Source organism: Herbiconiux sp. (assembly GCF_023264895.1).
Classification (GTDB): domain Bacteria; phylum Actinomycetota; class Actinomycetes; order Actinomycetales; family Microbacteriaceae; genus Herbiconiux.
Genome location: NZ_JAHFUY010000038.1, coordinates 1 through 41,631 on the forward strand (window position 1 = coordinate 1; position 41,631 = coordinate 41,631).

A 41,631-nucleotide genomic window follows, 5' to 3' on the forward strand; every position below is an offset into this window, starting at 1 on the left:
TCCCGCTAGCCTGACGGCATGGCCGCGGTGTCCGACAAACCCATTCTCGAGTTCGAGCACATCGACGAGTGGGAGCGGTACCTCGAGGGTTCGCCGAGCCCTATCGGTGTGCGCCTCAGGGTGCGCAAACTCACCTCCACCAAGCCGGGAATCCTCGTCGCCGACGCCCTCCAGGTCGCGCTGTGCTTCGGCTGGATCGACGGCCAGCGCAACGGTCTCGACGACGACTACTTCCTGCAGGCGTACAGCCCGCGCCGTGCCCGAAGCACGTGGTCGCAGGTCAACCGAGACTACGTCGAGGCTCTTATCGCGCAGGGCAGAATGCGTCCCGCCGGCCAGGCGGAGATCGACCGCGCGAAGGCCGACGGTCGCTGGGATGCCGCGTACCGCCAGAAGGACCACCCGGTTCCGGATGACCTGCGCACCGCCCTCGACGCGAACCCCGCGGCTTCCGCCATGTTCGAGAAGCTGAGCTCGCAGAACCGGTTCGCGATCCTCTTCCGCATCGGCAACGTCAAACGCGCGGAGACCCGGGAGCGAAAGATCGCCGGGTACGTGGACGACCTAGCGAACGGCGTCACGATATACCCGCAAAAAGAACGCTAGGAAGCTGAACCCCGGCCTGGGGTGACCCGTTGAGGGGCGACTCCTAGTGGGGCGCGAAGTAGGGTACCGAGCCGCCCTACCGTGAATCACATGGTTCTCAGATCAACCCTCGCCGTCACCGCGCTCGGGCTCGGCCTCGCTCTCGCCCTCGCGGTTCCCGCCCAGGCCGCGCCGCAGTCGTGGACCGCTCCCGTCACTGTCAGTACCACTGCTGACGCGGAGAGCCCGCGAGTCGTGACGGCCCCCGACGGCAGCATCACCTCGGTATGGGTCGAGACCGGTGCAGGTGTCTCCACGATCGTGGGTGCCACATCAGTCGACGACGGCGCGACCTGGTCGACTCCGCAGGCGATCTCGAACTCGAGCATCAACGTCCGTCTTCCCGAACTCGCCATCGACAGCCTCGGCGTGCGCACCGTCGTGTGGGTCGACCAATGGGGCGGAAGTACGGTTATCGAAGCCTCGAGTTCGGCCGACGGGCTCTCCTGGAGCGCGGGCTTCGTGCTCTCGGGCCTAGTGGGTAACGCGACGGCGCCGCGGCTCTCCATCGACTCGAACGACGTGCGGTACGTGGTGTGGCAGGCTCTTCCCAACGCGCACACAGAAGTGCGGGCAGTGTCGTCGACAGACGGCTTTACGTGGAACAGCGAAGCCAGAGTCTCTGATCCACTAACCGACTCCACGGCTCCGGACGTGGGCGTGCTGCCGAACGGTAATGTCATCGCAATCTGGGCGGCCGGCACCGTCGTACAGTCGTCGAGCTCGAGCGACCTCGGCGTGACCTGGGGACCGATCGCCGACCTCACGTCCCTCGGACTCCCTGTCGGACAGCCTCACCTGGCCACCAGCGCGGCAGGGCTCGTCGCCGCCATCTGGTACTACACAGACTCCGCTGGCGATCAGATCGCCCAGACCGCGACCTCCATCGATGGACAGACTTGGACGGGCGCCCTCGACATTTCCGCGCCCGGCGGATCCGCCGAACTCTTCGACATCGCCTTCGCGCCGGATGGCACGCTCCACGCGATCTGGGATCGTTACGACTCCAGCGGCAACTCGATTGTGCAGGCAGTGCACTCGACCGACGGTGGAGCCACCTGGAGTGTGCCGCTCGACCTGAGCGCAGCGGGCGAGAATGGCATCGACGCCCGGCTCGTCATTGACTCCACGTCCGCTGTGACAGCGGCATGGACTCAGGATGACCTCACGACCTTTCCCATCATCCAGTACACGACCTCGACGGATGGAGGCTCGACCTTCACGCTTGCCTCGGCTCTCTCGGTAGGCGGTCAAGGCGCCGCTACACCGTGGCTTGCTCTGAGCGCGTCGGATGTGGTGACTGCAGTGTGGACGATGTTCGACGGCACCAACGCGTTTGTACAGTCAGCACACGGTGTGGGCAGTGCGGCCGCGGCGGCAGCCGCATCAGCGCCTTCGCTCGCCGCCACTGGCTCCCCGCGTTACGGCACGGAGCTTGCGATCCTCGGCGCTGCACTCATTAGCGCAGGAGTGATTGCGTTCATGCTGCGACCTCGCGAACGAGGAGCGCATCGGGCCTGACAGGGCTTCAGCAATTTTTCAGGATTTTCCGTTGGCACTCTCGGGTCTCGATTGCTAATATTTGGGTACATGAGTCACACCGACTCAAGTTTCGCAAGAGCCACTCCCGCGAGTGGCGAGACGTGAAGGAGTGAAACCCAATGGCTGTACTTTTCGACCCATTCCGTGAGCTGGACCGCGTCGCAGCGAATCTGCTCGACTCGCGCCAGGGTCCGCGATTCATGCCGATCGATCTCTACCGCGACGGCGACCACTACGTGCTGAACGCCGATCTTCCCGGCATCGACCCGGGCAGCGTCGACATCGACGTGGACGGCCAGCTGCTCACCATCCGTGCCGAGCGCACCGCCTCCAGCCAAGAGGGCGTGAAGTGGCTCGGCCGCGAGAGGCCGAGCGGATCGTTCCTGCGCCAGTTCAACCTCGGTGACGGCATCGCCACCGACCAGATCAGCGCCAACTACGACAACGGCGTGCTGAGCGTGGTGATCCCGATGAGCGAGAAGGCCAAGCCGCGCAAGGTCGCGATCACCAGCACCGAGTCGCACGCGGCGGTCACCGCGTAGCCTGCGAACGACGAAGGGCCGAGACATCCGTCTCGGCCCTTCGTGTTGTTGGTACTAGGCGAGTCGCGCCGCGAGAGCCTTGTCGAGGGTGTCGAGGAACTCCTCGGTGGTCTCCCACTTCTGGTCCGGGCCGACGAGGGCCGCGAGGTCCTTGGTCATGTGGCCGGCCTCGACGGACTTGATGACGACATCCTCGAGGGTGTCGGCGAACGTCGCCAGCTCGGGGTTGTTGTCGAGCTTGGCGCGGTGCGCGAGGCCGCGGGTCCACGCGTAGATCGAGGCGATCGGGTTCGTGGAGGTGGGCTTGCCCTGCTGGTGCATGCGGTAGTGGCGCGTGACCGTGCCGTGCGCGGCCTCGGCCTCGACGACCGAGCCGTCCGGGACGGAGAGCACCGAGGTCATGAGACCGAGCGAGCCGAAGCCCTGCGCCACGGTGTCGGACTGCACGTCGCCGTCGTAGTTCTTGCAGGCCCAGACGTAGCCGCCCTCCCACTTCATGGCCGAGGCGACCATGTCGTCGATGAGGCGGTGCTCGTAGGTGAGGCCGGCCGCGTCGAACTGCTCCTTGAACTCGGTCTCGAAGATCTCCTGGAAGATGTCCTTGAACCGGCCGTCGTAGGCCTTCAGGATCGTGTTCTTCGTCGAGAGGTAGACGGGGTAGTTGCGCGTGAGGCCGTAGTTGAGCGAGGCGCGGGCGAAGTCGCGGATCGACGCGTCCTGGTTGTACTGCACCTGGGCGATGCCGTCGTCGGGAGCGTCGTAGACCTCGAACTTCATCGGCTCGGAGCCGTCTTCGGGGGTGAACTCGACCGTGAGCTTGCCCTTGCCCTTGAACACGAAGTCGGTGGCGCGGTACTGGTCGCCGAAGGCGTGACGGCCGATGATGATCGGCTTGTTCCAGCCGGGCACGAGGCGCGGGATGTTCGAGATGATGATCGGCTCGCGGAAGATCACGCCGCCGAGGATGTTGCGAATGGTGCCGTTCGGCGACTTCCACATCTTCTTCAGGCCGAACTCCTCCACCCGGGCCTCGTCGGGCGTGATGGTGGCGCACTTGACGCCCACACCGTGCTTCTGGATGGCGTGAGCCGCGTCGATCGTGACCTGGTCGTCGGTCTGGTCGCGGTACTCGATGCCGAGGTCGTAGTACTCGAGGTTCACGTCGAGGTACGGGTGGATCAGCGTGTCTTTGATGGCCTGCCAGATGATGCGAGTCATCTCGTCGCCGTCGAGTTCGACGACCGTGCCTTCAACCTTGATCTTCTGCAATTCAGCTCCTTGACAGCTGTTCGAAAGTGGGCCGCCAGCCAGTTTACCTTGTCCTCCAGATATCTCGACATCGAGATATCTTGGCGCGGCCGGAGGGCAGCCGATACCCTGTCAGCATGAGCGAACTGAGGCTGGAAGAACTCGCGGCATCGAACATCGTCGCGGCGAACACCCTCACGCTGAAGCCCGGCCAGGAGCAGTACGTGGCCCCCGTGTCGCACTCCATCGCCGAGGCCTACGTGAACCCCAACACGGCGTGGCCCCGCGTGGTGATCGAAGACGACGAGGTCGTCGGGTTCATCATGGGCAACTTCGATCCGGATGCGACGGAGGACGTGTTCCGCGGCTGCATCTGGCGCATCAACGTGGCCGCGAGCGCCCAGGGCCGCGGCGTCGGCCGCTTCGCCGTGCTCGCGCTGGCCGACGAGGCGCGCTCGCGCGGCTTCGAGCGCATCACGGTGATGTTCGAGCCCGGTGAGGACGGACCGGCCGCCTTCTTCGAGCGGATCGGCTTCGAGACCATCGGCGAGACGCCCTACGGCGAGACCATCGCCGCACTCACCCTGTGAGCCCTGACGGCACCGCCTCCCGGGCGTGAGCTTCGTCGACGACGTGCTCGAGGTGGTCGACTCGATCCCCCCGGGCCAGGTGCTCAGCTACGGCGACGTCGCCGCCCTGCTCGGCAGCCGCGGCGCGCGAGCCGTCGGGGGCATCATGCGCTCCTACGGCCACGCCCATCCGTGGTGGCGGGTCGTTCGCGCCGGCGGCCTGCCTCCCATCGGCCACGAGGCATCCGCCCGACCGTACTACGAGAGCGAGGGGACACCGCTCCGGGCGATCTCGCGGGAACCGGGTTATGCCGTCGACTACGCTGTAGCACGGTGGCGGCCGTCGCATCCGGCCGCTCTGCACGAGAGGACCGACCACAGCAGATGACCAAGCGCGCACTCCTCGCCGGGATCACGGCGGCAGGCCTCCTGGCCGCGCTCTCCGGCTGCTCCCTCGCGAGCGCCATCACCCCTCCGGTCGAATCGCAGCTCTACCCGACCATCGCCGACGCCCGTGGGGCCGACGCCACCATCGAGATCCCCTCCTGGGTGCCGGACGACGCGGTGGGCATCCGCATCAAGGAGAACGCCGAGACCGGCGCCGCCATCATGCAGTTCGGCGACCCGGCGCCCGAGGCAATCGGCACGGCGTGCGACGCCTCGATCGCCGGCAACACGGCGCCGCTCGACGACACGTGGTGGCCGCAGGCCCTGCCGCCGCCCGAGGAGATCACCTGCCAGGACGGCTGGCACATCGCCTTCCTCTACGGCTCGCAGTTCTTCGCCTGGACGCCCTGACCCACCTGACCGGCCAGCGGCTCGTCGCCGGCAACTACACCAGCGACTCCCGCCACGACGCGTGCAGCTGGGCGAAGCGCCCGGTGCCCGCGATCAGGTCGTCGGGCGTGCCGTCCTCCACGATGCGTCCGTGCTCCATCACGAGCACCCGGTCGGCGATCGACACGGTCGAGAGCCGGTGCGCGATGATCACGGCGGTGCGGTCGGCGAGGAGGGTCTGCAGCGCCTCCTGCACGAGCCGTTCGCTCGGGATGTCGAGCGAGGCGGTCGCCTCGTCGAGGATGAGCACCGCGGGGTCGGCGAGGAAGGCCCGCGCGAACGAGATCAGCTGCCGCTGGCCGGCCGACACCCGCCCGCCGCGCTTGTTCACGTCGGTCTCGTAGCCGTTCGGGAGCCCACGGATGAACTCGTCGGCGCCGACGGCCTTCGCCGCCTCGACGATCTCGTCCCTCGAGGCCTCCGGGCGGCCGATCGCGATGTTGTCGGCCACCGTGCCGGAGAAGAGGTAGGCCTCCTGGGTCACCATCACGATCGCGCGCCGCAGGTCTTTCGGGTGGAGCTCCCGGAGGTCGATGCCGTCGAGGGTGATGCGCCCGGCCGTGGGGTCGTAGAACCGGGAGATGAGCTTCGCGAGGGTCGACTTGCCCGCTCCCGTGGAGCCCACGAGCGCGATCGTCTGACCCGCGGGGATGTCGAGGTCGAACTCCGGCAGGATCGGGCGGCCCGCCACGTAGCCGAACGCCACGGCCTCGAACTCCACGGCGCCCTTCGAGGTCCAGAGATCGACCGGATGCTCCGGGTCGGGCACGCTCGGGCGCTCCTCGAGCACTCCGGAGATCTTCTCCAGCGCGGCCGTGGCGCTCTGGTAGCTGTTGTAGAACATCGCCATGTCCTCCATCGGATCGAAGAACCGGCGCGTGTAGAGCACCGCGGCCAGCAGCACGCCGATCTCCATGCCGCCGTCGATCACCCGGAAGCCGCCCGCCAGCAGCACCACGGCCACCGCCACGTTGCCGATGAGCACGAGGCCGGGGTCGTAGATCCCGAAGAGCCGGATGACCTTGGCATTGGCCTCCCGGTTGTCCTCGACGAGGCCGGCGAACTCCGCCGCGTCGGCCTTCTGGGTGCGGAACGCCTTCACGGCGCGGATGCCCGTCATGGTCTCGACGAAGCGCACGATCAGCCGGGCCGACGCCACGCGCGTGCGCCGGAACATCCGCTGCGACCGCACCTGGAACCAGCGGGTGAGGATGGCGAGCGGCACGAGGGCGACGAGCAGGATGAAGCCCGACTCCACATCGAGCAGGAAGAGCGCGACGGCCGTGAGCACCATGTAGAGCACGCCCTGCACGAGCTGGTTGATGCCCGAGTCGAGCAGTTCGCTGATGGCGTCGAGGTCGCTCGTCTGCCGCGAGATGATGCGGCCGGAGGTGTAGCTCTCGTGGAACTCCAGGCTCAGCCGCTGGGTGTGCAGGAACACCCGCCGGCGCAGGTCGAACAGGATGGCTTGGCTGATCTGCGCCGAGAGCACGGTGAACCAGGCGATGAGCCCGGCGCCGAGGACGCCGGCGAGCAGGTAGGCGAGGCCGGCGAGGCCCACGGGCATCCAGTCGTTCGCCAGCAGGGCGGGCAGCCCCGAGTCGATGCCGTAGGCGATGATCGAGGGGCCGGCGACCTGCGAGACCGTGCTGATGACCACGACCACGATGCTGAGGGCGAGGCGCGCCCGCAGCGGGTGCACGAGCGAGCCGAGCAGGCGCAGCGAGCGACGGCGGATCTGCCGGCTCTCGTCGCGCGAGAAGTCGTCGCGCTCCTCGCCCGCGACACCAGAGACGGTGGAGTCGCTCATCGGGACACCTCCTCGGTGGTGGGGACCTCCGGGCTGTCGAAGCTCGAGATCACGAAGCGGTAGTGCGCACTCGTGGCGAGCAGCTCGGAGTGGGTGCCGACCGCGGAGATGCGGCCGTTCTCCAGCAGCGCCACCCGGTCGGCTAGCGCCACGGTCGAGGGCCGGTGCGCCACGATGAGCGCCGTGGTGGTGGCGAGCACGCGACGGAGGGCTGCCTCCACGAGAGCCTCGGTGTCGACGTCGAGGGCCGACAGCGGGTCGTCGAGCACGAGGATCTCGGGCCGAGCCGCGATCGCCCGCGCCAGCGCGAGCCGCTGCCGCTGGCCTCCGGAGAGGCTGAGCCCCTCCTCCCCCACTTTCGTGTCGAGCCCCGCAGGCAGGTCGTCGACGAACGATGCCTGGGCGATGTCGAGCGCCTCGCGGAGCTCCTCCTCCGTGGCATCCGGCCGGCCGAGCAGCACGTTCTCGCGCACGGTGCGGCTGAACAGCGTCGCCTCCTCGAAGGCCATGGCGATGCGGGAGCGCAGGTCGTCGAGCGCGAGGTCGCGCACGTCGACGCCATCGACCCTCACCGCACCTCCCGTGACGTCGTAGAGGCGGGTGGTGAGCGCCGTGAGCGTGGACTTGCCGGATCCGGTGAGCCCCACGAGCGCCATGGTCTCCCCGGGCCGCACGGTGAGCGAGACGCCGTCGACGAGGTCGGGGAACGACGCGGGCGCATCCTGGTAGCGGAAGTGCACGTCGTCGAACACGAGCTCACCGCGGCCGCGGGCAGCCTCGGCCGGCTTCTCCGGATCGACGATCGTGTTCTCGGAGTCCATCACCTCGAAGAAGCGCAGCGTGGCGGTCTTCGCGTCGAGGGTCATGGCCAGGAAGTAGCCGAGCGACCAGATCGGGAACAGCAGCACGGTGCCGGTGGCGAAGAACGCCACGAGCTCGCCCACCGACGACTGCCCGGTGGAGGCGAGCCAGACGCCCACCACGAGGCACACGCCGAAGGCGAGATCCGGGATCAGCGTGAGGTAGAGCCAGATGCCCGCGATCGCCTTGGCCTTCTCGATCTCGGTGCCGCGGAGCTCTTCGGCCTGCGACTCGAATCGCTTGAGGGCGTAGCGACCGCGACCGAAGGCCTTGAGCACGCGGATGCCGTGGACCGACTCCTCCACGCTCGTGGCGAGGTCGCCGGTCTGGTCCTGGCTCCGCCGCGCGACGTCGGAGTACTTGCGCTCGAAGCTGAAGCTGTAGAGGATGACGGGCACCGCCGCCGCCACGAAGATGAGCCCGAGCACCCAGTTGAGCGCGATCAGGATGACGGCGCCGCCGACGATGGTGAGGACGTTCACGACGAGCAGCACGAGGCCGAACGAGAGCCAGCGGCGGATGAGGTTGAGGTCGCTCACGGCGCGCGAGAGCAGCTGGCCGCTCGGCCAGCGGTCATGGAAGGCCACCGGCAGGTTCTGCAGCCGACGGTAGAGGCTGTTGCGCAGGCGCGCCTCGACGTGGGTGCCGGGGGTCAGCACCAGGGCCCGGCGGGCGCCGATCAGCACGGCCTCGAGCACGCCGAGGGCGAGCACGATGCCCGCGGCCACCCAGAGCTGCCCGGCGTCGCCGTCGGCGAGCGGGCCGTCGACCATGAACTGCAGCACCTGCGGGATGGCGAGGGCCACCGCGCTCGCGACCAGGGAGACCACCATCGCGGCGTAGATGCGGGGCAGGGCCTCGCGCACGTAGGGTCGCAGGCGCGACAGCACGGCGACCGTTCCCACGGCCGACTGGGGGTTCGTGGGCTCTGGCATGGTCCGTTTCCTCGTAAGCAGCCTTACAGAATACGTTCCGGGCACCTCACCCGCAAGCGCGGGTCAGCGGATGCGCACGGAGAGGCAGGTCACGCAGCCCTCGAGCTTCTCGAACTCCGAGATGTCGACCGAGATCACCCGGTAGCCGAGCCCCTCGATCAGCCGGGCGGATTCGGGCGCGGACGAGGCGATGAGCACGGTGTCGTCGGCGAGGATGACCACGTGGGCACCGCTGGGTTCGGGCACCTCGAGGAAGCGGTCGTAGACGAACGGGTCGTCGACGAGGGGGCGGTAGCCGATGACGGTGCCGTCCGGCAGCGCGGTGACCGTGCTCTTCAGGTGCAGGGCCTTCGTGACGGGCACAGCCACCACCGAGTAGCCGCGCGGTGCGAGGATCTTGCGGAGCTGACGGATGCCGTCCGAGTTCGTGCGCCCGCCGCGCCCCACGAAGATGGTCGAGCCGATCTTCAGCACGTCGCCGCCGTCGAGGGTGCCGGGCCGCTCGATCCGCAGCACCTCGAGGCCGAGGGCCGTGAGGCTCTCCTCCACGCCGTCGATCTCGTCCAGCCGCTCGTCGGCGCCCGGGCTCGTGAGCACGGCGAGGGCACCGAACATCACCACGGCGTCCTCCACGAACACCGAATCGGGCAGGTCGTCGGCCGGCGCCACCTCCACCGGGTCCCAGCCTGCGCCCGTCAGCGCGGCCACGTAGGCCTCCCACTGCCGCTCGGCGAGGTCGACGTCGACGGTCTCGCGCTCGATGTGCGTCACGAGGCCGTCCTGCAGGCTCTTCGCGGGGCGGCGCACGAGCACGTACTTCTTGCGCAGCACCTCCTCCTGCTCGCTGATGCCCACGCGCGCGTGGATCCGGGGAGCGATGGCCACCGAGGCCACGACCGCCCCGAGCACGAAGATCAGGTTGTTGCCCACGAGCGTGCCGGCGAGCGGCGCGAGCAGGTCGGCGAAGGCGACGCCGGCGGCGAGCGCCGACAGACCGGTGCCGATGAGGGCGGCGAGGGCTCCGGAGACGACACCGGCGATGGCCGAGGTGTACCAGTGCCGGAAGGCGCCGACCAGCCCGAAGACCGCCGTGAACAGGAACAGCACGAGCGTCGAGTTCAGGAAGTACTCGGTGTAGACCGCGAAGACCTGCGGGTTCTGCGCGTTCGCGACGAAGTACGCCAGATCAGCCGCCACGAGGGCCACCAGGGCCACCACGAGGGCCGCGACGATCGAGGCGATGACCGAACGGAGCCGGAAGGAAGACATGGTCACGACCTTAAGCGAACGTTGCTGTGCGGGATCTCGGATCGGAGCGGGTTCAGTGGAAGAAGTGCCGCTCGCCCGTGAAGTACATGGTGACGCCCGCCTTCTCGGCGGCCTCGACGACCTCGGCGTCGCGCACCGAGCCACCCGGCTGCACGACCGCCTTGACGCCCGCGGCCAGGAGCACCTCGAGGCCGTCGGCGAAGGGGAAGAAGGCGTCGGAGGCGGCCACGGAACCCGCGGCGCGGTCGCCCGCGCGGCTCACGGCGAGCTGGCACGAGTCCACCCTGTTCACCTGCCCCATTCCCACACCCACGGATGCGCCGCGCGAGGCGAGCAGGATGGCGTTCGACTTCACCGAGCGGCAGGCCTTCCAGGCGAACTCGAGGTCGTCGAGCGTGGCCTCGTCGGCCGCGGGGCCGGCGGCGAGCGTCCAGGTGGAGCGGTCGAGCCCCTCGAAGCCGTCGGGGGTCTGGGCGAGGAAGCCGCCGCTCAGCTGACGGAGCTCCACCGCCTCGCGGCCGAAGCCCTCCGGCAGCGTGAGCAGCCGCAGGTTCTTCTTGGTGCTCAGCACCTCGAAGGCGTCGGCGTCGAAGGCGGGGGCCACGAGCACCTCCGTGAAGACGTCCTTGACCGATTCGGCCATGGCGAGGGTGACCGGGCGGTTGGCCGCTATCACGCCGCCGAAGGCCGAGACGGGGTCGCACGCGTGCGCCTTGGCGTGCGCGTCGGCGATCCCGTCGGGCGCGGTGGCCGCGCCCACCGCGATGCCGCAGGGGTTGGCGTGCTTGATGATGGCCACGGCGGGCTCGGCGAAGTCGAAGGCGGCGCGCACGGCGGCATCGGCGTCGACGTAGTTGTTGTACGACATCTCCTTGCCGTGCAGCTGCACGGCCTGGGCGATGCCGTGACCCTCGGGGAGCGAGTAGAGGGCTGCCTGCTGGTGCGAGTTCTCGCCGTAGCGGAGAGTGGCGGTGCGGGTGGCCGAGACGGCGAGCTCGGCCGGGAACTGCGCGTCGGCGGCCGCATCCGGGGTCTCGGTCTCGGTCTGGGTCTCGGTCTGCGTCTCGGTCTGGGCGTGGCTCTGGCTCTCGCCGAGCTGCTCGGCGAACCAGGCGGCCACGGCGGTGTCATACGAGGCGGTGTGCGCGAAGGCCTGGGCTGCGAGCTCACGGCGGAGCCCGAGCGACGTGCCCCCGGCGGCGATCGCCTCGGTGACGGCCGAGTAGCGCTCGGGCGAGACCACGATGGCCACGTTGGCGAAGTTCTTGGCCGAGGCGCGCACGAGGGCGGGGCCTCCGATGTCGATCTGCTCGATCACCGTGTCGGGTGCGGCGCCCGAGGCGACGGTGTCGCGGAACGGGTAGAGGTTGACCACCACGAGGTCGAAGGCCCGGATGCCGAGCTCCTCGAGCTGGTGCCTGTGCGACTCGAGCCGGAGGTCGGCGAGGATGCCGGCGTGCACTCCCGGGTGCAGGGTCTTCACGCGGCCGTCGAGCGACTCGGGGAAGCCCGTGACGCTCGAGACCTCGGTGACGGCCACGCCGGCGTCGGCGATGGCCTTCGCGGTCGATCCGGTGGAGACGATCTCGACCCCGGCGGCGGCTAGCGCCTGCACGAGCTCCACGAGCCCGGTCTTGTCGCTGACCGAGATGAGCGCCCGCGTGGCGGGGACGACGTCGCGGTGGGTGTAGAGGCTCGGGTCGTGCTGGGGGCCACTCATCGTGCTGCTGTCTCCTTGAGATCGACTAGTCCTTCGGCGATGTCGCGCACGGCCTGCACCAGCAGCTCGCGCTCCACCACCTTGATGCGCTCGTGCAGCTCGTGCTCGGTGTCGCCCGGCAGGACGGCGATCTCGCGCTGGACGATGACGGGCCCGGTGTCGACGCCCTCGTCGATCACGTGCACGGTGACCCCCGTCGTCCTGGCGCCCGCGGCCAGGGCGTCGCGCACGGCGTGCGCGCCCGGGAAGGCGGGGAGGAGGGCGGGGTGGGTGTTGATGATGCGGGGAGCCAGGGCCGACACGACGGCCGGCGGCAGGATGCGCATGAAGCCCGCGCAGACCACGAGATCGGGCGACCAGCGATCGATCTGGGCGAGCAGCTCGTCTCCCCAGGCGGCCCGGCTCTCGAAGGCGGTGGGCACCACGGTGAAGCTCGGGATCTGGAACTCCTCGGCGTGGGCGAGGCCGTCGGCCTCCGTGTCCGACCCCACGGCGATGACGCGCGCGGGGTAGCCGGGATCGCTCGAGGCTTCGAGGAGCGCCCGGAGGTTGGAGCCTCCCCCGGAGATCAGCACGAGGAGCGAGAGCACCGTCACAGTGTATCGGCCGCGGCACTCCGGCTCGCGTCGGTCCGGCGCACGGCTCCGGTGGCGAAGCCCAGCAGCATCGCCACGGTGAACTCGCCGAAGGCGCAGAGCAGCACCCACCCGGCATCGGGCCCCACGTCGGCGAGGCGCCCGGGCCCGGCCGCCCCCTGGGAGGCCAGGGCGAGGAGGGTGAGGATGCCCGCTCCGACCGCTCCTGCGAGCCCGGCGGTGGCGAGGGTGCGCCAGAGGGCCCCCGGCCGCCCCTGCACTCGCTGCGTGAGCGCCGGTCGCAGCACGGCGGCGGCGATGAAGCCCGCGGCCACCGGGACGAGCAGCCCCACGAAGCCGAGCGCCGGGGTGCCCTCGGGCAGGGCGCCGAGCACGGGGAGCGCGGGAACGAGGCCGAGCTGGGTGCCGAGCGGCGAGACCGCCGAGCCCGTGCCGAGGGCGAACCCTGGGCCCACGAACCAGCTCGCGGTCCACACGATGAGGTTCGGCAGCAGCGCGAGCTGTGCCAGGGTGAGGCTCACTCCGCCGAGCACGCCGGCCTGCAGCCCTTCGTAGAGGGCGACGATGGGCGAGAAGTTCGTCACGAGGATGAGGGCCATGGCGAGGGCGGAGAAGCCCACGACCGCAGCGGCGGCGATCGTGCCGGCTCGGAGGGCCAGCCCCAGCAGGCCGCGATCCCGCTCGTCGACGCGCTTCACCGCCGCGCTCCCGCGCATCCGGAGCGCCGAAGCCGGACCGAATTCGAAGGAGGGGGTGCGCCGGGGGTTCGTGGCGTAGCCCACGACGAGCCCGAGGGCGTAGACGAGTGCGGGCAGCAGAGCGGCCTGCGTCAGCGAGGGTGCGGCGCCCACCGCGGTGGAGCCGAGGCCGACGAGCAGGCCGAGGCCGGCGAAGGCGAGCACGCCCGCCGCGCCGCCGGTGACGGGATAGGCGGTGGCGCCCAGCCGGCGTCCCGAGCGCACGCCGAGCAGCACGGTCACGAGCGCGAGGCCGAGCGGCGCGATGCCCACCGTGAACGGCACCTCGGCACCCGCCACGCCGAGCTGCAGGGCGAGCGCCGGATCGATCGCGAGCGCGAGGTCGACGCCGTTGCCGAGCAGCCAGAGGTCGCCGGAGGCACGCCAGAAGTCGAGCCAGTCGACCGCGAGTTCGAACTGGATCGCCCAGAGCAGAGTGAGCGGGATGAGCGGGATGCCGACGCCGATCGCGACGACGATGAGGGCGTCGAGCGCGGAGAGCAGGGCGGTGACTGGGCGATTCATGCGTGGCGAGCCTACCTCCCGAGCCGCGGCATCCCGGCGCGGCACGCGCCCCGTGCGGGGAGTGCCCTGCGCAGACGTCTGCGGAGGGCCTTCGTCAGTGCAGGATGACCTTGAGCATGATGACGGCGAGACCCACGAGGCCCGTGGCCAGCCCTCCGGCGATGCTCGCGTACCAGCGGGCACCGCGCTCGGCGAAGGCGAGGGTGCCGAGACCGGCGAGCAGCAGCACGCTCACGAGCAGCGCGAGCTGGTAGGCGAGGCGCTCGGGCAGCACGCCGCTCGCTCCGAGGGTGAGCACGAGGATCGGCAGGATGGCCGAGACGGGCAGGCCGGCCGCGTGGCGCACGGCGCGGGCCAGGGCTTCGCCCACCGGGATCTCGACGCCGTTGCGGCGGCCGTGCGTGGCGACGGTCGCGGCGAAGACGTGCGCGATCCAGAACACGAAGACCGTGACCGAAACCGAGGTGATCATGTCGAAGTCGGTGTCGCCGTCCTCGATCAGCACGATCAGGGCGCTGACGATGATGGTGCCGTAGATCGACTCCGGCGTCACGAACTCGTGCCGCAGCCGCCGCCACAGCCCCACCGAGGCCGCCGCCTCATTCACCTTCGTCACCCCACGATTCTGTCAGACCACGCCACCCTCGACGGCGAACGGCCCGCCCTCGGTGGAGGACGGGCCGTTCATCTGTGACGTGCGACCTACAGCGCCGCGTAGACCTCACGCAGCAGCGCAGCGGTCTCGCTCGGCGTCTTGCCGACCTTCACGCCCGCGGCCTCGAGGGCCTCTTTCTTGGCCTGGGCGGTGCCGGCCGAGCCGGAGACGATGGCGCCCGCGTGGCCCATGGTCTTGCCCTCGGGGGCGGTGAACCCGGCCACGTAGCCCACCACGGGCTTCGTGACGTTGGCCTTGATGAAGTCGGCGGCACGCTCCTCGGCGTCGCCACCGATCTCACCGATCATCACGATCGCCTTGGTCTCGGGGTCGGCTTCGAACGCGGCGAGCGCGTCGATGTGGGTGGTGCCGATGATCGGGTCGCCGCCGATGCCGATGGCGGTCGAGAAGCCGAGGTCACGCAGCTCGTACATCATCTGGTAGGTCAGGGTGCCCGACTTCGACACGAGGCCGATCGGTCCCTTGCCGGTGATGTTCGCGGGGGTGATGCCCACGAGCGCCTCACCGGGGGTGATGATGCCGGGGCAGTTCGGCCCGATGATGCGGGTCTTGTTGCCCTTCGCCTTGGCGTAGGCCCAGGCCTCGGCCGAGTCCTGCACCGGGATGCCCTCGGTGATGACCACGAGCAGCGGGATCTCGGAGTCGATCGCCTCGACGATCGCGTCCTTCGAGAACGCCGGCGGCACGAATGCGATCGACACATCGGCGCCGGTGGCCTCGATGGCCTCCTTCACCGTGCCGAACACGGGCAGCTCGACGGCGTTGCCGTCCTTGTCGGTGTGGCTCACGGTGGTGCCGGCCTTGCGGGCGTTGACGCCGCCCACGACCTGCGTGCCGGCCTTCAGCATGAGGGCGGTGTGCTTGGTGCCCTCACCGCCGGTGATGCCCTGCACGATGACCTTGGAGTCCTTGTTCAGAAAAATCGACATGTCTCTCGTCCTCTACTTACTTCGCAGCGTGGGCGAGCTCGGCGGCCTTGTCGGCGCCGTCGTCCATCGTCAGGGCCAGGGTCACGAGCGGGTGCGCGGCCTTCTCGAGGATGGCGCGGCCCTCCTCGACCTTGTTGCCGTCGAGTCGCACCACGAGGGGCTTGGTGGCGGTGTCGCCGAGCACCTCGAGGGCGCCGACGATGCCGTTCGCCACGGCGTCGCAGGCAGTGATGCCGCCGAAGACGTTGACGAACACTCTATTGACCTGCGGGTCGCCGAGGATGATGTCGAGACCGTTGGCCATGACCTGTGCGGAGGCTCCGCCGCCGATGTCGAGGAAGTTGGCGGGCTTGACCACGCCGTGCTTCTCGCCCGCGTAGGAGACGACGTCGAGCGTCGACATCACGAGCCCCGCGCCGTTGCCGATCACGCCGACCTCGCCGTCGAGCTTGACGTAGTTGAGGTCGTTCTCCTTGGCCTTGGCCTCGAGCGGGTCGGCAGCCTCGGCGTCTTCGAGCGCCTCGTGGCCCGGGTGACGGAATCCGGCGTTCTCGTCGAGCGAGACCTTGCCGTCGAGGGCGATGATGTCGCCCTCCTCGGTGAGCACGAGCGGGTTGACCTCGACCAGGGTCGCGTCCTCGCCCTTGTAGACCTCCCACAGCTTCACGAAGACGGGGGCGACCTTCTCGATCAGCTCCTCCGGGAACTTCGCGTCGACGGCGATCTGCTTCGCGGTCTCGAGGTCGATGCCCTTGATCGGGTCGACCTCGATGCGGGCGAGGGCCTCGGGGCGCTCGACGGCGAGCTGCTCGATCTCCATGCCGCCCTCGTAACTCGTGAGCGAGAGGTAGGAGCGGTTCGCCCGGTCCAGCAGCACCGAGAAGTAGAACTCCTGGGCGATGCGGGCACCACCGGCGACCATGACGCGCTTGACGACGTGGCCCTTGATGTCGAGGCCGAGGATCGACTTCGCGGCCTCCTCGGCCGCGTCGGCGTCCTTCGCGACCTTGACGCCGCCGGCCTTTCCGCGGCCGCCCACCTTGACCTGGGCCTTCACCACGGTGACGCCGCCGAGCTTCTCGGCTGCGGCCCTCACGTCTTCAGGAGTGTCGGCGATGATGCCGGGCAGAACCGGCACGCCGTAGCTTTCGAAGAGGTCTCGGGCTTGGTACTCGAATAGATCCACGCTGGTCTTCCAATCCGCTTTCAACTCGTCGTCCCGGAGGGAAAAACGGGACATGACAGACGGCGCGACGAAAGGGATGCCCCCTCCATCGCTCCGGACACCATCTAGAACTCTACCCCCCGGGGCGCGTGCTGCCGCGCGGCCGACTGCTCCTCCCCAGGGGGCTTCCGGGGCGCGTTCCTCCACAGAACGGGCGGCAGCGCTCCGCGGGCGAGGCGTCCTCGCGAAGCTGTGCGCATGAACCCGCTCCCCCGCTCCCGTCCCCTCCTCCGCGCCCTCCGTCTCGTCGGCCTCCTCGTCGCCGGCCTGCTGGCGGCACCGCTCGCTCTCGCGCTCGGCGGCACCACGGCCTTCGCCACCGAGGCCGTCGCCCACGGCCAGGGGGTGCTCTGGGCGAAAGACCACACCTCGTGGCTCGGCAACTACCTGCTCGACGACGGGCGGCACGGCTACTGCATCGACGTCGAGAAGCCACCGCCGATCGGGGCGGCCGTCGACTACCTTCCTGGCACCTCGGCGGCGTGGTTCGGCACCGACGACTCGGCGAGGCTCGCCTTCATCTCCCGGGAGTGGGGCGCTCCGGGCGATCCGCTCACGGCGGCTGCCGCACAGCTCGCGACCTGGACGGTCACGGGCCTCGCCGGCCACGACCAGGCGTTCTTCGCCCAGAGGGCCAATGGCGACGCCGACCTCGTCGTCACCGCGGCGAACCACATGCTGCGGGTCGCCGACGGTGCGGGCGGAGCGTCCCGCGGGGTCTCGGCCTCGGTGACGCTCGACCTCGACGGGCCTGGCGGCCGGGTGGTCTCCGATCTCGTCATCGACCACCTCGCAGGCGCCCGGTCACCCGCACCGGGTTCGTTCACCGGATCGGCCACCCTCCGCGGTGCGACCTTCCCCGACGGCCGGAGGACGGCTGCGATCCCCAACGGAGTGCCCCTCTCCATCGTCCCGGATCAGCGCGGAGCGACCGAGCAGGTCACCGTCGACGTCGTCTTCGAGGGCCTGCCGTTCGGGGCCGACTACCGGCTCGGCCGCAGCACCGGCGACACGCAGAGCCTCCTGGTCACCGAGCCCTATGACGCCCGGGCGGAGGCCTCGGCCACGGCGAGCGCGCCGAGCGAGCTCCCGTTCGCACCGCGCGTGATCACGGCCACGAGCGAGGCCGTGGCGTCCCCGGGCACGGAGCTCACCGACATCCTGACGGTCTCGGCGCACCCGCAGTCGCCCACCGGCACGGAGTGGGGGGTGCACCGAGCCCGCGACGGCTCCCTGCAGCCCATCCCCGTGGTGGTCGAGAGCGTGCTCTGGGGCCCCTTCGGCACCCTGCCCGAGCCGTCACCGCGTGCTCCCGCGGATGCGCCGCGCGTGTGCACGGTCGAGCTCCGCATCGAGGGTGGCCCGGGCACCTACCGCACGCCGCCGTGCACGATCACCGCGCCGGGCTACTACGTCTGGACGGACTCGATCGATCCCGCCCGCACTCCGCGCTCCGAGGGCGGCGACAGGCTGCAGCCGTGGAGCTCGGAGTTCGGCGTGGCGACCGAGACCACGCTCGTGCCCGCCGCTCCGGAGGTGAGCACGGTGGCGTCGCAGCACCGGCTCGATGCACCCGGATGCGTGAGCGACGCCCTGTCGGTCCGCGGGCTCCCCGAGGGAGCCGGTCCGGTCACCGTCGACTCCACCCTGATCGGCCCGCTCGCCGCGAGGCCGCCGGCCGGCCAGACCCCGCCCGACTGGCGCAGCTCGCCGGTGGCGGGAGAGGTGACCACGATGATCATCGCCGACGGAACCCACGAGTCCCCGTGCATCCCGGTCGCCGTCCCCGGCTTCTACTACTTCGTGTTCGACTCCGCCGGCTCGGCCGCCCGCTCCCCCTCTCTGCGGGAGTCCACTCTGTCGGAGGCCTTCACGGAGCCGCTGGTGCCGCCGTTCGCCGACACGCGGGTGCACGAGTCGGAGTCGCTCGAGTTCCGGCCACCGCCGAGCTCTCCGCCGCCCGCATCGCCGCCCGTCACTCCCCCGGCCGCCGCACCGCCCGCCACCGTCCCGCCCGCCACCTCCCCGCCTGCGCTGCCACCGGCGCTGCCTCCTGAGGGGCCGCCGACGACCGCTCGAGCGCAGCTCCCGCGCACGGGCGCGGCTCCCCCTTCGGCGCTGACGACCGCGGTCACGATCGTCGCCATCATGGCCGGGCTGGCCGGCCTCGGCGTGGCACTCCGGCGGCGCTCATGACCGCCGCGCCGCTACGGCAGCTCCGGCGGTCGGACCGCCCCCGAGAGTCAGAGCGTCTCGGAGGGTCAGAGCTTCTCGATGGGTGCGATCTTGATCAGGAGCTTCTTCGGCCCCGCCGACTCGAAGTTCACGTGGGCCACCCGCTTCGAGCCCTCGCCCGTGACCTGGTTCACCCGGCCCTCGCCGAAGTCGGTGTGCGTGATGCGGTCACCGGGTGCGAGCTCGAGGTCGCCGTTGTCGCGCACCTGACCGGTCACGCGGTTCGCCCACTCGGTCTTCTGCCTGGGCGGCGCGGGCGGCAGCCCGAAGGTCGAGTCGCTGTTCCAGCGCGAGCCGGAACCACCACCGGAGCCCCCGTACGAGCGGCCGCGCGAGGCATTCAGCGCGCGGGGCTCCGTGCCGCCGCGCGAGGTCGCCATGCCGGGCGACTGGATCCAGTCCATGAGCTCAGCGGGGATCTCCTGCAGGTAGCGGCTCGGCATCGCCACCGCGGTCTCGCCGAACTGCGCTCTCGTCATCGCGAGCGAGATGAACAGCCGCTTCCGCGCGCGGGTGATGCCCACGTAGAAGAGCCGGCGCTCCTCAGCCGGCCCACCGGGCTCGCTCGCCGACATGCGGTGCGGCAGCAGGTCCTCCTCGACGCCGGTGAGGAACACCGCGTCGTACTCGAGCCCCTTCGCCGTGTGCAGGGTCATCAGCGACACGGTTCCGCTGGAGTCGTCGAGGTCGTCGACCGCCGCCACGAGCGACACCTCGGTGAGGAAGTCGATGAGCGTGCCGTCGGGGTTGTTGCGGTTGAACTCCTTCGTCACCGCCAGGAGCTCCTCCACGTTCTCGGCACGCGCCTCGTCCTGCGGGTCGCGGCTGGCGCGCAGCATCGTGACGTAGTTGCTCTTCTCCATCAGCAGGGCGAGCACCTCGCTCACGGGTGCCTCGCCGCCCGGTCGCTCGGGGTCGGCGAGCGCCGTCGCCTCGTCGAGCAGCCCGGCCAGCTGCAGGATGGCGGCCGTGACCTTGGGGCCGAGCCCGAGCTCGCCGGCCCGGCGCATCGCGTCCCGGTAGCCGATGCCCTCGCGCTCGGCGAACGAGGCGAGCTGCGTCTCGGTGGCCGGGCCGATGCCGCGCTTGGGGGTGTTGAGGATGCGGCGGAGGGCGAGGGCGTCGAACGGATTCGCCACGCTCGTGAGGTACGCCATGGCGTCCTTGATCTCGGCCCGCTCGTAGAACTTCGTGCCGCCGAGCACGCGGTACGGCAGCGCCGAGCGGATGAAGATCTCCTCCAGCGCTCTGGTCTGCGAGTTGGTGCGGTAGAACACGGCGATCTGGTTGTAAGCCATCCCGCCCTCGCGCAGCTTGGCGATCTCATCGGCCACGAACTGCGCCTCGTCGTGCCCCGAGTAGCCCGTGAAGCCCACGATCTTCTCGCCGTCGCCGACGGCGGTCCAGAGCTTCTTGTCCTTCCGGTCGAAGTTGTTCGAGATCACGGCGTTCGCCGCCGAGAGGATGTTCTGGGTGGAGCGGTAGTTCTGCTCGAGCAGCACCACCCGCGCGCCCGGGAAGTCGCGCTCGAACTCCACGATGTTGCGGATGTCGGCACCGCGGAAGGCGTAGATCGACTGGTCGGAGTCACCCACCACGGTGAGCGAGGCACCTCCGCCTCCGAACGCCGACAACCCGGAGAGCTCGTTCGACTCCGGCGGCCGGGTGAGCTCGCGGATGAGGGCGTACTGCGCGTGGTTCGTGTCCTGGTACTCGTCGACGAGGATGTGCCGGAAGCGGCGCTGGTACTTCTCCGCCACCTGGGGGAAGGCTCGGAAGAGGAACACCGTCTGGCTGATCAGGTCGTCGAAGTCGAACGCGTTCGCGTCGCGGAGCGCCCGCGAGTATGCGCGGAAGACCTCCACGAACATCGCGTCCTGCGGGTCGGAGAAGTTGGCCTGGCGCGCATAGCTGTCGGCATCGCTCAGCTCGTTCTTGAGCTTCGAGATCTTGCCGGTCACCTGCGCCACGGTGAAGCCGAAGGCATCTGCCTGCAGATCCTTGATGATGCGCTTGACCAGCGCCCGGGAGTCCTGCGAGTCGTAGATCGTGAAGCTCTTGGTGAAGCCGAAGTTCTCGGCCTCCCGGCGGAGGATGCGCACGCACGCCGAGTGGAACGTCGAGATCCACATGCCCTCGGCGACCTGACCGAGCAGGTGCCCCACCCGCTCGCGCATCTCGGCGGCGGCCTTGTTGGTGAACGTGATGGCGAGGATCTGGCTCGGCCACGCCTCGTTGTTGCGGATCAGGCTCGCGATGCGGTGCGTGAGCACACGGGTCTTGCCACTGCCGGCGCCCGCCACGATGAGCAGGGCGGGGCCGCGGTGCACGACCGCCACGCGCTGCTCGGGGTTGAGGCCGTCGAGCAGCTCGTCGTCATCGTCGAATCGTGAGTCGCCGACCACGACGGGGGTGATGCGCGGGTTCGATTCGGTGGTGTCGCTCATGCTGCGTCAAGTGTAGGCCGCACCTCCGACAGCGCTGCGAGCGGCCACCGCGAGATCGGGCTGGTCGGCGAAGACTCCGTCGACACCGGTGGCGAGGATCGCCTGGAACTCCTCCTCCCACCGGCCGAACGCCGCCTTGTCGTGACCGACTCTGAAGTTGCGGGGAAGGAAGCGGTTCTCGGCCCGGAGCGTCCAGGTGAACACCTCGAGTCCGGCCGCGTGGGCCCGGTCGACGACGTCGGATGCGCCGTGCGAGACGCCGAGCACGTCGCGGGGGAGGATGGTCGCCTTGTCCACACTGATGCCGTCGACCGAGTCCGCGAGGGTGCACAGGCCGGAGTCGGTGAGCTGGTCGGCGTAGCCGGGTGCGTCGACACCGAGCCGCGCCACGAGGTCGAACGCCGTCCCGGAGTCCTCCAGCAGGTAGATCCAGCGGGCGTCGAGGCCTGTCGCCCTGAGCTCACCGAGCACGGTCTGCTCGAACGACTCGACCGTGAGCCTCTCGCGACCGGCCCGCCCCCAGCCGGCCTCGTCGATCTCGCGGGCCACGGCCTCCGCGAGCGGAAGGCCCGCGGCCGCGAAGTGGGTGCCGTGCTTGAGCTCCACCACCGCTCCGCCTCCCGCCTCCTCGGCGATGCGCAGCACGTCACGCAGCCGCAGCAGCCCGAAGCGGCCGTCGAAGCTCGCGCTCGAGGGCCGGATGCCGGGAAGCCGCTCGACGGCGCGGAGGGTCTGCAGCTCGGGCCAGGTGAAGTCCTCCGTGAACCAGCCCGTGTGCGCGACGCCGTCGACCTCCCGGGTCGTCCGCCGGTCGGCGAACTCGGCGTGGGATGCCACGTCGGTGGTGCCCGAGATCTCGTTCTCGTGCCGCACCACCGGCACGCCGTCGAGCGAGAGCACCACGTCGGGCTCGACCGCGTCGGCTCCGAGCGCGAACGCCAGTTCGTAGGCCGAGGCCGTGTGCTCCGGGCGGTAGCCGCTGGCTCCGCGGTGCCCGATGACGAGTGTCTGCTGATCCACGCTCACACGCTACGCGCCCGGGCCCCGCACTGTTCGCCCAGGGCGTTCAGATCCGCTGGAATCCGGCGGACTACCAGCGAATCGAGGTGAACGGTGCACTACCCTGGGAGCACCACGTTCACGTTCCCACGACAGATTGAGACTGACATGGCCGGCCCCGCGTCCTCCAGCAACCCCGCCTTCTCCCGCAACCCCGTGTTCAACGGCAAGGAGGTGCAGAACATCTCGGCCGAGGGGCTGCAGACGATGTTCGACAAGCCCGCCGCGACGGCCTCCCAGACCGACCGCATGAGCTACGACGGCGTCATCCTGAAGACCGCCGGCATGTTCGTGGTGCTCCTGGTCACAGCGACCGTGGCGTTCCTGACCAACCAGCCCCAGCCCACCGCCCTCGGCATGGGGCTCACCTTCGGCGGCGCCATCATCGGCCTCGTGCTGGGCCTCGTCAACGCGTTCAAGCGCGAGCCGTCGGTTCCGCTGATCCTGCTCTACGCGGCGTTCCAGGGCCTGTTCATCGGCGGCATCTCGAGCGTCTTCGAGTCGCAGTGGTCCGGCATCATCGTGCAGGCCGTGCTCGCCACCCTCGCGGTGTTCGGCGTCACCCTCGCACTCTTCGCGAGCGGCAAGATCCGCGCCTCCAAGCGGGCCACCAAGGTGTTCCTGATCGCGATCATCGGCTACGGGCTGTTCTCGCTGCTCAACTTCGTGCTCATGATCACGGGCGTCGTCGACGACCCGTGGGGCCTCCGCGGAGCCACCATCGGCGGCTTCCCGATCGGCATCGTGATCGGCCTCTTCGCCGTGCTTCTCGCGGCCTACTCGCTCGTGCTCGACTTCGACTCCATCCAGCGCGGCGTGAGGAGCGGCGCTCCTCGCAAGTACGAGTGGTCGGGCGCCTTCGGCCTCGTCCTCACGCTCATCTGGCTCTACCTGGAGCTCCTGCGCATCATCGCCATCTTCCGCAACTAGCGGCACCGGCCGAGCGCAGAAGCACCGGCGGAAGCCATCGACATCCGAGACGGGGTCGCCCACGAGGGCGGCCCCGTTCGTCCAGCCGACACCGGGAGACGCACCGGCAACGGCGAGAGCACCGGCACCGCCCGTCTCCTGGGTCTCGACGCGGCCCGCGGTCTCGCCCTCCTCGGCATGATCGCCGCGCACACGGTCCCCGAAGACGGCGGCGAGGCGGTCTGGGACGGCCGTTCCTCCGTGCTCTTCGCCCTCGTCGCCGGAATCTCCCTCGGCCTGATCTCCGGCGGGTCGGCTCGTTCCCGCTCGGCGCGGGTGGTGGCCCTCCGAGCCCTCCTGCTCATCGTCCTCGGCATCGGTCTGACCCTGCTCGAGACTCCGATCGCCATCATCCTCGACAGCTACGGGCTGCTCTTCGCCGTCTCCATCCCCCTGCTCTTCGCCCCGCGCTGGCTCCTCGGCGTCGTCGCCGCCGTCGCCGCCGTGGCCGGGCCCTGGCTCGTCACCATCCTCACCGCCGGCGTCGACGCGGCCTCGGGAGACGTGGCCCGCCTCCTCCAGAGCCCGTGGGCGTACTTCCCCGAGGCCTGGCTCTACGGCGTCTACCCTGCACCGGTCTGGCTCGCCTACGTCGCCACGGGCATCCTGATCGCCCGCTGCGACCTCCGCCGCCCCCGCACGCAGGCCGGCATGCTCGTGATCGGCGGCGTGCTCGCCGCCGCCGGGTACCTCGGCGCACTCCTCGGTGGCGCGCCGGTCGAAGCGCACAGCAACACGACGTCCGAGGTGGTCGCCACCGGCGGCCTGGCCGTCGCGATCACGGGCCTCCTGCTGCTCGTGCTCAGCCCGGGCGCAGCACGGGGGCGCCAGGTGACCCGCACCATCGCGAGGCCGCTGGCGGCGGCGGGCTCGATGCCGCTCACGCTCTACTCGGCCCAGATCATCGCGATTGCGATCATCGTGCGTCTGTCACCGGCGGGAAGCGACGGACTCGACTGGCAGGCCACTCCCCTGTTCTTCGCACTCGCGGTTCCCGCGGTCGTCTTCGCGAGCGTCTGGAGCCTACGATTCAGCCAGGGCCCACTCGAGTGGCTCGTGAGCCGCCTGAGCACGCAGCGCCCCTGGCGCGCACCACGCAGCACCGGCGCACAGCACTAGCCGCGCCGAGCGCCCCCACGCGCAGCCCTGGCCCCACGCAGCGCCGCCCCCGCGCAGCATCAGCCGCGCGTCACTCCCACTCGATGGTTCCCGGCGGCTTCGACGTCACGTCGAGCACGACCCGGTTGACCCCCGTCACCTCGTTCGTGATGCGATTCGAGATGCGCGCGAGCACGTCGTAGGGCAGTCGGGTCCAGTCCGCCGTCATCGCGTCCTCGCTCGACACGGGCCGCAGCACGATCGGGTGCCCGTAGGTGCGGCCGTCGCCCTGCACGCCCACGGAGCGCACGTCGGCGAGCAGCACGACCGGGCACTGCCAGATCTCGGCGTCGAGACCTGCGGCGGTGAGCTCGGCGCGCACGATGGCGTCGGCGTGCCGCAGCAGCTCGAGGCGCTCGAAGGTCACCTCGCCCACGATCCGGATGCCGAGACCGGGGCCGGGGAAGGGCTGGCGCCCCACGATGACCTCGGGCAGGCCGAGCTCGCGGCCGATCGCCCGCACCTCGTCCTTGAAGAGCGCCCGCAGCGGCTCCACGAGCTCGAACTGCAGGTCTTCGGGGAGGCCGCCCACGTTGTGGTGGCTCTTGATGTTGGCCGTGCCGCTGCCGCCGCCCGACTCCACCACGTCGGGGTAGAGGGTGCCCTGCACGAGGTAGCGGATCGGGTCGCCGTCGGCGGCGGCCTCGGCGATGAGGTCGGCCTGGGCCTGTTCGAACGTGCGGATGAACTCGCGCCCGATGATCTTGCGCTTCTGCTCCGGGTCGCTGACCCCGGCGAGGGCGCCGAGGAACTGCTCCCGGGCGTCGACCGTCACGAGGCGCACACCGGTGGAGGCCACGTAGTCCTCCTCGACCTGGCGGCGCTCGCCCTCGCGCAGCAGCCCGTGGTCGACGAAGATGCAGACGAGCTGGTCGCCCACCGCCTCGTGCACGAGCGCTGCCGCCACCGCGGAGTCGACGCCCCCGGAGAGACCGCAGATGACCTTGCCCGAGCCCACCTGGGCGCGGATGGCGGCCACCTGGTCGGCGATCACGTTGCCCGGGTTCCAGTCGGCGGGGATGCCCGCGGCGCGGTGCAGAAAGTTCTCCAGCAGGTCCTGCCCGTAGGGCGAGTGCTTGACCTCGGGATGCCACTGCACGCCGTAGAGCCCGCGGTCGGTGTTGGAGAAGGCGGCGACCGGCGTGGAGGAGGTGCTGGCGAGCACGTCGAAGCCGTCCGGGGCCTGCACCACCGAGTCGCCGTGGCTCATCCACACCGTCTGGGCGGTCGGCTGCTCTCCGAGCAGCGAGCTGCCCGAGGCGTCGATCGCCACGTCGGTCGAGCCGTACTCGCGGGCGCCGGTCTTGGCGACCTCGCCGCCGAGGGCCTTCGCCATCACCTGGAAGCCGTAGCAGATGCCCATCACGGGCACGCCGAGCTCGAGGATCCCGGGATCCAGCGCCGGGGCGCCCTCCTCGTAGACGCTCGAGGGGCCGCCACTCAGCACGATGCCGACGGGGTTCTTCGCCGCGATCTCGGCCGCCGAGATGGAGTGCGGCACGATCTCGGAGTAGACGCTCGCCTCGCGCACGCGGCGGGCGATCAACTGGGCGTACTGGGCCCCGAAGTCGACGACGAGCACCGGGCGGGTGAGCTCGCCGTGGTCGGGGGTGTGTGCCTCGCTAATGGGATGCCTCCACGGTCTGGGGTCGGGCGGCCTCGGCTTCGCGCGCGGCCAGGTAGGCCTTCACCCGCCGGCCCACGGAGGCCTCGAGGAAGAAGGACAGGAACGGGATGACGCCGCCGAGCGCGATCACGATGAAGGCCCAGAACGGCCACCTCATGAGGCTCCAGAGGCGGAAGTCGGAGAACAGGTAGACCACGTAGAACCAGCCGTGCGCGATCAGGATGCCGGTGCTGAGGTTGACCGCCACGACCGTGCCCTCCGGCACGAGGGCGAGCAGCCCGCGCGGGCCGCCGAGCTCGAGCTCGAGGCCGAGCGGGGTGTACTTCAGCAGCATCTCGGCGCACAGGAGCAGCAGCATGACGCCCGTGATGACGGAGGCGACCTGGTAGAACTTCAGCGCCCCGCGGATGCGCGGGAAGTCCTTCGGTTTGGGAGCGAGGGCCATGGGTCCAGCCTACCCGCGCAGCGGCTGGGGCCCGGCCGTCACGTCGTCGTCCTCATCGTCGTCGTCTTCGTTCTCGCGCTCCCAGGCATCGCGCACGAGCCGGTACCAGAGGTAGACCGCGAAGCCCGCGAACACCACCCACTCGGCGGCATAGAAGATGTTGAGCCAGTTCAACTGCACCGAGCGGTCGGGCTCGGGCGAGAGGATGGCCTCGAGGCCGGGCGCGGGATCGTCGAGCACGAGGTAGCCGCCGTACACCTCGGCGGTGTCGTCGAACTCCGTCCAGCGGTTCACGAGCGAGGCCACCGACATCGTGGTCTCCAGAGGCGATCCGTCGAGCGAGGTGACGCCCTCGACGGGGTCGTACAGGTCGGATGCCTGGGGCGCCTCGGTCGGCAGGTAGCGGCCGACGATCGTCTTGATGTTGTCGGTCTGACCGGAGGACAGCTGCGACGCGACCTCGAGGGCCGCGTCCGCATCGGCCGTCCAGCCCAGAGCGACCGCCAGGTACGTGTCGGCGGGGTCGCTCACCTGGAACTGCCCGATCACCCAATAACCGGCCTCGTCGCCGTTCAGCCGGTCACCGAGGATGTCGAAGCCGGAGAGCGTGTACCCGCCCACCGCCTCGGCCTTCTGCGCGGCCTGCGACTCGAACACGGGTGCCTGCGGCACGCCGATCTCGGTGAGCGGCCGCACGGTCTCGCTCTGGGTGCCCACCACCTCGCCGCTCGAGACGGCCCGCCCGAGCTGCCACTGACCGAGCAGGGCGAAGCCCGCCGCCACGGCGAGCGCGAGCACGAGCATCCCGATCCAGCGCGGTCGGCGCATCACCTCGAACACGGTCGAGCCGGTGCGCTGGGTTCCTGTGGTGCTCAATACTCGCTGTCCCTAGAATCGTTGCCCCGGGCTCGAGGACCGTCCTCGTCCGACTGCAGCATGGCCTGTTCGATCAGCCGATCGACGGTGCGGTCGCCGGTGACCTCGGGCGCCGACGAGGCGAAGGCGCTGCCAGAGCCCTCGTCGGGCCCGCGCTCCGCCTCGGCCTCGGCCGCCGCGGCGGCCACCGCCGCCGCAGCAGCCTTGCGCTTCCGCGTGGTGCCGAGCACGACGCCGCCGATCCGCTCGGAGTTGACCGCGAGGATCGGCCCGAGGATCGCCATGATGAGCACGTAGAGCCCGGCGAACGGCTGAATCCGCTCGTCGAGGCCCGCGGCCAGGGCGAGGGTCGCGAGGATGAGCGCGAACTCCCCCCGGTTCTGCAGGATGGCCGTGGTGTTGATGCCCGCCTGCGGTCCGAGTCCATTGAGCCACGCCACGAACTGTCCCGCGATGATGTTGAGCACCATCGTCATCACGACCGCGAGCACGACCGGAACGATGACATCCGGGAACTTGCTGGGATCGAGCCCGAGCCCGAAGTTCAGGAAGAAGAAGGCGCCGAAGACGTCACGGAGCGGGATGGCTATCTGTTCGATCCGGTTGCGGTACCGCGTCGCGCCCAGCACGAGGCCGATCAGGAACGCACCGATCGCATCCGTGACCCCGAGGATCTCGCCGAGACCGCCGAAGGCCAGCGCGAGACCGAAGAACAGGATGGTGAAGAGCTCGTCGTCCTTCGTGCGGAAGAGCCGGGAGACGAACTTTCCGCCCCACCGTGCGATCGAGAACATCACCACGAGGAAGAGGAACGACACGGCGAGCTTGCCGATGACCGGCCAGACCTCCGTCTCGCCCGAGAGCACCACGGAGACGATCGCGAGGTAGACCGCGATGAACACGTCCTCCACCACGGTCACGCCGAGGATCATCGGGGTCTCGCGGTTGGCCAGACGGTTCAGCTCGATCAGGAGCTTCGTCACGATCGCGCTCGAGGAGGTCGCCGTGATGCCGGCGATGATGAGCGCCTCCCGCGTGCCCCAGCCCACCAGGAACCCGAAGGCGAAGCCCACGAGCATGTTGATGAGGATGTAGGAGCCGCCCGAGATGAGCAGCTTGCCCGCGTTGGAGTAGAACTCGTCCTGGTCGAACTCGAGACCGAGGTTGAACAGCAGCAGGATGAGGCCGACCACCGCGATCAGCTCGATGTACTCCCCGTGCTCGAACGAGATGGGGAACCAGCCGAAGTACGGGCTCGCGAGGAGCCCGACCACCATGTAGATCGGGATGGCCGGGAGGCCGATGGACTTGCCGAGACGCCCCAGGACGTAGGCGATGACGAACAGGACGCCGAGAACGAGGAGATCGGGGCCGAGGTGCATCCGCGGCGGCCTAGCTGTTTCCGGGCGGCGCGTCTGCGAGCTTCTTCAGCTCGCCCGTGCGGAAGAAGTTGAAGGCCTTCGCGACCTTCTCCGGCGAGCCCGCGACGACGAGGGTGTCGCCCGGGAAGACCTTGAAGTCGGGTGCGGGAGCGGGGTTCGCGGAGTCGCCGCGCACGACCGCCACGACCGTGAGCCCGGCGATGCCGCGCTCGGCGGGGCTGCCGAGCGGCTGGCCGGCGATGTGGTCCTCGTAGTCGACCGTGAACCAGTCGATGCTGAGGCCGGGCACCTGGTCGAGGGCCGAGAGCGACTCGGTGATCTGGGTGCCGCCGAGCAGCTCGGCGAGCGTGTGGGCCTCGTCCTCCGACAGGCGGAGGGACACCTTGGTGGAGTCGGGGCCGTCGGCGTCGTCGGCGAAGGTGATGAGGTCGCTGTGGCCCGAGCGGTGAGCGATCACGCCCACCTTGCCGCCGTCGGAGGTGATGAACGTATGCAGCACACCCACGCCGGGAAGCTTGACTCGCCGAACATCGACCATGGCTGTCTCCTCCGAGAAAACGCCGCCACGACATCACGGTGAGCCGGCGGTGACTCCAGTTTAGTCAAGCCGCCGCGGGGTCACGTCGCCGTTCGCACTGAGCGCACGGCGACGTGACGGTCCGGATCCGTCGCCTCAGTCTGTCGGCACGATGTCCGGGGCCTCGAGCCGGATGCGCTCGGCCGACTCGTCGTCGGGCTGCAGCTGGCTGGCCCGCTCGGCCGCCACGCGCTCGAGGTAGAAGGCCACCTCGCGCTCGATCGTGTCGTCGTCCCAGCCGAGCACACCGCCCATGAGCTTCGCCGCCACGGGCGCCGCCGAGACGCCGCGGTCCCAGGCCTCGATCGAGATGCGGGTGCGCCGGGCGAGCACGTCGTCGAGGTGCAGGGCGCTCTCGTGGGAGGCCGCGTAGACCACCTCGGCGCCGATGTAGTCGTCAGCACCCGGCAGCGGCTCGGCGAGGCTCGGATCCTCGCGGATGAGATCGAGCAGTTCGTCGGTGAGCGTGCCGTAGCGGTTCAGCAGGTGCTCGATCCGCACGGTGTGCACGCCGAACTTGCGGGCGATCTTCTGCCGCTTGTTCCACGCGGCCTGATAGCCCTCGGCACCCAGCAGGGCGATGTCCTGTGTCACCGAGGGCGAGATGCGGCCGTCGAGCGCCGAGACGGCGGCGTCGATGGCGTCCTTCGCCATGATCCGGTAGGTGGTCCACTTGCCGCCCGCGATCACCACGAGACCGGGCACCGAGTGCGCCACGAGGTGCTCGCGCGAGAGCTTCGACGTCTGGTCGGACTCCCCGGCCAGCAGCGGGCGGAGGCCGGCGTAGACGCCCTCCACGTCCTCCCGGGTGAGGGGAACGGCGAGCACCTTGTTGACGTGCTCGAGCACGTAGTCGATGTCGGCGGCGGTGGCGGCCGGATGCGCCTTGTCGAGCTTCCAGTCGGTGTCGGTCGTGCCGATGAGCCAGTGCCGCCCCCACGGGATGACGAACAGCACGCTCTTCTCGGTGCGCAGGAGGAGCCCCGACTTGCCCTGGAAGCGGTCGCGCGGCACCACGAGGTGGATGCCCTTGGAGGCGCGCACCTTGAACTGGCCGCGCTCGCCCACCATGGCCTGGGTCTCGTCGGTCCAGACACCGGTGGCGTTCACGACCTGCTTGGCGCGGATCTCGAACGTCTCGCCGGTCTCGAGGTCGTGCGCGTGCACTCCCACGACGCGCTCGCCCACCTTGATGAAGCCCTCGACCTTCACCCGGCTCGCCACGTGGGCCCCGTAGGAGGCCGCGGTGCGGGCGAGGCTCGACACGTAGCGCGCGTCGTCGACCTGGGCGTCGTAGTAGGTGATGCCGCCGATCAGGGCGTCCTTCGCGAGGCTCGGCATGAGCGCCTGCACCTGCTTCTTCGAGAGGTGGCGGTGGTGCGGCACCCCGGGAGGGCGGCCGCCCGAGTAGCTGAAGATGTCGTAGAGCAGCATGCCGGCGCCGATGTAGGCCCGCTCGACGATGCGCTTGTTGAGCGGGTAGAGGAACCGTACGGGCTTCACGAGGTGCGGCGCGATGCGCTGCAGCAGCAGTCCGCGCTCGGTGAGGGCCTCGCGCACGAGCCTGAAGTCGAGCTGCTCGAGGTACCGGATGCCGCCGTGCACGAGCTTCGACGATCGGCTCGACGTGCCGGAGGCCCAGTCGCGCGCCTCGACCATGCCGGTGCGAAGGCCTCGCGTCACCGCATCGAGCGCGGCTCCGGTGCCCACGATGCCCCCACCCACCACGAGGATGTCGAGTTCCTTCTCCTTGAGGGTCTCGATGGCCGCGATGCGCTCCTCCGGACCGATCTTGGTGGAGTGCGAGACGGATGTCTTGGGCATGGGACTCTCCTTCGGTGCAGAGCGGCGGGCTAGCCGCATCCGCTCCCCACGCTAGTCAACCCGGTAGGGAGCGACAACCACTTCGATCCTCTGGAATTCCTTCAGGTCCGAGTAGCCGGTGGTCGCCATCGAGCGGCGGAGAGCGCCGATCAGGTTGGCGGTGCCGTCGGCCACGGGCGATGGCCCGTAGAGCACCTGCTCGAGAGGTGCGACCGAGCCCACGTGCACCCGGTTGCCGCGCGGCAGCTGCGAGTGGTGCGCCTCGGGGCCCCAGTGCCAACCGCCGCCCGGGGCGTCGCTCGCACGGGCCAGCGCGGTGCCGAGCATGACGGCGTCGGCGCCGACCGAGATGGCCTTCACGATGTCGCCCGAGGTGCCGAGACCGCCGTCGGCGATCACGTGCACGTAGCGGCCGCCCGACTCGTCCATGTAGTCCCGGCGCGCGCCCGCGACGTCGGCCACCGCGGTGGCCATGGGCGCGTGGATGCCGAGGGTCGCGCGCGTGGTCGACGCGGCTCCCCCGCCGAAGCCCACGAGCACGCCCGCGGCTCCCGTGCGCATGAGGTGCAGGGCCGCGGTGTAGGTGGCGGCGCCGCCCACGATCACGGGAACGTCGAGCTCGTAGATGAACTTCTTGAGGTTGAGCGGCTCGACGGTCTTCGAGACGTGCTCGGCCGAGACGGTGGTGCCGCGGATGACGAACAGGTCGACTCCGGCCGCCACGACGGTCTCGTAGAGCTCCTGGGTGCGCTGCGGCGAGAGCGCGCCGGCGACGGTGACGCCGGAGGCACGGATCTCGGCCAGGCGCGCGGTGACCAGCTCGGGCTTGATCGGCTCGGAGTAGATCTCCTGCATGCGCTCGGTCGAGCGCCCCTCGGGCAGGTTGCGGATCTCCTCGAGCAGCGGCTCCGGATCCTCGTACCGCGTCCAGACACCCTCGAGGTCGAGCACGCCCACGCCGCCGAGCTGCCCGATCATGATGGCGGTCTGCGGCGAGACGACGGAGTCCATCGGGGCGGCGAGCACCGGGATGTCGAAGTGGTAGGCGTCGATCGCCCAGCTCACCGACACATCCTGGGGGTCGCGGGTGCGCCGCGAGGGCACCACCGCGATGTCGTCGAACGCGTAGACACGGCGGGCGCGCTTGGCGCGGCCGATTTCGAACTCCATACTCACCCCCCAACCTTAGCGAACCGGCCGACGCGGGCCTGGTACCCGCCTCCGCCGGGCCCTACTCTGGAGGCGTCCGACCGCTCGTGCTGGGAGGCATCATGTCGTCATTCGCCGTCAAGGACGAGCTCCTCGACGCCCAGACGCTGCGGGCCGCGGCCGCGGCACCTTTCGGCGGCGCCGACGTCTTCGAGACCATCGCGGTCGCGCGCCGGGTGAAGGGGACGGACTTCGACTCGTAGCACGCCGAGTGGTCGGCCGCCGCCGATGCCGCCTACTCCCTCGGCGTCACGGCGGAGTCGCGCGGCGAGTCCGAGACCGCCCGCCTCGCCTTCCTGCGTGCCACCACCTACTTCCGCACCGCGGGCAGCGTCTTCCTCGCCCGGCCGGTCGACCCGCGGCTGCCGGCGAGCATCGCCCGCCAGCGCGAGGCGTTCCGCCGGGCGATCGCGCACTTCCGTTCGCCCGTGGAGATCCTCGAGATCCCCTACGAGGGCACCACGCTCCCGGGCTACTTCTTCTCGGCCGTGGCGGCCGACCACCCCGAGGCCGGCGCCCGCCGCGCCACGGTGGTGCTGGTCGACGGCTACGACGGCACCACCGAGGAGCTGTACTTCTGGAACGCGGCGGCGGCCCTCGACCGCGGCTACAACGTGCTGGCCTTCGACGGCCCCGGGCAGGGCTCGGTGCTCGTGGAGCAGGGGCTCCCGCTCCGGCCCGACTACGAGAACGTCGTCACCCCCGTGCTCGACTTCCTGCTCGAACGGGCCGACGTCGATCCGGACCGCATCGGGCTCATCGGACTGAGTCTCGGCGGCTACCTGGCCCCGCGCGCGGCGAGCAGCGAGCACCGGATCGCGGCCTGCATCGCCGACTCGGGCGCCTTCGACCTGTTCGACGCCTCCGTCGCCCGGGTGCCGAAGCCCCTGCGCGGCCAGATCCCGGATGGCAACGAGGCCGCACGCGTGCTCATCGACGGCATGATCGACCACGTGCTCGGCTCCCCCACAGGCGGCTGGGCGCTCCGCCGCAACCTCTTTGCGCACGGGGTCGACGATCCGATGGACTACTTCCGTCTGGCCAAGCGCTTCACCCTCAAGGGCTTCGCCGAGAAGATCACGTGCCCCACCCTCGTGACCCACGCCGAGCACGACGACATCGGTGCGACGGCACCCCAGCTGTTCACCGCGCTCAGGGCGCCGAAGCAGCTGCTGCTGTTCACCGAGGCCGAAGGGGCGGCTCAGCACTGCGAGACCGGAGCCCGCCAGCTCTACCACGCGCGCGCTTTCGGCTGGCTCGACGCGCTCCTCGAGCCCAGCCGCCTCGGCTGAGCCCGCCGCCCGCGGCCCGCGGGCTAGCGGCGGTAGTTGGGGGCCTCGACCACCATCTGCACGTCGTGCGGGTGCGACTCCTTGAGGCCGGCCGCCGTGATGCGCACGAAGCGGCCCTTCTCCTTGAGCTCGGGGATGGTGCGGGCGCCCACGTAGAACATCGACTGCCGGAGGCCGCCGGCGAGCTGGTAGGCCACGTTCGCGAGCGGGCCGCGGTAGGGCACCTGGCCCTCGATGCCCTCGGCGATGAGCTTGTCGTCGGAGGGCACGTCCGACTGGAAGTAGCGGTCCTTCGAGTACGAGGTCTTCTCGCCGCGGGTCTGCAGGGCGCCGAGCGAGCCCATGCCGCGGTAGTTCTTGAACTGCTTGCCGTTGACGAACACGAGGTCGCCGGGGCTCTCGTCGCAGCCCGCGAGCAGCGAGCCGAGCATGACGGTGTCGGCGCCGGCCACGAGGGCCTTCGCGATGTCGCCGGAGTACTGCAGCCCGCCGTCGGCGATCACGGGGACCCCGGACTCGCGAGCGGCGAGGGAGGCCTCGTAGACGGCGGTCACCTGGGGCACGCCCACGCCGGCCACCACGCGGGTGGTGCAGATGGAGCCGGGGCCCACCCCCACCTTGATGGCGTCGGCCCCCGCGTCGACGAGCGCCTGCGCGCCCGAGCGGGTGGCCACGTTGCCGCCGATGACGTCGACCTCGGCGAAGGCCGAGTCGCTCTTCAGGCGGCGGATGATCTCGAGCACGCCCGCGCTGTCACCGTTGGCGGTGTCGACCACGATCACGTCGACGCCCGCGTCGAGGAGGTTCGTGGCGCGCTGCCAGGCGTCTCCGAAGAAGCCGATGGCGGCGCCCACGCGCAGGCGGCCCGCGCCGTCCTTCGTGGCGTTCGGGTACTTCTCGCTCTTGTCGAAGTCCTTCACCGTGATGAGGCCGGAGAGCCGGCCCGCGTCGTCCACGATCGGGAGCTTCTCGATCTTGTGCTGCGCGAAGATCGCCACCGCGTCATCCGGGTCGACCCCGACCTTGGCGGTGATGAGCGGCATCTTGGTCATCACGTCGCGCACGAACGTGGTCGATTTCTCGAACTGCGAGACGAAGCGCATGTCGCGGTTGGTGATGATGCCCACGAGCACGCCGCTGCCGTCGACCACGGGCAGTCCGCTCACGCGGTACACGCCGCACAGGGCGTCGACCTCGGCCACCGTGGCATCCGGAGTCGTGGTGACAGGGTCGCTGACCATGCCGGACTCGCTGCGCTTGACCCGGTCGACCTGCTCCGCCTGGTCGGCGATCGAGAGGTTGCGGTGCAGGATGCCGAGGCCGCCCTGGCGGGCCATCGCCACGGCCATGCGCGACTCGGTCACGGTGTCCATGGCGGCCGAGAGCAGCGGTGTGGCCACCTGGATGCGCTTCGTGAGCCGCGAGGAGGTGTCCGCCTCGCTCGGGATGACATCGGTGTGCCCCGGCAGGAGCATCACGTCGTCGTAGGTCAATCCCACAAAGCCGAACGGATCAGCCTGGTCCATCGTTCTCCCTTTATCCGCGCCCGAATCTTGATCAATGGTAACGGTTAGGAAGTAGGCAGTATTCCGTGTAGAAATGACCGACATCCGATTTGGGTATCCACTTGAAACACCGTGGACACAATTCGTATGTATGGTCGAGCACTGTCGCTACGACCATAGACACGGAGAGGCGCCACCACCCCCGGTGCCCTCCATCCAGGAGGTGCTGTCTTGATCGCAGGTATCCGTATCGGACCAGGAGTCCGTCTCACCAAGATGATCCTCGCCGCGTTATCGCTGTGCCTGGGCATCGTGCTCGGCTCCGGGGCCTTGTCCGCCACGGCGTCGCCTGCTCCGACCCCCACCCCCACGAGCGACTTCACGAACACGCTCACGATCGGTGGCGTGCTCCGCGACGGCGACAACGTCGTCGAGGGCGCCGAGGTCACGGTCGAGGGCGCGAGCGGCTTCTCCGAGGTCGCGACGAGCGATGACACCGGCCGCTGGTCGGTCATCGTGCCGGAGAAGGCGGAGTACACGGTCACGATCGACCCCGAGACCCTGCCCGACGGCGTCGAGCTCCGCGATCCCGATCGCGACACCGCCACCGTCTCCTCGAGCGAGTGGCAGACCAACTCGATCACGCGCTCGTTCCCGCTCGGCGCCGACACCCGGCAGACCACGGGCTTCTTCGAGCAGTTCCTGCAGCGCCTCGCCGCGGGCCTGAATTTCGGCCTCCTGATCGCCCTCGCGGCCATCGGCATCACCCTGATCTTCGGCACCACGGGCCTCAACAACTTCGCCCACGGCGAAATGGTGACCTTCGGCGCCATCATCGCCTGGATCACGGCGGTGCTGCTCGGCGTCAACATCTTCGTCGCCATGCTGATCGCGCTCGTGCTCGGTGGTGTCTTCGGCTACGTGCAGGACTGGTTGCTCTGGAAGCCCTTGAGGCGGAAGGGGGTGAAGCTCGTCCAGGCCATGATCGTGTCGATCGGTCTCGCGATCGCGCTGCGCTACACCTACCTCTTCTTCATCGACGGCTCCACGAAGACCATGAACGTGGGCCTCTCGGACGCCATCGTGCTCGGCCCGGTGCGCATCACGACCGGCTCCATCGTGAGCATGGTCATCTCGATCGTGGCGCTTCTCGCGGTCGGCCTCTTCCTCACCCGCACCCGGGTGGGCAAGGCCACTCGCGCGGTCTCCGACAACCCCTCCCTCGCCGCCGCCTCGGGCATCGACGTCGACCGCATCATCCGGATCGTGTGGGTGCTCGCGGGCGCCCTCGCGGCTCTCGCCGGCGTGATGCTCGGCCTCTACCGCCAGGTCTCCTGGGACATGGGCTTCCAGGTTCTTCTCCTGATGTTCGCCGCCGTCACGCTCGGTGGCCTCGGCTCCGCCTACGGCGCGCTCGTCGGCTCGATCGTGGTGGGCCTGTTCGTCGAGCTCTCGACCCTCATCATCCCGGCCGACCTCAAGTACGCCGCCGCGCTGGTGGTGCTGATCGTGGTGCTGCTCGTCAGACCGCAGGGCATCCTCGGCCGTAAAGAACGAATCGGTTAAGGGAGGAGAGACTCATGGACTGGGGAAACATCTTCGGCAACGCCATCGGCGAGATCATCAGCCCGACGACGGCGGCCTACGCTCTCGCGGCCATCGGCCTCGGCATCCACTTCGGCTACACGGGCCTTCTGAACTTCGGTCAGGCCGCCTTCCTGCTGATCGGTGCCTACGCCTTCGCCATCCCGACCCTCGCGGGCGCCCCGCTCATCGTGGCGGTGCTCTCGGCGATCATCTGCTCGATCATCTTCGCCTTCATCCTCGGCATCCCCACGCTGAGGCTGCGGGCCGACTACCTCGCTATCGTCACGATCGCCTCGGCCGAGGTGGTGCGCTACATCGTCACCACCACCGGCCTCACCGACGTCACCGGTGCCGCCAACGGCCTGTCGGGCTTCAAGGGCACCTTCGCCGCCATCAACCCGATCCCGGAGGGGCGCTACGGCTTCGGCCCGTTCGTCTACAACGAGTACGACTGGTGGATCCGGATCGTGGGCTGGACCCTCGTGGTGCTCGCGAGCGTGCTCGTCTTCCTGCTCATGCGGAGCCCCTGGGGCCGCGTCGTCAAGGGCATCCGTGAAGACGAGGATGCCGTGCGCAGCCTCGGCAAGAACGTCTACAGCTACAAGATGCAGGCCCTCGTGATCGGTGGCGTCATGGGCTCCATCGCGGGAATCATCTTCATCCTGCCCCGCGCGGTGCAGCCGGCGAACTACACCACCGGCCTCACCTTCTTCATCTGGACGATCATGCTGCTCGGCGGTGCCGCCACCATCTTCGGCCCCATCGTCGGCGCGATGATCTTCTGGGTCGTGCTCTCGCTCACACAGGGCATCCTCTACGGTGCGATCGAAGCGGGCATCCTCCCGTTCATCGACACCACCCAGGCAGGGCAGATCCGCTTCATCCTCGTCGGTGTCGCGCTGATGCTCCTCGTCATATTCAGGCCGCAAGGCATCTTCGGAAACAAGAAGGAGCTGTCCTTCAGTGTCTAACCTCGACAAGACCTCCGTCGGAGAACCGGCCCTCACGGTCACCCACCCCCTCGTCAAGGGCGAGGTGGGCCCCGGATGCGCGAAGGTCGATCCCATCGTCATCGCCGACAGCGTCACCCGCCAGTTCGGCGGCCTCAAGGCGGTCGACGTCGCCCACCTCGAGATCCCGCGCGGTCAGATCACCGCGCTGATCGGTCCGAACGGCGCCGGCAAGACCACCATGTTCAACCTGCTCACGGGCTTCGACAAGCCCAACACCGGCACGTGGGAGTTCGACGGCAAGTCGCTCGCGGGCGTCCCGGCGTTCAAGGTGGCACGGGCCGGCATGGTGCGCACCTTCCAGCTCACCAAGTCGCTCGGTCGCCTCTCGGTGCTGCAGAACATGCTGCTCGGAGCCACGGGCCAGCGCGGCGAGGGCCTCTTCAGCTCGCTGATCAAGCCTCTCTGGCGTCAGCAGGAGGAGGAGAACACGATTCGCGCCGACGAGCTCCTCGCCCGCTTCAAGCTCGATGCCAAGCGCGAGGACTACGCGGCCTCGCTCTCAGGCGGCCAGCGCAAGCTGCTCGAGATGGCGCGGGCCCTCATGTCCCAGCCCGAGCTCATCATGCTCGACGAGCCGATGGCCGGTGTGAACCCGGCCCTCACGCAGTCGCTCCTCGGGCACATCAAGAACCTCAAGGCCGACGGCACCTCGGTGCTCTTCGTCGAGCACGACATGCACATGGTCATGCACATCTCCGACTGGGTGATCGTGATGGCCGAGGGCCGTGTCGTGGCCGAGGGCCCGCCCGAGACCGTCATGAAGGATCCCGCCGTGATCGACGCCTACCTCGGCGCCCACCACGACACCGACCTCGGCGACCTCATGGAGGACGGCCCGAACCCGGTGCTCGAGGCCGAGCGCAGAGCGCGCGAAGCGCACCCCGAGGCCGCGTCGGAGGACGACGGCTACGCGAAGCCGGAGGAGAGGGCATGAGCGACATCGATCCCAATGAGGTCAACGCCGAGACGAACGATCTCGCGGCGGAGCGCGCTGCGGCCCGCACGGCGGCACCGACCGACCGCGGCGACGTGGTGCTGAAGACCGAGAACCTGGTCGGCGGCTACCTGCCCGGCGTCAACATCCTGAACGGCTGCACCATCGAGGCCTACCCGGGTGAGCTCATCGGCATCATCGGCCCGAACGGTGCCGGCAAGTCGACGGTCCTGAAGGCCATCTTCGGCCAGATCAAGATCCGCGGCGGCCGCGTCATCCTGAAGGGCGAGGACATCACGGGCCTGAAGGCCAACAAGCTCGTCACCAAGGGCGTCGGCATGGTGCCCCAGAACAACAACGTCTTCCCGAGCCTCACCATCGAGGAGAACCTCGAGATGGGCCTGTTCCAGAAGCCGTCGATCTTCGCGGAGCGCTTCGACTTCGTCACGACGCTCTTCCCGGAGCTCGGCAAGCGGCGCAAGCAGCGTGCCGGCTCGCTCTCGGGCGGTGAGCGCCAGATGGTGGCCATGGGCCGTGCGCTCATGATGGAGCCGTCGGTGCTGCTGCTCGACGAGCCCTCCGCGGGCCTGTCGCCCGTGCGGCAGGACGAGACGTTCATGCGTGTGCACCAGATCAACCGTGCGGGCGTCTCCGTCATCATGGTGGAGCAGAACGCCCGTCGCTGCCTGCAGATCTGCGATCGCGCCTACGTGCTCGACCAGGGCCGTGACGCCTACACGGGCACGGGCCGCGAGCTCATGAAGGACCCGAAGGTCATCGAGCTCTACCTCGGCACCCTGGCAGCCGACCAGGGCCACTAACCCCGCGCCCCCTCCCTCCCCCGAGTGGTCACAAAAGGCCCCAAGACTACGGTCTTGGGGCCTTTTCTGACCCCTCGCGGGAGGCGGGCAGCAGAAAGGCCCGGCACCCTCTGAGAGGGGCCGGGCCTTCGGTGTGCGGGGTGGACTACTCCGCGAGCGAGCCGAACTCGACGTTCAGCGGCGCGTAGGTGTTGTCCGAACCGTACTGGTAGATACCGATGTAGGCCTCGGTCGGGTCGCCGTTCTCATCGAACGTGATCGGGCCCGAGACGCCCTCGTAGTCGATGTCGGTGCCGGCGGCCAGCAGGTCGGCGCACTCCGCGAACGAGGTGCACTTGGTGCCCCCCTCGGAGACGGCCTGCATGTTCGCCTGGATGGTCGGACCATCCGAGGCACCGCCGGCGACGGCGGCGAGAGCCATCAGGTTGACGGCGTCGTACGACTCGGCAGCGTAGCTGTAGTCGTTCAGGTCGGGGTTGATCCCGAGCAGCTTGGCCTTGAACTCGTCATCGGCCAGAACGCCGGGGAGCGTGCCCTTGGCGCAGTTCAGTGTGCCGGCGTCGAAGTCCTCGTCGTAGTTCGACAGGTTGCCGTCCACGAAGTAGAGCTTGCTGCCGTCGAAGCCCTTGGTGCCGATGAGCTCGGGCACGATGACCTTGGTCTGGTCGAACGCGATGAGCGCGATCGAGTCGGGGTCCTCGGCGAGAACGGCGTCGATCTGAGCGCTGAACTGGCTGTCGCCCTCGTTGAACGCCTCGGAGGCCACGACGGTGCCGCCGGCGTTCTCGATGGCGGTCGTGACGTTGGACTCGAGGCCCGAGCCGTAGGCGTCGTTGAGGTAGATGATGCCGACGTTCTCGGCACCGTCGTTGACCATCAGGTTGCCGAGCACGCGGCCCTGCAGCACGTCGGACGGAGCGGTGCGGAAGTAGTAGCCGCCGTCGTCGTAGGTGGAGAAGTCGGGCGAGGTGTTGGCGGGCGAGATCTGGACGACCTGCGCGCCGGTCACCTGGTCGATGAAGGTGAACGAGACACCGGACGACGCGGCTCCGACGATGCCGGAGACGCCCTGGCTGAGCAGGTCGGTCGCCGACTGGGTCGCGATGTCGGTCGTGGTGTCGCCCGAGTCGCGGTGGATGACCTCGGCGTTGCCGCCCAGGACGCCGGCCGACGACGCGTTGATCTCGGCGATGGCCAGGTCGACACCTGCGATCTCGGGCGGGCCGAGGAAGGCCAGGGTTCCCGTGGTCGGGAGGATCGAGCCGAGCTTCAGCTTGGTCTCGCGCGTCTGAGGGGTCTCGGGCGCTGCCGGGGTGACCTCGGCGGCCGCGGTGGCCGCGTCGGGGCCGCAGACGGCCGCAGCGGCGGTGCTGTCTCCCCCGTCGGTGCTCGGCGTCGAGGCGCAGGATGCCAGCAGCAGAGCGCCGGCACTGAACGCGGCGACGCCGGCAACGATGGAGAGGGGCTTCGAGCGCGAGGTGGTGACCTTCGCGAATACGCTCATGGTGCTCCTTATTAGATGTGTGCAGTTTCGTGGCAGGTTCGAAGAACCGGCCGTGGATTCACGGTAAGCGGTGTTCGGGCCCGGAACAATACATTGGTGTTACAGCCGTGTAACACGGCCAAATCGTTACCTGTCGGTGACCTGCACGACACCCGTCGACAACTGACCGGTGACCCCGGTGTAGCGGATGTCGGCCCGCGTCTTCAGCACGTCGAGGCAGGCTCCGTAGGTGGAGCAGGACACGGCGCCGGTGGTCACGGCGGGCAGGAACTGCTGCACCGAGGTGCGTCCGTCGTCGCCCGCGAGTGCGGCGGCGAGCGCGATCATGACGACCGCGTCGTAGCTCTCGACGCCGTACCGGGTGTCGGCGAGGGTCGGATCGGACGAGCGCAGTCGTGCACTGAACGCCTCGTCGACCGCCACGGGCTCACCCGTCGCGCCCACGGCGGCGATGCCGCTCGCCGCGGCGGCCTCGGCCAGCGCGGGCAGCAGCGCCGGAGC

General features: G+C 69.5%; 36 protein-coding genes and 1 pseudogene. 15 read left to right on the top strand and 22 right to left on the bottom strand.

Annotated elements, in window-relative coordinates; all coding sequences use genetic code 11:
- Positions 1-18: 18 nt before the first annotated feature.
- The 3 genes from Q0D57_RS08610 to Q0D57_RS08620 all read left to right on the top strand — a co-directional run bounded on the left by Q0D57_RS08610 (position 19) and on the right by Q0D57_RS08620 (position 2,729).
- Positions 19-606 (top strand): YdeI/OmpD-associated family protein, encoded by a 588-nt coding sequence (locus Q0D57_RS08610; protein ID WP_291041442.1) that lies wholly within the window; start codon positions 19-21, stop codon positions 604-606.
- A gap of 90 nt (positions 607-696) precedes the next feature.
- Positions 697-2,166 (top strand): sialidase family protein, encoded by a 1,470-nt coding sequence (locus Q0D57_RS08615; RefSeq protein ID WP_291041445.1) that lies wholly within the window; start codon positions 697-699, stop codon positions 2,164-2,166.
- 140 nt (positions 2,167-2,306) lie between these two features.
- Positions 2,307-2,729, top strand: a complete 423-nt coding sequence (locus Q0D57_RS08620) for an Hsp20/alpha crystallin family protein (RefSeq protein ID WP_291041448.1) — start codon at positions 2,307-2,309, stop codon at positions 2,727-2,729.
- Between the two features lie 54 nt (positions 2,730-2,783).
- Here the strand turns inward: Q0D57_RS08620 and Q0D57_RS08625 are convergent, their stop codons facing one another.
- Positions 2,784-3,998: an NADP-dependent isocitrate dehydrogenase gene (locus Q0D57_RS08625; RefSeq protein WP_291041451.1), complete on the bottom strand. Its 1,215-nt coding sequence runs from the start codon at positions 3,996-3,998 to the stop codon at positions 2,784-2,786.
- Positions 3,999-4,114: 116 nt separating this feature from the next.
- Here Q0D57_RS08625 and Q0D57_RS08630 point away from each other — a divergent pair, with 116 nt between their 5' ends.
- Genes Q0D57_RS08630 through Q0D57_RS08640 form a run of 3 tightly spaced genes read left to right on the top strand, consistent with a single transcriptional unit; the run spans position 4,115 to position 5,344 of the window.
- The gene (locus Q0D57_RS08630; protein ID WP_291041455.1) at positions 4,115-4,567 is read left to right on the top strand and encodes a GNAT family N-acetyltransferase; all 453 of its coding nucleotides are present in this window, start codon (positions 4,115-4,117) and stop codon (positions 4,565-4,567) included.
- Positions 4,568-4,592: 25 nt separating this feature from the next.
- Complete coding sequence (locus tag Q0D57_RS08635; protein ID WP_291041461.1) at positions 4,593-4,934, top strand: MGMT family protein; 342 nt, start codon at positions 4,593-4,595, stop codon at positions 4,932-4,934.
- On the top strand, positions 4,931-5,344 hold the full coding sequence (locus Q0D57_RS08640; protein ID WP_291041464.1) for a hypothetical protein: 414 nt from the start codon (positions 4,931-4,933) through the stop codon (positions 5,342-5,344). Before Q0D57_RS08635 ends, Q0D57_RS08640 begins: the two co-directional genes overlap by 4 nt.
- Positions 5,345-5,378: 34 nt before the next feature.
- Here Q0D57_RS08640 and Q0D57_RS08645 read toward each other — a convergent pair whose 3' ends face one another.
- The 9 genes from Q0D57_RS08645 to sucC all read right to left on the bottom strand — a co-directional run bounded on the left by Q0D57_RS08645 (position 5,379) and on the right by sucC (position 16,627).
- A complete protein-coding gene (locus tag Q0D57_RS08645) occupies positions 5,379-7,193 on the bottom strand; it encodes an ABC transporter ATP-binding protein (protein WP_291041467.1) in 1,815 nt (604 codons plus the stop codon).
- On the bottom strand, positions 7,190-8,989 hold the full coding sequence (locus Q0D57_RS08650; RefSeq protein WP_291041471.1) for an ABC transporter ATP-binding protein: 1,800 nt from the start codon (positions 8,987-8,989) through the stop codon (positions 7,190-7,192). Before Q0D57_RS08650 ends, Q0D57_RS08645 begins: the two co-directional genes overlap by 4 nt.
- Before the next feature lie 63 nt (positions 8,990-9,052).
- Positions 9,053-10,258, bottom strand: coding sequence for a dimethylargininase (gene ddaH / locus Q0D57_RS08655; protein WP_291041474.1), 1,206 nt, complete (start codon positions 10,256-10,258; stop codon positions 9,053-9,055).
- 52 nt (positions 10,259-10,310) lie between these two features.
- A complete protein-coding gene (gene purH / locus Q0D57_RS08660; protein ID WP_291041479.1) occupies positions 10,311-11,978 on the bottom strand; it encodes a bifunctional phosphoribosylaminoimidazolecarboxamide formyltransferase/IMP cyclohydrolase in 1,668 nt (555 codons plus the stop codon).
- Complete coding sequence (gene purN, locus Q0D57_RS08665) at positions 11,975-12,568, bottom strand: phosphoribosylglycinamide formyltransferase (RefSeq protein ID WP_291041482.1); 594 nt, start codon at positions 12,566-12,568, stop codon at positions 11,975-11,977. Before purN ends, purH begins: the two co-directional genes overlap by 4 nt.
- Before the next feature lie 2 nt (positions 12,569-12,570).
- Positions 12,571-13,836 carry a DUF6350 family protein gene (locus tag Q0D57_RS08670; protein ID WP_291041494.1) on the bottom strand — a complete coding sequence of 422 codons (1,266 nt, stop codon included), beginning with the start codon at positions 13,834-13,836 and terminating at the stop codon, positions 12,571-12,573.
- Positions 13,837-13,930: 94 nt separating this feature from the next.
- Complete coding sequence (locus Q0D57_RS08675) at positions 13,931-14,452, bottom strand: hypothetical protein (RefSeq protein WP_291041500.1); 522 nt, start codon at positions 14,450-14,452, stop codon at positions 13,931-13,933.
- Positions 14,453-14,538: 86 nt separating this feature from the next.
- On the bottom strand, positions 14,539-15,441 hold the full coding sequence (gene sucD, locus Q0D57_RS08680; RefSeq protein WP_259525235.1) for a succinate--CoA ligase subunit alpha: 903 nt from the start codon (positions 15,439-15,441) through the stop codon (positions 14,539-14,541).
- A gap of 16 nt (positions 15,442-15,457) precedes the next feature.
- On the bottom strand, positions 15,458-16,627 hold the full coding sequence (gene sucC / locus Q0D57_RS08685; protein ID WP_291041504.1) for an ADP-forming succinate--CoA ligase subunit beta: 1,170 nt from the start codon (positions 16,625-16,627) through the stop codon (positions 15,458-15,460).
- Between the two features lie 237 nt (positions 16,628-16,864).
- On the opposite strand from sucC, the gene Q0D57_RS08690 reads away from it, so the two are divergent.
- Entirely contained in the window at positions 16,865-18,862 is a 1,998-nt protein-coding gene (locus Q0D57_RS08690; protein WP_291041508.1) for an LPXTG cell wall anchor domain-containing protein, read from the top strand.
- A gap of 65 nt (positions 18,863-18,927) precedes the next feature.
- On the opposite strand, the gene Q0D57_RS08695 is transcribed toward Q0D57_RS08690, so the two are convergent.
- Both Q0D57_RS08695 and Q0D57_RS08700 read right to left on the bottom strand, forming a co-directional pair.
- Complete coding sequence (locus Q0D57_RS08695; protein ID WP_291041511.1) at positions 18,928-21,348, bottom strand: UvrD-helicase domain-containing protein; 2,421 nt, start codon at positions 21,346-21,348, stop codon at positions 18,928-18,930.
- A gap of 6 nt (positions 21,349-21,354) precedes the next feature.
- Positions 21,355-22,368, bottom strand: coding sequence for a glycerophosphodiester phosphodiesterase family protein (locus Q0D57_RS08700; protein WP_291041514.1), 1,014 nt, complete (start codon positions 22,366-22,368; stop codon positions 21,355-21,357).
- A 147-nt stretch (positions 22,369-22,515) separates the two neighbouring features.
- On the opposite strand from Q0D57_RS08700, the gene Q0D57_RS08705 reads away from it, so the two are divergent.
- Complete coding sequence (locus Q0D57_RS08705; RefSeq protein ID WP_291041517.1) at positions 22,516-23,337, top strand: Bax inhibitor-1/YccA family protein; 822 nt, start codon at positions 22,516-22,518, stop codon at positions 23,335-23,337.
- Between the two features lie 177 nt (positions 23,338-23,514).
- A complete protein-coding gene (locus Q0D57_RS08710; protein WP_291041520.1) occupies positions 23,515-24,495 on the top strand; it encodes a DUF418 domain-containing protein in 981 nt (326 codons plus the stop codon).
- A gap of 70 nt (positions 24,496-24,565) precedes the next feature.
- On the opposite strand, the gene guaA is transcribed toward Q0D57_RS08710, so the two are convergent.
- From guaA to Q0D57_RS08745, 7 genes are all read right to left on the bottom strand, one after another.
- The gene (gene guaA, locus Q0D57_RS08715; RefSeq protein ID WP_259525244.1) at positions 24,566-26,116 is read right to left on the bottom strand and encodes a glutamine-hydrolyzing GMP synthase; all 1,551 of its coding nucleotides are present in this window, start codon (positions 26,114-26,116) and stop codon (positions 24,566-24,568) included.
- Between the two features lie 40 nt (positions 26,117-26,156).
- A complete protein-coding gene (locus Q0D57_RS08720; RefSeq protein ID WP_259525245.1) occupies positions 26,157-26,606 on the bottom strand; it encodes a DUF3817 domain-containing protein in 450 nt (149 codons plus the stop codon).
- Between the two features lie 9 nt (positions 26,607-26,615).
- Entirely contained in the window at positions 26,616-27,482 is an 867-nt protein-coding gene (locus Q0D57_RS08725) for an SURF1 family cytochrome oxidase biogenesis protein (protein ID WP_291041527.1), read from the bottom strand.
- Positions 27,479-28,864, bottom strand: coding sequence for a cation:proton antiporter (locus Q0D57_RS08730; RefSeq protein ID WP_291041532.1), 1,386 nt, complete (start codon positions 28,862-28,864; stop codon positions 27,479-27,481). The genes Q0D57_RS08725 and Q0D57_RS08730 overlap by 4 nt, the downstream gene beginning before the upstream one ends.
- A 10-nt stretch (positions 28,865-28,874) precedes the next feature.
- On the bottom strand, positions 28,875-29,402 hold the full coding sequence (locus Q0D57_RS08735; RefSeq protein ID WP_259525248.1) for a TrkA C-terminal domain-containing protein: 528 nt from the start codon (positions 29,400-29,402) through the stop codon (positions 28,875-28,877).
- A 135-nt stretch (positions 29,403-29,537) separates the two neighbouring features.
- Positions 29,538-31,265 (bottom strand): glycerol-3-phosphate dehydrogenase/oxidase, encoded by a 1,728-nt coding sequence (locus Q0D57_RS08740; RefSeq protein ID WP_291041537.1) that lies wholly within the window; start codon positions 31,263-31,265, stop codon positions 29,538-29,540.
- Positions 31,266-31,316: 51 nt separating this feature from the next.
- Positions 31,317-32,435: a GuaB3 family IMP dehydrogenase-related protein gene (locus Q0D57_RS08745; RefSeq protein WP_291041539.1), complete on the bottom strand. Its 1,119-nt coding sequence runs from the start codon at positions 32,433-32,435 to the stop codon at positions 31,317-31,319.
- Positions 32,436-32,536: 101 nt separating this feature from the next.
- Here Q0D57_RS08745 and Q0D57_RS08750 point away from each other — a divergent pair, with 101 nt between their 5' ends.
- On the top strand, positions 32,537-32,677 hold the full coding sequence (locus Q0D57_RS08750) for a hypothetical protein (RefSeq protein WP_291041542.1): 141 nt from the start codon (positions 32,537-32,539) through the stop codon (positions 32,675-32,677).
- A gap of 225 nt (positions 32,678-32,902) precedes the next feature.
- Entirely contained in the window at positions 32,903-33,766 is an 864-nt protein-coding gene (locus Q0D57_RS08755; protein WP_291041545.1) for an alpha/beta fold hydrolase, read from the top strand.
- Between the two features lie 23 nt (positions 33,767-33,789).
- Here Q0D57_RS08755 and guaB read toward each other — a convergent pair whose 3' ends face one another.
- The gene (gene guaB / locus Q0D57_RS08760) at positions 33,790-35,292 is read right to left on the bottom strand and encodes an IMP dehydrogenase (RefSeq protein ID WP_291041548.1); all 1,503 of its coding nucleotides are present in this window, start codon (positions 35,290-35,292) and stop codon (positions 33,790-33,792) included.
- A gap of 255 nt (positions 35,293-35,547) precedes the next feature.
- Between guaB and Q0D57_RS08765 the strand changes: the two genes are divergently transcribed.
- The 4 genes from Q0D57_RS08765 (at position 35,548) to Q0D57_RS08780 (ending at position 39,626) form a co-directional block, all read left to right on the top strand.
- Positions 35,548-36,837 carry a branched-chain amino acid ABC transporter permease gene (locus tag Q0D57_RS08765; RefSeq protein WP_291041551.1) on the top strand — a complete coding sequence of 430 codons (1,290 nt, stop codon included), beginning with the start codon at positions 35,548-35,550 and terminating at the stop codon, positions 36,835-36,837.
- A 14-nt stretch (positions 36,838-36,851) separates the two neighbouring features.
- Positions 36,852-37,829: a branched-chain amino acid ABC transporter permease gene (locus Q0D57_RS08770; RefSeq protein ID WP_291041555.1), complete on the top strand. Its 978-nt coding sequence runs from the start codon at positions 36,852-36,854 to the stop codon at positions 37,827-37,829.
- A 64-nt stretch (positions 37,830-37,893) separates the two neighbouring features.
- Positions 37,894-38,805, top strand: a complete 912-nt coding sequence (locus tag Q0D57_RS08775; protein WP_291041566.1) for an ABC transporter ATP-binding protein — start codon at positions 37,894-37,896, stop codon at positions 38,803-38,805.
- The gene (locus tag Q0D57_RS08780) at positions 38,802-39,626 is read left to right on the top strand and encodes an ABC transporter ATP-binding protein (RefSeq protein WP_291041558.1); all 825 of its coding nucleotides are present in this window, start codon (positions 38,802-38,804) and stop codon (positions 39,624-39,626) included. Before Q0D57_RS08775 ends, Q0D57_RS08780 begins: the two co-directional genes overlap by 4 nt.
- Before the next feature lie 145 nt (positions 39,627-39,771).
- Here Q0D57_RS08780 and Q0D57_RS08785 read toward each other — a convergent pair whose 3' ends face one another.
- Positions 39,772-41,130, bottom strand: a complete 1,359-nt coding sequence (locus Q0D57_RS08785; protein WP_291041561.1) for an ABC transporter substrate-binding protein — start codon at positions 41,128-41,130, stop codon at positions 39,772-39,774.
- A gap of 126 nt (positions 41,131-41,256) precedes the next feature.
- Positions 41,257-41,631 (bottom strand): annotated as a pseudogene (locus Q0D57_RS08790) (hypothetical protein); the annotation flags it as partial.

Coding starts and splice junctions, on each gene's coding strand:
- Q0D57_RS08785 (WP_291041561.1), bottom strand. CDS start 41,130: ATGAGCGTATTCGCGAAGGTCACCACCTCGCGCTCGAAGCCCCTCTCC.
- Q0D57_RS08615 (WP_291041445.1), top strand. CDS start 697: ATGGTTCTCAGATCAACCCTCGCCGTCACCGCGCTCGGGCTCGGCCTC.
- Q0D57_RS08710 (WP_291041520.1), top strand. CDS start 23,515: ATGATCGCCGCGCACACGGTCCCCGAAGACGGCGGCGAGGCGGTCTGG.
- Q0D57_RS08765 (WP_291041551.1), top strand. CDS start 35,548: ATGATCCTCGCCGCGTTATCGCTGTGCCTGGGCATCGTGCTCGGCTCC.
- Q0D57_RS08745 (WP_291041539.1), bottom strand. CDS start 32,435: ATGGAGTTCGAAATCGGCCGCGCCAAGCGCGCCCGCCGTGTCTACGCG.
- Q0D57_RS08780 (WP_291041558.1), top strand. CDS start 38,802: ATGAGCGACATCGATCCCAATGAGGTCAACGCCGAGACGAACGATCTC.
- Q0D57_RS08645 (WP_291041467.1), bottom strand. CDS start 7,193: ATGAGCGACTCCACCGTCTCTGGTGTCGCGGGCGAGGAGCGCGACGAC.
- ddaH (WP_291041474.1), bottom strand. CDS start 10,258: ATGTCTTCCTTCCGGCTCCGTTCGGTCATCGCCTCGATCGTCGCGGCC.
- Q0D57_RS08720 (WP_259525245.1), bottom strand. CDS start 26,606: ATGGCCCTCGCTCCCAAACCGAAGGACTTCCCGCGCATCCGCGGGGCG.
- purH (WP_291041479.1), bottom strand. CDS start 11,978: ATGAGTGGCCCCCAGCACGACCCGAGCCTCTACACCCACCGCGACGTC.
- Q0D57_RS08690 (WP_291041508.1), top strand. CDS start 16,865: ATGAACCCGCTCCCCCGCTCCCGTCCCCTCCTCCGCGCCCTCCGTCTC.
- Q0D57_RS08730 (WP_291041532.1), bottom strand. CDS start 28,864: ATGCACCTCGGCCCCGATCTCCTCGTTCTCGGCGTCCTGTTCGTCATC.
- Q0D57_RS08770 (WP_291041555.1), top strand. CDS start 36,852: ATGGACTGGGGAAACATCTTCGGCAACGCCATCGGCGAGATCATCAGC.
- Q0D57_RS08695 (WP_291041511.1), bottom strand. CDS start 21,348: ATGAGCGACACCACCGAATCGAACCCGCGCATCACCCCCGTCGTGGTC.
- Q0D57_RS08640 (WP_291041464.1), top strand. CDS start 4,931: ATGACCAAGCGCGCACTCCTCGCCGGGATCACGGCGGCAGGCCTCCTG.
- Q0D57_RS08705 (WP_291041517.1), top strand. CDS start 22,516: ATGGCCGGCCCCGCGTCCTCCAGCAACCCCGCCTTCTCCCGCAACCCC.
- Q0D57_RS08670 (WP_291041494.1), bottom strand. CDS start 13,836: ATGAATCGCCCAGTCACCGCCCTGCTCTCCGCGCTCGACGCCCTCATC.
- Q0D57_RS08620 (WP_291041448.1), top strand. CDS start 2,307: ATGGCTGTACTTTTCGACCCATTCCGTGAGCTGGACCGCGTCGCAGCG.
- Q0D57_RS08750 (WP_291041542.1), top strand. CDS start 32,537: ATGTCGTCATTCGCCGTCAAGGACGAGCTCCTCGACGCCCAGACGCTG.
- Q0D57_RS08650 (WP_291041471.1), bottom strand. CDS start 8,989: ATGCCAGAGCCCACGAACCCCCAGTCGGCCGTGGGAACGGTCGCCGTG.
- sucD (WP_259525235.1), bottom strand. CDS start 15,441: ATGTCGATTTTTCTGAACAAGGACTCCAAGGTCATCGTGCAGGGCATC.
- Q0D57_RS08735 (WP_259525248.1), bottom strand. CDS start 29,402: ATGGTCGATGTTCGGCGAGTCAAGCTTCCCGGCGTGGGTGTGCTGCAT.
- Q0D57_RS08610 (WP_291041442.1), top strand. CDS start 19: ATGGCCGCGGTGTCCGACAAACCCATTCTCGAGTTCGAGCACATCGAC.
- Q0D57_RS08630 (WP_291041455.1), top strand. CDS start 4,115: ATGAGCGAACTGAGGCTGGAAGAACTCGCGGCATCGAACATCGTCGCG.
- guaB (WP_291041548.1), bottom strand. CDS start 35,292: ATGGACCAGGCTGATCCGTTCGGCTTTGTGGGATTGACCTACGACGAC.
- Q0D57_RS08740 (WP_291041537.1), bottom strand. CDS start 31,265: ATGCCCAAGACATCCGTCTCGCACTCCACCAAGATCGGTCCGGAGGAG.